Origin of the sequence: Enterobacter cloacae complex sp. P24RS (genome assembly GCF_014982165.1) — a bacterium.
Lineage (GTDB): Bacteria > Pseudomonadota > Gammaproteobacteria > Enterobacterales > Enterobacteriaceae > Enterobacter > Enterobacter quasihormaechei.
The window spans coordinates 1-57,671 of record NZ_JADCKU010000009.1 but is presented as its reverse complement, the minus strand read 5'-3'; the positions used below and the strand labels follow the sequence as shown (position 1 = coordinate 57,671).

Sequence of the window (57,671 nt, the reverse complement as noted above, 5' to 3'; positions counted from 1 at the left end):
GCCAGGTATTGATTGACGAGCTGGCATTCTGACTGCTTGCAGTCGGTACAGTAGAGCTAACCACAGGTGCCGTAGTCGGTGCTGTGACAACAGTCGCAGTACCTTTATTATTCGGCAACATTTTGTTAGCACTCTGATCACCTGAATCCTCAGAATACGTAATTACAGGTTGGGAAGCAACCGCCGTGGTGGTTTTTTGTGCAGGGGTAACGCTGTTATTTTGCGCGGTGACGTCGGCAGCCGAAACGGTGTTGCCTGGCGTAAGCGGTGTCCCCGTCGCGTTGCCAACCTGAAGCGTTTGCCCAACTTCCAGAGCATACGGGGCCTGGACGTTGTTTCGCTGTGCCAGATCGCGGAAATCGTTCCCGGTGATCCAGGCAATATAGAACAGCGTGTCGCCGCGCTTCACGGTATAGGTGCTGCCGCCGGTATAGCTACCTTTCGGAATGTTCCCATACTTGCGGTTATACACTATGCGGCCATTTTCGGTCTGAACAGGCTGATCGACTGGCTGAATCTGCGTAGGCTGCGTAACTGGACGCTGAACCGGCTGGATCTGCGGAGTTTGCTGCGCCGTTGAGGTGCCCATTTTAGGCGGAGGCGTGATCAACATTCCGCTGGACGTGTTACCCGAGCCGCTGGTTCCATTCACGGAACTGACGGGCGCAGGCGCGTTATTCGAATTTGAACAGCCTGCAAGCCAGAGCGAAACCAGTGATAATGCCGCAACACGGCTGATGGTGAATTTTGGGCTTCCCGCGCTCATTTATCCCCCAGGAATGTGTTAACTACCAGTGACTTAAAAATAACCGTGATGGCACGAACCTATCGCGCCACACCATACGCTGAATTTGCCTTAATAACCCTGGAAAAATCCGAGTCTCAGGCCAGCTCACCCTTAACCAGGGGCACAAAGCGCACGGCTTCCACGGTATCGATAATATACTCGCCGCCGCGTCGACGAACGCGCTTCAGAAGCTGCTGCTCATCTCCGACGGGCAAAACCAGAATGCCGCCCTCGTCCAGCTGCGAGAGAAGTGCAGCGGGGATTTCAGGTGGCGCTGCCGTGACAATGATGGCGTCAAACGGGGCGCGAGCCTGCCAACCCTGCCATCCATCACCGTGGCGTGTCGATACATTATGTAAATCAAGCTGTTTCAGGCGACGGCGCGCCTGCCACTGTAACCCTTTAATCCGTTCCACCGAACAGACATGGTGCACAAGGTGGGCCAGGATCGCGGTTTGATACCCTGAACCGGTGCCAATTTCCAGCACCCGGGATTCTGGCGTTAACTCCAGAAGCTCCGTCATCCGCGCCACCATGTAGGGCTGCGAAATCGTCTGCCCTTGCCCAATGGGCAGCGCCACGTTTTCCCACGCTTTGTGTTCAAACGCCTCATCTACAAACTTCTCGCGGGGAACCTGAGCGAGCGCATCCAGCACCTGCTCGCTGGCGATCCCCTGAGCGCGTAATTGTTCCAGAAGAGTTTGTACACGTTTACTTACCATTGCGCGTTCACTCCGACCCGATCTAACCAGTCCGACACCACATCATGCGCGCTATAAGCGGTTAAATCCACGTGCAACGGCGTAACGGAAACGTATCCCTCATCCACCGCAGCGAAGTCGGTGTCTGGCCCGGCATCGCATTTATCTCCCGGCGGGCCGATCCAGTACAGGGTATTGCCGCGCGGATCCTGCTGGGGAATAACCTGATCGGCAGGATGGCGACTGCCGCAGCGCGTCACGCGGATCCCTTTAATCTCGTCCAGCGGGAGATCCGGCACGTTAATATTGAGAATACGTCCGGTACGCAGCGGCTCGCGGCCAAGCGCACGCAGAAGAGAGCAGGTCACCGCGGCGGCAGTATCGTAGTGGGTGTGACCGTTTAACGAGACCGCCAGCGCCGGGAACCCCAGGTGACGGCCTTCCATCGCCGCGGCCACGGTACCGGAGTAAATCACATCATCGCCAAGATTTGGCCCGGCATTGATGCCGGAGACCACAACGTCCGGTCGCGGGCGCATCAGCGCGTTCACGCCCAGAAACACGCAGTCGGTCGGCGTCCCCATCTGAACGGCAATATCGCCATTCTCAAAGGTAAAGGTGCGTAGTGAAGACTCCAGCGTCAATGAGTTAGACGCGCCGCTGCGGTTACGATCGGGAGCCACGACCTGCACATCCGCAAATTCACGGAGGTGTTTGGCCAGCGTCTGAATACCTGGCGCATGGATCCCGTCATCGTTACTCAGCAATATTCGCATAATCACCCGACGTGTTGATAAGTTCCCTGACAACACTGGTGGCAAAGCTACCTGCCGGCAGCCAGAAGCGTAACTCGACGGTTACGTCATCCCACCAGTTCCAGCTCAGCTGTTGCGGGTAGAGGAGCATCGCACGGCGTGCCGCCTCGACCTTTTCCCGCACCAGCAATGATTGTAATTCCGGCGCATCCGCCACCGCTGACTCCTCAAAAACCCGCGCCTCGCCCTGGGTTCCCCAGTCGCCCGAGCCCGGCAAGGCGGCGGTGATCATCAGCGCTTTAGCGTCCACGCGCGACTGGACATCGGCCATCTCTTCGGCCGTTGCCACAAACCAGCTTCCGCGTCCCGCTAATTGTAGCGCATCGCCGACAACAACTTGATTCGCGTCCGGTTTTTTCAGCCGTTCGCTCACAATCTGATTAAACAACGCGCTGCGGGCTGCCGACAACCAAAAACTGCGTTTATTACGATCCCGCACCGGTGCATCGCTTTGCGCCCAGCGCAGCGCGCCCAGCAGGTTGCTGCCGCCGATCCCAAAGCGCTGCGCGCCGAAATAGTTCGGCACGCCGCGTTCGTTAATGGCCTTCAGGCGTTTTTCAACGTCTTCGCGGTCGGTCACTTCGCGCAGTACCAGGGTAAAAGCATTGCCTTTCAGTGCGCCCAGACGCAGCTTGCGCTTGTGGCGGGCGTACTCCAGCACCTTACAGCCTTCAAGCTCAAATTTGCTTAAATCAGGCATCGCATTGCCGGGCACGCGGGCGCAAAGCCACTGCTCGGTCACGGCGTGCTTATCTTTCTGCCCGGCGAAGCTCACCTCGCGGGCGTGAATGTTGAGGAATTTTGCCAGCGCGTCCGCCACGAAGCGGGTGTTGCAGCCGTTTTTCAGGATACGCACCAGAATGTGCTCGCCTTCGCCGTCCGGCTCAAACCCGAGATCTTCCACCACCACGAAATCTTCAGGGTTGGCCTTCAGCAGCCCATTGCCCTGCGGTTTACCGTGCAGATACGTCAGATTATCGAAATCGGTCATTTGGCCGCCTTCACCAGCAGCGCCACGGCCTCACAGGCAATGCCTTCGCCACGGCCGGTAAAGCCCAGCTTCTCCGTGGTGGTGGCTTTGACGTTGACGTCGTCCATATGGCAGCCCAGATCTTCGGCAATAAACACGCGCATCTGCGGGATATGCGGCAGCATCTTCGGCGCCTGAGCAATGATCGTCACGTCAACGTTGCCGAGGGTGTAGCCCCTGGCCTGAATGCGGCGCCACGCTTCGCGCAGCAGCTCGCGGCTGTCCGCGCCCTTAAAAGCAGGATCGGTGTCCGGGAACAGTTTGCCGATGTCGCCCAGCGCGGCGGCACCCAGCAGCGCGTCGGTCAGCGCATGCAGCGCCACGTCGCCGTCAGAGTGCGCCAGCAGGCCTTTTTCGTAAGGAATACGCACGCCGCCAATGATAATTGGGCCAACGCCGCCAAAGGCGTGTACATCAAAACCGTGTCCAATACGCATTATGCCTTCTCCTGAGAAGTCGTACGGGTAAGATAAAATTCCGCGAGCTGTAAGTCTTCCGGGCGCGTCACTTTTATATTATCAGCGCGCCCTTCAACAAGCGTGGGGTGAAAACCGCAATACTCCAGCGCCGAGGCTTCGTCCGTAATGGTCGCACCTTCTTTAAGCGCACGCGTTAAGCAGTCGTGGAGTAATTCGCGGGGGAAAAATTGTGGCGTCAGCGCGTGCCATAAATCAACGCGCTCAACGGTGTGCGCAATCGCCGGTTTACCCGGTTCGGCGCGCTTCATGGTGTCACGCACCGGCGCGGCCAGAATACCGCCCACTTTACTGGTTTCACTCAGGGCCAGCAGACGCGACAGATCGTCGTGATGCAGGCAGGGACGCGCGGCATCGTGCACCAGCACCCACTGCGCGTGTCCGGCAGCCTGAATGCCCGCCAGAACGGAGTCGGCCCGCTCGGCGCCGCCGTCAACAACGGTAATCTGAGGATGATTTGCCAGCGGAAGCTGCGCAAAACGCGCATCGCCGGGGCTGATGGCAATCACAACGCGCGTCACCCGAGGATGCGCCAGCAGCGCCGCCACGGCGTGCTCGAGGATCGTTTTATCACCAATTGAGAGGTACTGCTTGGGACACTCTGTCTGCATGCGCCGGCCAAAACCTGCGGCCGGCACCACGGCACAGACGTCCGAAAAAGTTGCTGCCATGTCGTAATCCTGGGCCTGATTATCGATTGTTTTGTGCGGAGCCCTGATTGCGTTTAGACGCATCCGGAACCAGACGATAAAACGTTTCGCCCGGCTTAGTCATACTGAGTTCATTGCGTGCGCGCTCCTCAATCGCCTCCTGGCCGCCATTGAGGTCATCAATTTCAGCAAAAAGTTGATCGTTACGCGCTTTAAGTTTGGCGTTTGTCGCCTGCTGTGCCGCGACGTCATCGCTCACCCGGCTGTAGTCGTGCAGTCCGTTTTTGCCGAACCACAGCGAATATTGCAGCCAGACCAGCAAAGCCAGCAACAGCAGCGTTAGTTTACCCATCCTGCCCCCTGAAAAAACGGCATCATCATCCCATAACTTTCCGCTGGACTCTACTGCGGGGTTTTAATTATGCCGTAAGTTAGCCCATCAGCCATAAAAACAGCAGACCAAAGATGATCACAACGGTGGCAATAGTGATGAGCGTACTATACAGGAGCTTGCCGTTAAAAAGGGAGTGCAGCGCAACGCCGACAACCACCGCAACGGGCATCAGCGCGAGGAAGAAAGGCCAGGTATAGAGAAAGAAGAAGAGTGTGTTTCCACCGTAGATCAAAAACGGGATACCCAGCGCCAGTAACCACGACACGAAGCCGACAATCGCCCCAGGAAAGGACCAGGTCGTCTCGTCGTCGGTCGTTAACGGTTCCGACCCGGTGGTAATAATGTAGTTTTCACTGTTGCGCATAGCTAATCCTGTGACCGTGACTCATCGCTCGGGAAGACAGCTCCCGAACGATACCGTCTCAGGATCTGATAATATCGTCCCGTCTGAGCAGGTCTAATAATTGGCTTACTAAATTTGTTACCAATTGTTGGCCTTCCAGATGAATCTCAGGGGATTCAGGCGCTTCGTAAACCGCGTCAATCCCGGTGAAGTTTCGCAGCTCTCCCGCACGGGCTTTTTTGTACAGTCCTTTTGGATCGCGCGCTTCGCAGATCTCAAGCGGCGTATCCACAAACACCTCAATGAAGCGATTCTGCCCCACGCGCTCACGCACCATCTGACGTTCAGCGCGGTGCGGCGAGATAAACGCCGTCAGCACCACCAGCCCGGCATCCGCCATCAGGCTGGCGACCTCTCCCACCCGACGAATGTTCTCTTTGCGGTCGTCATCGCTGAACCCCAAATCACTGCACAGGCCGTGACGCACGTTGTCGCCGTCCAGCAGATAGGTGCTTACTCCCTGCTGATGCAGCGCCTCTTCCAGCGCGCCTGCCACCGTGGATTTACCGGAGCCAGACAGCCCGGTAAACCACAGCACAACCCCACGGTGACCGTGGAGCTGTTCGCGCTGGGCGACGGTGACCGGATGAGGATGCCAGACGACGTTCTCATCATGGGCAGCCATTACTTGCCTCCCAGCAGATCGCGAGCGCCCCAGTGCGGGAAGTGCTTACGCACCAGCGCGTTCAGCTCCAGCTCAAACGCGCTGAACTCAGAGGCCACGGCAGCCTGCGCGTTTGGCTCGCGCACCATCCCGGCACCGGCGGTGACGTTCGTCAGGCGGTCGATAAAAATCAGCCCGCCCGTCACCGGGTTCTGCTGATATGGATCCAGCACCAGCGGCTCGTCGAAGGTCAGGTCCACCAGGCCGATGCCGTTCAGCGGCAGCTCGCTTACGTCGCGCTGGGTCAGGTTGTTGATGTCCACCTGGAACTGAATGCCGTCCACGCGGGCACGGGTTTTCTTCCCGGCAATTTTCATATCGTAGCTCTGGCCTGCGGTCAGCGGCTGTTCCGCCATCCACACCACGTCCACGGACGCGCCCTGCACCGCCGCCAGCGTTTCCTGCGCGTCAACCAGCAGATCGCCACGGCTGATATCAATCTCGTCTTTCAGTACCAGCGTCACCGCTTCACTTGCCCCGGCTTCGTCCAGATCGCCATCAAAGGTAACGATACGGGCGATGGCCGATTCCACGCCGGATGGCAGCACCTTCACGCGCTGGCCCACGTTGACGGAGCCGGATGCAATGGTGCCCGAGAAGCCGCGGAAATCGAGATTCGGGCGGTTAACGTACTGCACCGGGAAGCGCATCGGCTGGGTCTCAACCACGCGCTGAATTTCAACGGTTTCCAGCACTTCCAGCAGCGTTGGGCCGCTGTACCACGGCATCTTCGCGCTCTGAGAGGCGACGTTATCCCCTTCCAGCGCCGAGAGCGGCACGAAGCGAATATCCAGGTTGCCCGGCAGCTGTTCTGCAAAGGTCAGGTAGCTCTGGCGGATCTCGTCGAATCGCGCTTCGCTATAGTCCACCAGGTCCATTTTATTGACCGCCACCACCAGGTGTTTGATCCCCAGCAGCGTAGAGATAAAGCTGTGACGACGGGTCTGATCCAGCACGCCTTTGCGGGCGTCGATCAGCAGGATCGCCAGGTCGCAGGTGGAGGCGCCGGTTGCCATGTTGCGGGTGTACTGCTCATGCCCCGGGGTGTCGGCGATAATAAACTTGCGCTTCTCGGTGGAGAAGTAGCGATAGGCCACATCAATGGTAATCCCCTGCTCACGCTCCGCCTGCAAGCCGTCCACCAGCAGCGCCAGATCGAGTTTTTCGCCCTGGGTACCGTGACGTTTACTGTCGTTGTGCAGGGAAGAGAGCTGATCTTCGTAAATCTGGCGCGTGTCGTGCAGCAGACGGCCAATCAGGGTACTTTTCCCGTCATCAACGCTGCCGCAGGTCAGGAAACGCAGCAGGCTTTTGTACTGTTGGGCGTGCAGATAAGCTTCCACGCCGCCTTCATCGGCAATTTGTTGGGCAATAGTCGTGTTCATGGCGGCTCCTTAGAAATAACCCTGACGTTTCTTCAGCTCCATGGAGCCTGCCTGGTCGCGGTCAATCACGCGGCCCTGTCGCTCACTGGTGGTCGACACCAGCATCTCCTCGATGATCTCCGGCAGCGTCTGCGCGTTCGATTCCACCGCGCCGGTCAACGGCCAGCAGCCGAGAGTACGGAAACGGACCATCTGTTTCTTGATCACTTCGCCCGGCTGTAAATCAATACGATCGTCGTCGATCATCATCAGCATGCCGTCGCGCTCCAGCACCGGGCGCTCGGCGGCCAGATACAGCGGAACGATTTCAATATTTTCCAGATAGATGTACTGCCAGATATCCAGCTCGGTCCAGTTGGAGAGCGGGAAGACGCGAATGCTTTCGCCCTTGTTGATCTGGCCGTTGTAGTTGTGCCACAGCTCCGGGCGCTGGTTTTTCGGGTCCCAGCGGTGGAAGCGGTCGCGGAAGGAGTAGATTCGCTCCTTGGCGCGGGATTTCTCCTCGTCGCGGCGCGCGCCGCCGAAGGCCGCGTCGAAACCGTATTTATTCAGCGCCTGCTTCAGCCCTTCGGTTTTCATGATGTCGGTATGCTTGGCGCTGCCGTGCACGAACGGGTTGATGCCCATCGCCACCCCTTCCGGGTTTTTGTGCACCAGCAGCTCGCAGCCGTAGGCTTTGGCGGTACGGTCGCGGAACTCGTACATCTCGCGGAATTTCCAGCCGGTATCCACGTGCAGCAGCGGGAACGGCAGCGTGCCCGGATAAAACGCTTTACGCGCCAGGTGCAGCATGACGCTGGAATCTTTACCGATGGAATACATCATCACCGGGTTAGAAAACTCGGCGGCCACTTCGCGGATAATATGGATACTTTCCGCTTCAAGCTGCCGCAGGTGAGTCAGTCGTTTTTGGTCCATAACCGTTCCTTAAGCCAAATTGATAACAGAAGACCCGAAGCCTTCTGTGTCGGTTGTGTGCTGGAACCAGGCGAGCGTGCTGTGCAGCTGCACCACTTCTCCCACCACGATCAGGGCGGGCATCGGGGCATCTTTCGCCAGGGTTGCAAGGTCTTGTAATGTGCCGATAGCGACGTGCTGATCGACGCGTGTTCCGCGGGAAATCACGGCTACCGGCGTCGTCGCATCGCGACCGTGCTGAATAAGCTGTTCGCTGATGTCTGCCGCCTTCATCGTGCCCATATAAATCGCCAGCGTTTGTCGACTCTGGGCCAGATGCGACCAGTCAAACGGCGTGCTGTCGGCTTTATAGTGCCCGGTCACGAAGGTTACGCTCTGGGCGTAATCGCGATGGGTCAGCGGAATACCGGCATAGGCGGTGACGGCAGATGCCGCCGTAATGCCGGGGACCACCTGAAACGGAACGCCCGCTTCGGCTGCCGCCTGCAATTCTTCGCCACCACGTCCGAAGATAAACGGGTCACCCCCTTTCAGGCGCACCACGGTCTTGCCCGCTTTCGCGGCGGCAATCAGCATCTGATTAGTGTCGTGCTGCGGCACGGAGTGCTCGCCGGCGCGTTTGCCGACGCAAATTTGCTCCGCGTCCCGGCGGATCAGCTCGCGGATGCCGTCGGTGACCAGGTGGTCGTAGAACACTACGTCCGCATCCTGAAGCACCTGGAGGCCACGCAGCGTCAGCAGCCCGGCATCGCCCGGCCCGGCGCCCACCAGAATGATCTCCCCGCCCGTACTGCCGGGGTTATCCAGCTCATCCTCGAGGACTTGCTGCGCCGCCGTCTCGTTGCCGGCATGCATCAGGCTGGCAAAGCGTCCGCGAAAAACGCGCTCCCAGAAGCGGCGGCGTTCCGCCACGCTGGTGAGACGGGTTTTCAGGTGGCTGCGCCAGTAGCTGGCTTTCTCCGCCATGCGTCCGAGGCTGGTTGGCAGCAGCGCTTCGATTTTTTCCCGCAGCACGCGCGCCAGCACCGGTGCGGTGCCGCCGGAGGAGATCGCCACCAGCAGCGGCGAGCGGTCAACAATCGACGGGAAGATAAATGAACACAGCGGCTGGTCGTCTACCACGTTAACCAGACGGTGGCGGGCCTGGGCGGCGTCGGAGATGCGCCGATTGAGCGCCCGATCTTCGGTTGCCGCAATGACCAGCACTACGCTGTCTATCTGTGACGCTTCAAAATCCGCCTCTTCTACGACCTGCACCTGCGCCCCTGCGCGCTGCAAAAACGCGATTTTGCGATCGGCAATTTCACCCGTCCCGACAACCAGTACCGGTCGGTCTTTCAGGGCGGCAAAAAGGGGGAGATAGTCCACAGGCAACAACTCGCTAACAACAAGGAATAAGGGGACTATAGGGGGCGGCTTAGATCGAATGAAATTACGAATTGGAATGAGTAGTTACTCAATGGAATAACGCCGTGGAAAAGCAAATATCAAAAAGTGCTTAACACGCGAAATTTCGGGCATTTAAGAGCAATTCAAATTGTGTCTACCCGATCACAGTTTCATACTATGCGGGTTAAAATTTTGCTCTGTTTTTAAGGACTCACTATGTTTTCCGCAATGCGCCACCGATTCGTTGCCCTGGCGCTCGGCGTTTGCTTTATCCTTCCGGCTCAGGCAAAAAATCAATCTTACGGTGAAATAGCCAGTATGCAGGCGCGGCATATTGCGACTGTCTTTCCGGGCCGCATGACAGGCACCCCAGCCGAGATGCTCTCGGCAGACTATATTCGTCAGCAGTTTGCGGATATGGGCTACGAAAGCAACATTCGCGCTTTTCACAGCCGCTACATCTTTACCTCACGGAATAAAACGCAAAACTGGCATAACGTGACCGGTAGCACGGTGATTGCGGCGCATGAGGGGAAAGCGGCCGAGCAGATTATCATCATGGCGCATCTTGATACCTACGCCCCGATGAGCGACGCCGATATTGACAATAACCTCGGCGGGTTGACGCTTCAGGGGCTGGATGACAATGCGGCAGGGCTGGGCGTCATGCTTGAGCTGGCCGAACGGCTGAAGAATATTCCAACGGAATACAGCATTCGCTTTGTGGCGACCAGCGGCGAAGAAGAAGGAAAACTCGGCGCTGAGAATCTCCTCAACCGTATGAGCCCTGCGGAGAAGAAAAATACGCTGCTGGTGATTAACCTCGATAATCTGATCGTGGGAGATAAGCTCTACTTTAATAGCGGACAGAGCACGCCAAGCAGCGTACGTAAACTCACCCGCGACCGCGCGCTGGCGCTTGCCCGTTCGCATGGCGTCTATGCCGCGACAAACCCGGGCGGTAACCCGGATTATCCAAAAGGCACGGGCTGCTGTAATGACGGTGAAGTGTTTGATAAGGCCGGCATCCCGGTGCTGTACGTCGAGGCGACAAACTGGACGCTGGGCAAAAAGGACGGCTATCAGCAGCGCGCCAAATCAAAGGCGTTCCCGAACGGGACCAGCTGGCATGACGTGCGGCTGGATAATCAGCAGCACATTGATAAAACGCTGCCGCAGCGGATTGAGCACCGCAGCCGGGATGTCGTGAAAGTGATGCTGCCGCTGGTGAAGGAGCTGGCGAAAGCGGGCAAAGCCTGATGTCGTTAAGCCCGGTGGCGGCTATGCCTTACCGGGCCTACGTTTCGTGCCGTTATAGGCCCGGTAAGCGCAGCGCCACCGGGCGAAAAAACATTACCCTTCGTGCAGCCCGCACTCGCGCTTCAGCCCAAAGAATCGCGTCTCTTCTTCGGCCATTCCCGGTTCCCATTTGCGCGTGGTGTGCGTATCCCCCACTGACAGGTAGCCCTGATCCCACAGCGGATGGTACTTCAGCCCGTGTTTTTGCAGGTACTGATACACCGTGCGGTTATCCCAGTCGATGATCGGCAGCACTTTGAACACGCCGCGCTGCACAGCCAGTACCGGTAAGGTTGCGCGGCTCCCGGACTGCTCCCGGCGCAGGCCGGCGAACCAGGTCTGGGCGTTCAGCTCTTTCAGTGCCCGGTTCATCGGCTCGACTTTGTTGATTTCATTGTATTTCTCAATGCCTTCAACGCCCTGTTCCCACAGCTTGCCGTAACGCGCCTCCTGCCATGCCGCGCTTTCCGTTGCGCGATAAACCTTCAGGTTCAGCCTGAGCTTGTCCGTCAGCTCGTCGATAAACTGGTAGGTCTCCGGAAACAAGTAGCCGGTATCGGTGAGGATCACCGGAATGTCCGGACGGATCTGATTCACCAGATGCAGGCTGACCGCCGCCTGAATGCCAAAGCTCGACGAGAGCACGTAGTCTCCCGGCAGATTTTCCAGCGCCCAGGCCACGCGCCCTTCAGCATCGAGCTTTTCCAGCTGGGCGTTGGTTTCTGCCAGGGCCAGAATGCGTTCGACTTTTGGCAGCGCATTCAGGGCGTTTAGATCGAGTACGGACATAAGAACCTCGTTTGCCTGTTTCGCCGGGCGGCACTGCGTTTGCCCGGCCTACAAAACCCGTAGGCCCGGTAAGCGAAGCGCCACCGGGCAAAGGATGGATTACTCCCAGAAATCCCGTGCGGGATCGAGCACCGGGCGAATGATACCCACGCGCACCGTAAAGTCTCCGAAGCCTTCACCCGCTTCGCGCTCTTTTGCCCAGCGTCCGACAAGCACGTCGAGGGAATCGAGAATTTCCGGCTCGGTGATGTTCTCGCGGAACATACGCGGGATGCGCGTTCCGATACGGTTACCGCCCAGGTGCAGGTTATAGCGACCCGGCGCTTTACCCACCAGCCCCAGCTCGGCCAGCATCGCGCGACCACAACCGTTCGGGCAGCCCGTCACGCGCATAACAATATGCTCGTCCGGAATGCCGTGTTTTTCCAGAATCGCTTCCACTTTGTCGGTGAATGACGGCAGGAAACGCTCGGCTTCGGCCATCGCCAGAGGACAGGTCGGGAACGATACGCAGGCCATGGAGTTTTCACGCTGCGGCTTCACCGCGTTCATCAACCCGTGCTCGCGCGCCAGCTCTTCAATTCTCGCCTTTTCGCTTTCCGGCACACTGGCGACGATCAGGTTCTGGTTAGCGGTGATACGGAACTCGCCTTTGTGGATCTTCGCGATTTCCAGCAGGCCGGTTTTCAGCGGGCGGCCCGGATAATCCAGAATACGGCCATTTTCAATGAACAGCGTCAGGTGCCAGTTATTGTCGATGCCTTTCACCCAGCCGATGCGATCACCGCGACCGGTGAATTCGTAAGGGCGGATCGGCTCAAACGTGATGCCCGCGCGACGCTCCACTTCTTCTTTGAACGTCTCCACGCCGACGCGTTCGAGCGTGTATTTGGTTTTCGCGTTTTTACGGTCGGTACGGTTACCCCAGTCGCGCTGGGTAGTGACCACCGCTTCCGCCACGGCCAGGGTGTGCTCCAGCGGCAGGAAACCGAACTCGGTCGCGGTACGGGCGTAGGTTTTCTTGTTACCGTGCTCGATGGACAAACCGCCGCCCACCAGCAGGTTAAAGCCGATCAGCTTGCCGTTTTCCGCAATCGCCACGAAGTTCATGTCGTTGGCGTGCAGATCGATGTCGTTCTGCGGCGGGATCACCACCGTGGTTTTGAACTTACGCGGCAGATAGGTCTGGCCGAGGATCGGCTCTTCATCGGTGGTGGCGACTTTTTCCTGATCGAGCCAGATCTCCGCGTAGGCGCGGGTGCGCGGCAGCAGGTGCTCGGAAATTTTCTTCGCCCACTCATACGCTTCGGCGTGCAGCTCGGACTCGTATGGGTTCGAGGTGCAGAGCACGTTACGGTTCATGTCGTTGGCAGTCGCCAGCGCGTCCAGGCCCACGGAGTGCAGCATCTGGTGAACCGGCTTCACGTTCTTCTTCAGAATGCCGTGGAACTGGAAGGTCTGACGGTTGGTCAGACGAATGCTGCCGTAAATCGTGTTGTCATGGGCAAACTTGTCGATCGCCTGCCACTGTTTCGTGGTGATGATCCCACCCGGCAGACGGCAGCGCAGCAGCATTGCGTGACGCGGCTCCAGCTTCTGTTCGGCACGCTCGGCGCGGATATCGCGGTCGTCCTGCTGGTACATCCCGTGGAAACGGATCAGCAGGAAGTTGTCACCTTTAAAACCGCCGGTCAGGCCGTCATTCAAATCTTCGGCAATGGTACCGCGCAGGTAGTTGCTTTCCAGCTTCATGCGCTCGGCGTCTGTCAGTTTACCTTCGACCACCAGTGGCCCTGGATGTTTTTCGCTCATTAGTAGACATCTCGCTGATAACGGCGCTCAACGCGCAGCTCACTTAAAAATTCATCCGCCGTTTCGGCATCCATACCGCCGAATTCGGCAATCACTTCCAGCAGTGCCTGCTCAACGTCCTTCGCCATGCGATTGGCGTCGCCGCAGACATAAATGTGGGCACCGTCATTGATCCAGCGCCACAGCTCTGCGCCCTGTTCGCGCAGTTTGTCTTGTACGTAGACTTTTTCTTTCTGATCGCGGGACCAGGCCAGATCGATGCGGGTCAGCACGCCCTCTTTAACGTAGCGCTGCCACTCCACCTGGTAGAGGAAATCTTCGGTAAAGTGCGGGTTGCCGAAGAACAGCCAGTTTTTACCCGGCGCGCCGTCTGCCGCACGCTGCTGCATGAAGGCGCGGAACGGCGCAATGCCGGTGCCCGGACCAATCATGATCACCGGCGTTTCCGGGTTCGCCGGCAGGCGGAAGTTGTCGTTGTGCTCGATAAAGACGCGCACCTCGCCCTCTTCTTCCACGCGGTCGGCAAGGAAGCTCGACGCCCCGCCCGCCCGCGCACGGCCTTCGATATCGTAACGCACCACGCCGACGGTGATGTGGACTTCGCTTTCCACTTCAGCCTGAGAGGAGGCGATGGAGTAAAGGCGCGGCGTCAGCGGACGCAGCAGGCCAATCAGCGCGTCGGCATCCAGCTGTGCCGGGGAGAAACGCACCATATCGACAATCGGGGTTGTCGCGGCGTAATGCTGTAACTTCGCCTTATCCCCCACCAGCGGCAGGAGGGACTCGCTGCGCGTTAAGGTGGCGTAGTTTTCCACGATGTTAGCGGTATTAACCGTCAGTTCGAAATGCCACTGGAGCGCCTCGGAAAGCGGCAGCATTTTGCCTTCAACGGAGACCGGCTCGGTGCCTTTCAGCCACAGCAGCTCGACGAGCTCTTGCACCAGCGCCGGATCGTTCTGATACCAGACGCCCAGCGCGTCGCCAGGCTGATAACGCACGCCGGCATCGCCAAGATCGATCTCAATATGGCGCACGTCTTTTTCCGAATCGCGGCCGGTGATTTTCTGGTTCACCGACAGGCTCGCCGTCAGCGGACTCTCTTTGGTGTAAGGGCTGGTGTGGATCTCGTTGACGGTGCCCGCTGCGGTAACAGCAGCCTGCGCCGGCGTCTCTTTCGGGACGCGGGCTTTCAGCACCTCAACGATGCGCGCGCGCCATTCGGCGGCGGCGGCCTGGTATTCCACATCAGCGTCTACGCGATCCAGCAGACGCTCGGCGCCCAGCTCCGCCAGCTTGCTGTCGAAGTCTTTACCGGACTGGCAGAAGAATTCATAGGACGTATCGCCGAGGCCGAACACGGCAAAGGCTGTGCCCTCCAGCTTTGGCGCTTTTTTCGAGAACAGGAACTTGTGCAGCGCGACGGCTTCTTCCGCAGGCTCACCTTCCCCCTGCGTTGAGGCGACAACCACCAGCAGCTTTTCTGACGCGATTTGTTTGAATTTATAATCCCCGGCGTTCACCAGGTTTACGTTCAGCTTCGCGGCGAGCAGGTCATCACGCAGCGCTTCGGCCACGCGACGGGCATTGCCCGTTTGCGAGGCAGAGATCAGCGTGATGGCAGGAATTTCAACGGCCGTTGGCGGTACGCCAGCCACGGCACCCGGCTGCTGGTTCAGCATTCCCCAGAAATAGCCGGAAACCCAGGCGAGCTGGGTGGGTGAAAAATCGGAAGTCGCGGCCTGTAGGCGCGCCAGCTGCTCCGGGTTGAGGGGAAGCAAATTTGAAGGTGGGGCCTGTGTTGTCATGCGTCGTTATGTTCCAGTAGCAAAGCGGACTTTAAGCGAATAAATCCAAACTGAAGATAAGGTTAACGGCGGGGATAATAACAATTAAAGAAGGGATGGAAATAATAAATAACCAAATGGACTAACCTGTTTTAGTTATCGTTCTTAACGATAAAAGCGATTAAATAAATAATTGAAATAAAAGAACTAAAGCCGATAAACGACGGGAATACAAGGCGGTGACCGTTCAGAGCCGTTTTAGTTAATGATAAAAATTGTGCTTTCCGGTACTATGCGGCGGTTTTTTCCGCATTCCTGAGAGCTATGATGTCCACCACACTGTTTAAAGATTTCACCTTCGAAGCCGCACACCACCTTCCACACGTTCCTGCCGGGCACAAATGTGGCCGCCTGCACGGACATTCGTTTATGGTGCGTCTTGAAATCACCGGTGAAGTCGATCCCCATACGGGCTGGATCATGGACTTCGCCGAACTGAAAGCCGCGTTTAAGCCGACCTACGATCGTCTTGATCACTACTATCTGAATGATATTCCGGGCCTTGAAAACCCAACCAGCGAAGTGCTGGCGAAATGGATTTGGGATCAGATGAAGCCGCTGGTGCCGCTGCTGAGCGCGGTCATGATCAAAGAGACCTGTACCGCAGGCTGCGTCTATCGCGGGGAGTGAATCTCCTCCGTGTCGCCCTCAAGAGGCACGAGCGGCGTAAACTCGTAGAGCACCAGCGCATTACTCTCCAGTGATTCCGTCATTTGCCAGCCGTCAAAAAGGCGTTCATCGCGTACAGAAAGCGTTGGACGCGCTTTATGGGCTATCCAGCGCCACATCTCTTCGTCAGGGCCGCTTTCGCTGCCGATACCTTCAAGCAATGGATAGAGCGCGCCGTTGTGCCGATCAAAAAGATGGCACTTGATTCGCCATTTCCCGCGCATTCCCTTCAGGTGTAAATGATACTGCTGGCGAAAGCGCTGGATGAAGGCTTCTTCACTGGAAAGGAGCGGATTAAAAACCACCACATTGCGCAGCAGCAGCTGGTAACCATTGTGATGGCGCGTGAGCAGAACACGCCCGTCGTTTACCAGCACCTCGCCCCGCAGGCGTTGCCAGAGCCAGAGTACCCAATAAACAGGACGCGGCAGACCATGGTTATACTGTAGCGCAAGGCTTGATGTATCAATAGTGTCGTTCGCGCGGGCTTCGCCCTGAAGACCCGAATCTAGCCAGAATCCCGCCAGCCAGACCTGCTCCGAAAGTCCGATCAGGTTCTGCATCAGCAACGCCCCCCGAAAAAACCAGCCGTTTGTTGCCCGCGTACTGCCGGTGAGAGTATTCCAGGAGAGAAGCCAGACCGGAAGCGAACATTTGCGCAGGCGAAGGGCGGCGAGGATCTGGCGGATCTTCAGTATCGGGTAATTTTCCGTAGAGGAGAGATCGGTTGGCTCAACCTGCGCCGGATCGAGAAGTTCATTGGCATCGGCCGAACAGGCAAGAAAATCGGCCTGCATCAGAATGGCTGAGCTGAACAGGGTATCGTCGCCCACGCCCGCGTTGACGGGTGAAAAACGGTGCCATAAACCAAACTTTGCCTGTGGCAGCCAGGTTCGTATTACCTTTTGCTGCGCCAGCCAGACCTGTTCCCGGGCCTCCTCACTCGCCTGGGCTGACCAGTGCATCACAAAGTGCCAGCCCGCGGTGACCTCTGGCGAAAAATGATTAACTGACCGGTGTAAAAAGCGGGTAAGAAGATCGCGACGGGTCGTTACGCCGGTGTGGAGCAGTACCGTCCACTGTTTTTTTGCCAGCCAGGTGAAGATCTGATGCAGATTGTACCAGCAGGCGTAGCCCGCCCGCTGCGCGTCATCCCACCCGGCGGCAAACAGACGGCTGCTCAGAAAAGGCTCGGCGATATCAATGCCCTCAATGGTCAGGGTCTCACCGATGGCCTCCAGATTATGACGAACGTCCTCACGCAGCAAATCGTCGAGCTCGCGCAGGGTAATAACCACCCGCATACGGCGCAGCGAGGCGGAGAGAGGGTTAAGCAGCTCCAGATCCAGACTCTGCTCCTGCTGCGGGTGAACGATGAGCGGCGAGGCTCCCCAGCCGCGCGCCTCCGGTTCATTGAGCAGGCTGAACAGCTTGTCCACGGGAACCGGATGGTGCTGCTCACGCCTGTCCGTACGAACGCGTGCGGCCTCCGGGTGCTGGCGTCGGGCCTTACGAAACTCACCCGGGGACATATTGTAAGCATGCCGAAACCGATCGCTCATCATGCGCGTGCTGGCGAACCCCTGCTCAAGCGCAATCTGGTGCAGCGGCCGATTGGTCAGGCGCAGAGCATCAGCCGCCTTTTCCAGCCGCAGGGCGGTGATGTACTGCATGAAACTGCTCCCCACCTCCTTTCGAAAGAGACGAGAAAGCCAGGCTTCAGAGACATATTCACTCGCGGCGATTTCCGCAAGCGTAATGCGGCGGGTATAACTGGCATTGATTCGCTCTATCACCCGGGCGATGCGTTTACTGTGCGCAGAGGAAAGTTCACGGGGCAGCATACGGGCGGGCTGCTGAAAGCGGCTGGTCAGCAACAGCAATATCTCGCTCAGCCAGCGGTACGCCTCCAGCCGGTAGCGGTGCGGATCGTTGATGAGCGTGACGACCAAGAGCTGGCGCAACAGATCGCGAAGCGCATCGCACTGCGGCCAGACGCCTCCGGCTTCTGCCGGTACGGCATAATCATGGGCAAAAAAATCCTTGCAGAGCTGGACGACCCAGCGCCCGGCAAGGGTCACGCGCAGGGTGACGTTGGCCGTTTCACTCGTGAACTGCCATCGCCGATGACGGTTGATGATGGCAAGTGTATTGGCCTCCAGGATCTCACGCCCCACATCGGTGCTCAGCTCTGCCCGCCCTTCCAGCACCCAAAGCAACGTCAGCGTATCGCCTTCATCCTCCACGCACTGGCGAATGTCCTGAATCTCTACCCGGAATTCATCTCCCCGCTGCTCCATCCTCTTCCTCACCAAAGACAAATAATGACCTGCTCTTTTTTGTCATAACTGAATTGTATGAAAAACAATCAAAACAAAACCGTCGATTTACAACAAAAAAGGGCATTTTCAGGCGGTACGATCGTCATAGACTCGAAATTATCACCGTTTGGCATAAAAGGGATAACATAAATGACACATCCAATCATCGAAGCCCTGCGCGGCAATGAAGCTCAGTTCACTGAACTACGCCGCTATTTTCATCAGCATCCTGAAATTGGTTTTGAAGAGCACAACACCAGCGATCGCGTGGCGGCGCTGCTCCAGGAATGGGGTTATAAGGTCCATCGAGGTCTGGCCAAAACCGGCGTGGTCGGCACGCTGAAGGTGGGTAACGGGCATAAACGCCTGGGCCTGCGCGCCGATATGGACGCACTGCCAATGCAGGAAAACAGCGGCAAGGCGTGGGGCAGCACCGTTGAAGGTAAATTCCACGGCTGCGGTCATGACGGCCACACCACTACGCTCCTGTATGCAGCGGAGTACCTGGCGCGCACCCGCAATTTTAACGGCACGCTGCACCTTATTTTTCAGCCGGCGGAAGAGCTTCTGTATGGCGGACGCGTCATGCTGGAGGATGGCTTGTTTGACCTGTTCCCCTGCGACCATATTTTTGGCCTGCACAATATGCCGTCACAGCCCGTCGGAAAAATTGGTCTGCGCGATGGCGCCATGATGGCCTCTTCCGACACCCTACATATTGAGGTTAACGGCGTGGGTGGTCACGGCGCGGTGCCAGAACATACCGTTGATGCCACTTTGGTTGCCTGCCATATCACTATCGCTTTGCAGTCGATTGTTTCGCGCAACATCACCCCCTTCCAGCCTGCCGTCGTTACCGTAGGCAGCATTCAGGCCGGGCACGCGCCCAACATTATCAACGACAAGGTATTGATGAAACTGACCGTGCGCACACTGGATGAACGCGTGCGGCAAACCGTGCTACAGCGCATCCACGATATTGCCGTTGCGCAGGCAGAAAGCTTCAATGCTACGGCCACCATCCGTCACATTAACGGCAGCCCGTTGCTGAAAAACAATCCGCAAGCCAACGAGATGGTGCGCAGCGTCGCCACCGATCTGTTCGGTCAGGATTCCGTCGCGGAGGTGAATGCGTTTATGGGCAGCGAGGACTTTGCATTCATGCTCGAGAAAAATCCCAATGGGTGCTATTTCACGCTTGGCGCCGGGGATGAGCCTGATCGCTGCATGGTGCATAACCCGGGCTACGACTTTAACGATAACATTCTCCTCACCGGCGCGGCGCTGTGGGCCGCACTGACCGAACACTATCTGCGCTGATTCGCACCTTCCCGGGAGGGCACATTATGAGTACCGTTTCCCTGACAGGCACCTCCGCCTACGCCGGTAACGATCGGCTGCTGGCCGGTATCGTCATGAGCGTTCTGACATTCTGGCTCTTTGCCCAGTCAGTTATCAACGTTGTTCCGGCCATGCAGAATAGCCTCGATATTGCCCTCGAAACCCTCACGCTCGCCGTCAGCCTGAGCGCGTTGTTCAGCGGCTGCTTCGTCGTTGCCTGCGGTGGGTTTGCCGATAAGTTTGGGCGCGTGCGCCTGACCATGACGGGCCTGTTCCTGAGCATTATCGGGAGCGGTCTGCTGTTCATTTCATGGGAGCCCGTCCTGTTTCTGTTGGGAAGAGCGATACAGGGGCTGTCAGCGGCCTGCATCATGCCCGCCACGCTGGCGCTGATTAAGACCTGGTATGACGGTAAAGCACGCCAGCGCGCCATCAGCTTTTGGGTTATCGGCTCCTGGGGCGGCAGTGGCCTGAGCTCGTTTGTGGGGGGTGCCATCGCCACCACGCTGGGCTGGCGCTGGATTTTTATTTTCTCCATGGTGGTGGCTCTGGCCGCGCTATTGCTTATCCGCGCCACCCCGGAAAGCCGCAGCCCTGATGCGTGTCGACACAAGCTGGATATCAGCGGCCTGGTGAGTTTTGTTCTTATGCTGGTGCTCTTTAATCTGTTTATCAGCAAAGGACACGGCTGGGGCTGGAGCAGCGGTGTATCGCTTATGGTGCTGTCTGGCGCAGTGATTGCACTGATGTGCTTTGTCATTACCGGACGACGGAAAGGCGATGCGGCGTTGATTGACTTTGCCCTGTTTAAAAACCGGGCCTACAGCGCCTCGGTATGCTCAAACTTCCTGCTCAACGGCTGCATTGGCACCATGATGATCGCCAGCATCTGGTTACAGCAAGGGCATCATCTGTCACCGCTACAGACAGGCATGATGACGCTGGGGTATCTGGTCACCGTACTGGCGATGATCCGGGTGGGTGAAAAACTGCTTCAGCGCTACGGCGCGAGGCTGCCGATGATGACCGGCCCGCTGCTGACCGCAACGGGTATCACGTTAATTTCATGCACCTTTTTAAGCAAAGAGGTCTATATCGTCACCGTTTTTCTGAGCAACATTTTATTCGGGCTGGGGCTAGGATGTTACGCCACACCCTCAACGGACACGGCGGTGATGAATGCGCCTGAAAATAAGGTGGGCGTGGCTTCAGGGATCTATAAGATGGGCAGCTCTCTGGGCGGAGCTATGGGTATCGCGGTCACCGCATCGCTGTACGCCCTGTGGCTGCCGATGGGAGCGGCCAGCGCCGCGCAGTATGCCTTACTTTTCAACAGTGCGATTTGCCTTGGGTCGGCCGTCGTGACCTGGGCATTACTGCCAACGTCAAAAGCCCCGCGTTAAGCGGGGCCACGGAAAAATCAGGCAATGTTCAGATATTTGTGCGTCTGCATCGACAGCCGCCAGTTGCGGGCGATACAGGTTTCAATGCACAGACGGGTCGCATCGTCTTTCTGGCTGATGGGCTGAAGCGCAATCACGCGCTGCTTTTCGTCCGTCAGCGTTGCCAGCAGTTCATCCAGCGCCTCGATGTCGCGCACGCGCCCTACCGGGTGCTTAATTTCATCCGCGCGCTCAAGCGCCTGCGACAGCACGTCGTAACCGCCGCGCATATTCACCTTCGGTGAAACCGTTACCCACGTTGAGTGGGAGCAGCGCACTTCATGGGTGCCGCTGGTTTCGATCTGGCAGCTATAGCCGTTCTTTTCGAGCAGCTCGGTGAGCGGCATCAGATCGTGAATGCAGGGTTCTCCGCCGGTGATGACGACGTGGCGCGCCGTCCAGCCCTGACGACCAATAATGGCCAGCAGATCTTCCGCACTGCCCGCCCCCCATTTATCGCTCTCTTTGGTTTTCGCCAGAATGCTGAACAGCGACACTTCCCGATCTGCGAGCTTATCCCACGTATGTTTGGTATCACACCAGGCGCAGCCAACCGGGCATCCCTGTAAACGAATAAAAATAGCGGGAACGCCGGTAAAGTAACCCTCGCCTTGCAGGGTCTGGAACATCTCGTTAATCGGGTACTGCATAATCTTCTCAGTTAAGGGGATAAACGATAAGTATCGCAGATCCCCGCCGGATGATCATGCTCCATCGGTGCTTTGCGCGCCTATCGCTGCCATAAAACGCCCGGTGATTTGCTGTGGCCGGGTGATTGCGCCCCCGACAACCACCATATGCGCCCCCAGCGCCAGACATTTTGCCGCACGCTCGGGGGTGTCCACGTTGCCCTCCGCAATCACCGGAACCGTAACGGCAGCCAGCACCGCTTTCAGAAACGCGCAGTCATTTTCCGGAAGCGAATGGCCCGCCGTTTCCGCCGTGTAGCCGTAGAGCGTGGTTCCGATGCAGTCAAAACCAAGCGCCTGCGCGGTCACGGCCTCCTGCACGGTGGAAATATCAGCCATCAGCAGCAGCGAGGGATAACGGGCGCGGATCTGCCCGATCAGCGTCTCCAGAGTCTCCCCGCCGGGACGCTTACGGGCGGTCGCGTCCAGCGCGATGATGTCCGGCGCGACCGCCATTAGCTCATCCACCTCTTTCATCGTCGCGGTGATAAACACCTCGCTATCGGGATAGTCCCGCTTGATGATGCCGATAACCGGCAGCGAAACCAGCCCTTTGATCGCCTCAATGTCCACCACGCTGTTGGCGCGGATCGCAGCGGCCCCGCCCTGCGCCGCCGCCAGCGCCATTCGCGACATAATAAACGGGCTGTGTAAGGGTTCGTTTTCCAGCGCCTGACAGGAGACAACCAGCTTCCCCTTCAGGGTATCCAGTACAGTTTTCATTACGATAACATCTCTTCCACTTCGTTCCTGATGATGGTGACGTGCGGGCCATAGATGACCTGAACGCCGTTACCTCGTACGATGACGCCGCGCGCGCCGGTCGCTTTCAGGGCCGCTTCATTCACCCTGCTGCCCTCTTTTACCGTGACGCGAAGGCGCGTGGCGCAACAGTCAACGTCCTCGAGATTGTCTTTGCCGCCCAGCCCGGCGATCACCGCTGCGGCGCGCTCGCTTTGCGGTAAGGCTTCGGCATCGGCCACCGCTTCCCTTTCACGGCCCGGCGTGGCGAAATCAAAGCGGTTAATCAGATAGCGGAAGGTAACGTAGTAGAGGAAGAACCACGGCACACCCACCAGCGGGACGAACATCCAGTTGGTTTTCGCCTCCCCCTGCAAGATGCCAAACAGCACAAAGTCAATAAAGCCGCCAGAGAAGGTTTGCCCGATGGTGATATGCAGCATGTGCGCGAGCATAAACGCCAGCCCGTCAAACAGCGCATGAATGACGTACAGCACCGGCGCAATAAACAGGAATGAGAACTCGATGGGCTCGGTAATGCCCGTCAGGAAAGAGGTTAACGCCGCTGACAGCAGCAGCCCGGCTACGCGCTTTTTGTTCTCGGGTTTAGCCGTGTGGTACATCGCCAGACAGGCGCCGAGCAGGCCAAACATCATCGTGATAAAGCGCCCGGACATGAAGCGCGACGTGCCCTCATAGAAATGCTGGGTGTTCGGGTCGGCGAGCTGAGCGAAGAAAATCCGCTGCGTCCCCTCAACCAGGTGTCCGTTAACGATTTCACTGCCGCCGAGCGCGGTGGTCCAGAACGGCAGATAAAAGATGTGGTGCAGACCAAACGGGCCAAGCATGCGCAGGATAAAACCGTACAGCAGGGTGCCCAGATAGCCAGTGGCGTCCACCAAACCGCCGAGGCCAAAGATCAGCTTCTGGAAGTGCGGCCAGACAACGGTCATGAGCGCCCCGACGAGTATCGCCGCCAGCGAGCTGATAATCGGAACAAAGCGCGAGCCGCCAAAGAAGCCCAGGAACTGCGGAAGCGCGATTTTGTTAAACCGATGGTGCAGCGCGCAGGTCACCAGACCAATAACCACGCCGCCAAACACGCCGGTTTCCAGCGTCTGAATGCCCAGCGTCATACCCTGCCCTGCGGCACCCGGATTTTCAAGGGCCAGCTTTCCGGTCAGGATCAGCAGGGCGTTGATGGTGGCGTTCATCACCAGATACGCGAGCAGGGCCGCCAGCCCCGCCGTGCCTTTATCGTTTTTCGCTAACCCAACGGCAACCCCAACGGCGAACAGCACGGACAGGTTCGCAAACACAATCGAACCCGCACTGCTCATGATGGTGAAGATGGCCTGTAGCCAGCCCACGTTTAAAAATGGGTAGGCCGTGAGGGTATTGGGGTTCGACAGCGCACCGCCGATCCCCAGTAATAGCCCCGCCGCCGGCAAAACGGCGATGGGCAGCATAAACGATTTGCCGAAGCGCTGCGCTTTTTCAAACCATCCGCCGGAAGAAGCGCCACTGAACATGTGCATCATTTTTTTCATCCCCTGGTGTAATGATGAAAATTTTTATCACAATAAAAATTAAAAGTGAAAATTATCATCACGAATCCAGGAGGCGGATCATACTTTTTCGAAATCGCTGGCATCTCTCCCCCGCTTTCCGCCACACTAGTCGACAGAGAAACGCATTAAGGATCTAGCATGTCAGACCATGAAAACCTGCTGCTGAAGTTACGCCAGGAGGCTTCCGGGTACAGCCCGACGCAACAAAAGCTGGGGGAGTTTGTTCTCAACGATCCTGCGCGGGTGCTGTATTTGACGATCACCGAGCTGGCGCGCGAAAGTCACACCAGCGAGGCCAGCGTGACGCGCCTGTGCCGGACGCTGGGCTGTAAGGGATATAACGAATTTAAAATGGCGCTGGCGCTGGATATTCAGCAGGGCCAGCCCGCACGTCAGGCCGGGGATGAAATCGATAACGTCGTGGATGAATCCGTGCAGGCCCTACAGGATACCGCCAGGCTCCTCGACAGAGCGCTGCTGGAAAAGGCCGCGCAGGCGCTGCATCAGGCGCGGTCGGTGCAGATTTACGGGGTGGCCGCCAGCGCGATCCTCGGGGAATATCTGCATTACAAGCTCCTGCGGCTGGGCAAACCCGCGCAGCTGTTTAGCGATATGCATCGCGCGGCCATGAATGCGGCAACGCTGTCTGACGAGACGCTGGTGGTCGCTATCTCAAGTTCGGGATCGACCCGCGATTTACTCCACGTCGTGAAGCTAGCCCGCAAGCGCGGCGTGCAGGTGCTGGCGCTCAGCAATACGCCACGCAGCCCGCTGGCGTCCCTCAGCGATATGCAGCTGGTTGCGGCAAAGCCCGAGGGGCCGCTGAGCGCGGGTGCGCTGAATGCCAAAGTTGGCGTCATGCTGCTTATCGAGCTGCTTACCACTTCCCTTATCGCCATTGATGGCCGTTACGGCGAGGTGAGTCAGCAAACGGCCAGCGCAACGCTGCCGCTTCTGTTATAGAAAACAAAAAACCCGCCGAAGCGGGTTTTTTATTGAAATGAAAGCTCAGGCTTATGCCTGACCTTTGATCTCTTTACGGCCGTTGTATGGTGCTTTTTCGCCCAGCGCTTCTTCGATACGAATCAGCTGGTTGTATTTAGCAACACGGTCAGAACGGCTCATAGAACCGGTTTTGATCTGGCCAGCAGCGGTACCCACAGCCAGGTCGGCAATGGTCGCGTCTTCAGTTTCGCCAGAACGGTGAGAGATAACAGCGGTGTAGCCAGCATCTTTCGCCATTTTGATCGCAGCCAGCGTTTCGGTCAGAGAACCGATCTGGTTGAATTTGATCAGGATGGAGTTAACGATGCCTTTCTCGATGCCTTCTTTCAGGATCTTGGTATTGGTTACGAACAGATCGTCACCAACCAGCTGGATTTTGTCGCCCAGTACTTTGGTCTGGTATGCGAAACCATCCCAGTCAGACTCGTCCAGACCGTCTTCGATAGACACGATTGGGTACTGTTTGGTCAGGTCTTCCAGGAAGTGAGTGAACTCTTCGGAGGTGAACGCTTTGTTGCCTTCGCCAGCCAGAACGTATTTACCGTCTTTGTAGAATTCAGATGCTGCACAGTCCATCGCCAGGGTGATGTCTTTGCCCAGCTCGTAGCCTGCTGCTTTAACCGCTTCAGCGATAACAGCCAGCGCTTCTGCGTTAGAACCCAGGTTTGGCGCGTAGCCACCTTCGTCACCAACAGCAGTGTTCATACCTTTAGCTTTCAGAACTTTAGCCAGGTTGTGGAACACTTCAGAACCCATACGAACCGCTTCTTTCAGGGTTTTCGCGCCAACTGGCTGAATCATGAATTCCTGAATATCAACGTTGTTGTCTGCGTGCTCACCACCGTTGATGATGTTCATCATTGGTACAGGCATGGAGTATTTGCCTGGGGTGCCGTTCAGTTCAGCGATGTGCTCGAACAGTGGCATACCTTTAGCAGCCGCGGCTGCTTTGGCGTTCGCCAGGGAAACCGCCAGGATTGCGTTCGCACCGAAGTTAGATTTGTTTTCAGTACCGTCCAGATCGATCATGATCTTATCGATGCCAGCCTGATCTTTGGCATCTTTGCCAATGATAGCCTGAGCAATAGGACCGTTAACAGCGCCAACCGCTTTCAGTACGCCTTTGCCCATGAAACGGGATTTGTCGCCATCACGCAGTTCCAGCGCTTCGCGGGAACCTGTAGAAGCACCTGATGGAGCTGCTGCCATACCGACGAAACCACCTTCCAGATGAACTTCGGCTTCAACGGTCGGGTTACCACGGGAGTCGATGATTTCACGACCGATGACTTTAACGATTTTGGACATTAGATTTTCCTCAGTACAAGTTAAACTAAAACTCCAGACAAACAACGCGTACCAGGGGTACGCGTTGCCGTTCTAACTTTTTTTACTTCGCCTGACGCTTCTGGTACTCGCTGGCGGCTTTCACGAAGCCGGCAAACAGCGGATGTCCGTCACGCGGCGTTGAAGTAAATTCCGGGTGGAACTGGCAAGCAACGAACCACGGATGGTTAGGCACTTCGATGATCTCGACTAACTGATCGTCCCCGGAGCGGCCCGCAACACGCAGGCCCGCAGCTTCAATTTGTTTCAACAACATGTTGTTGACTTCATAGCGGTGACGATGGCGCTCGGTGATGACCGGCTCGCCGTAAAGCTGGCGAACTACGCTATCGTCGGACAGCTGGCAGGCCTGTGCGCCAAGACGCATGGTGCCACCCAGATCGCTCTTCTCGGTACGGACTTCGACGTTACCGTCTTCGTCGCGCCATTCCGTAATCAGCGCCACGACAGGGTACTTACAGTCTGGCACAAATTCCGTAGAGTTCGCGTTTTCCATTCCCGCTACGTTGCGCGCAAATTCGATCAGCGCAACCTGCATACCCAGGCAGATGCCGAGGTATGGAATATTGTTTTCACGCGCATAGCGTGCAGTGGCGATCTTGCCTTCAACACCACGGTAGCCGAAGCCGCCAGGGATGAGGATAGCGTCCAGATCTTTCAGAATTTCGACGCCGCGCGTTTCAACATCCTGCGAATCAATCAGCTTGATGTTCACGGAGACGCGATTCTTCAGACCACCGTGCTTCAGCGCTTCGATAACTGACTTATAGGCGTCCGGCAGTTCAATGTACTTACCGACCATACCGATAGTCACTTCGCCGCCCGGATTGGCTTCTTCGTAAATCACCTGCTCCCATTCAGACAGGTTAGCTTCCGGACAGTTCAAGCTGAATCGTTTACAAATATAATCGTCCAGACCCTGAGATTTCAACAGGCCCGGGATTTTATAAATGGAATCGACGTCTTTCATTGAAATAACGGCTTTTTCAGGCACGTTACAGAACAATGCAATTTTCGCACGTTCGTTCGCCGGAATCGCGCGATCGGAGCGGCAAACCAGGATGTCTGGCTGAATACCGATAGAGAGCAGCTCTTTAACGGAGTGCTGAGTCGGTTTGGTTTTCACTTCACCCGCGGCTGCCATGTATGGCACCAGCGTCAGGTGCATGAACAGCGCGTGTTCGCGCCCAATATCTACCGCCAGCTGACGAATCGCTTCGAGGAACGGCAGGGATTCGATATCCCCTACGGTACCGCCGATTTCAACCAGCACAACGTCGTGCCCTTCGCCACCGGCAAGGACGCGTTCTTTGATAGCGTTAGTGATGTGTGGGATAACCTGCACGGTTGCGCCCAGGTAGTCGCCACGGCGCTCTTTACGCAGCACGTCAGAGTAGATACGGCCAGTCGTAAAGTTGTTACGACGGGTCATTTTGGTACGGATGAAACGCTCGTAGTGGCCAAGATCCAGATCGGTTTCAGCGCCGTCTTCAGTAACGAACACTTCCCCGTGTTGGGTTGGGCTCATGGTGCCAGGATCGACGTTGATGTACGGATCCAGTTTCATCATGGTCACATTAAGGCCACGGGCTTCAAGAATGGCTGCGAGGGAGGCTGCGGCAATGCCTTTACCCAGAGAGGATACGACCCCGCCGGTCACAAAAATATAGTTCGTTGTCATGCTGAACCTGAGAAGTTAGGGTGAAACGATGGAATAACCAGGACGGGAAAGTAGTATACCCGAACACGACGAGCGCCACAAACTTTCATTCTCCGTCTCCTTCCCAGGCCATGACAAACATAAGGAGTGAGAAAATAGCCCCTTTTGGGTAAATGTTTTTGACGCAAATCAAGCGCTTGTCATTTAAAAAATCACACAAATTGCGCTTGATCGCAAAATTTCGTTAGAGATCATGTTCCTGGCGTTTTACTTCCTGCCAGACTTCTTCCATCGCCTCGAGGTCAATGCCGCTCATTTCCAGGCCGCGCGAGGCCACAATCCTCTCCACTTCGCGAAAGCGTCGTTCGAATTTAATGTTCGCTTTTTGCAGCGCCGTTTCCGCTTTTACGCCGAGGTGGCGCGAAAGATTGACGGTCGCAAACAGCAGATCGCCCATCTCCTCTTCCAGCTTTGCTTCATCCACAACGGCCTGCTGCGCTTCGTGCATCACTTCGTCGATCTCTTCGTGCACTTTTTCCAGCACCGGGCCAAGAGAGTGCCAGTCAAATCCTACCGCCGAGCAGCGCTTTTGAATTTTGTGGGCGCGCATCAGCGCGGGCAGGCTCAGGGGAATGTCGTCCAGCGCCGAGTGCTGAGATTTTTCAGCGCGTTCGGCGCTTTTAATCTGCTCCCAGCGCGCCAGCACTTCCGCACTGTTGCCTGCGGTGGCGTCGCCAAAGATATGCGGATGACGACGCTCCAGCTTGTCGCTGATAGCGGCGCAGATATCGTCAAAGTTAAAGCGCCCCTCTTCCTGCGCCATCTGGGCGTAGAACACCACCTGGAACAGCAGGTCGCCCAGCTCGCCGCGCAGGTCGTCGAAATCTTCGCGCGAAATCGCGTCCAGTACCTCGTAAGTCTCTTCCAGCGTGTAAGGCGCGATGGTGGCGAAAGTCTGCTCTTTGTCCCACGGGCAGCCGTTTTCCGGGTCGCGAAGACGCTTCATGATGCCGAGCAGGCGGTCGATTTGAGTCATAGTTCTGTCCTGATGTCAAAATGCCGGGTGGCGGCGTTGCCTTACCCGGCCTACAGAAAAGGATGGTTAGCCACCGTGCAGACGACGCGCGTCAATCACATCCGGCACCTGGTTCAGTTTGCCGAGCACGCGGCCCAGCACCTGGAGGTTATAGATTTCGATGGTCATATCGATAGTGGCAAGCTGCTCGCGGGTATCGCTGCGGCTGGCAACACCCAGCACGTTGACCTTCTCGTTAGCGAGAATAGTGGTGATGTCGCGCAGCAGGCCGCTGCGGTCGTTGGCGGTAACGCGCACCACCAGCGAGTAGCCAGCCGAGTAGCTTTCTCCCCAGACGGCTTCCACGATACGTTCCGGCGCATGCGATTGCAGCTCTGCAAGCTGGTCACAGTCGGAGCGGTGAATCGAGATCCCGCGCCCCTGCGTGATGAAGCCGACAATATCGTCCCCCGGGATCGGCTGGCAGCAGCGGGCAATATGGTGCATCAGGTTACCCACCCCTTCGACCACCACGCGGCCATTATCCTTGCTGCGCTGCTGCGGAGCGTAGGTTTTCTGCTGGAGCTGCTTCAGCGCTGCGGCATCCTGCTCTGCCGCGCTTGGCTTGTTGAACTGCGCTTGCAGGAAGTTCACCATCTGGTTCAGGCGAATATCACCGCCGCCAATGGCCGCCAGCAGCTCGTCCAGCTCGTTGAAGTTGTAGCGCGGCAGCAGGAATTTCTCCGCCTCTTTCAGGCTTATCCCGATATGCTCCAGCTCGTCGTCAAGGATCTGGCGACCGGCAAGGATATTCTTGTCCCGATCCTGCTTGCGGAACCAGGCGTGAATTTTAGAGCGCCCGCGGCTGGTGGTAACGTAACCGAGGTTCGGATTAAGCCAGTCGCGGCTTGGGTTTGGCTGCTTCTGGGTGATGATTTCAATCTGGTCACCCATCTGTAGCTGGTAGGTAAACGGTACGATGCGCCCGCCGATCTTCGCCCCGATGCAACGGTGCCCCACGTCGCTGTGAATGTGGTAGGCGAAATCGAGCGGCGTGGAGCCTGCCGGTAAATCCACCACATCTCCTTTCGGGGTAAAGACGTAGACGCGATCGTCAAAGACCTGGCTGCGCACTTCATCGAGCATTTCGCCAGAGTCGGCCATCTCTTCCTGCCACGCAATCAGCTTACGCAGCCAGGCGATACGATCCTCGTGACCGGAGCGACCGCCGCCGGAGGTGCCCTCTTTGTATTTCCAGTGCGCCGCCACGCCCAGCTCGGCGTCTTCGTGCATCTGTTTGGTACGGATCTGAATTTCCACCGTTTTGCCGCCAGGGCCGAGCACCACGGTGTGGATGGACTGATAGCCATTCGGTTTCGGGTTCGCGACATAGTCGTCGAACTCGTCCGGCAGATGACGGAAATGGGTGTGCACGATCCCCAGCGCGGCGTAGCAGTCCTGCAAACGTTCCGCCACGATACGTACGGCGCGCACGTCGAACAGCTCGTCAAAGGCGAGGTGTTTCTTCTGCATTTTGCGCCAGATGCTGTAGATGTGCTTCGGACGCCCGTAGACCTCGGCGCGCACATTCTCCTCTTTCATCGACTGGCGCAGCCCGCTGACAAATTCATCGATATAGTGCTCGCGGTCGATGCGGCGTTCGTGCAGCAGTTTTGCTATGCGTTTGTATTCCGCCGGATGCAGGTAGCGGAAGCAGTAATCTTCCAGCTCCCACTTCAGTTGCCCGATTCCCAGACGGTTCGCGAGCGGCGCATAGATATTCGTACACTCTTTGGCGGCCAGAACGCGCTCGTCTTCCGGCGCATCCTTCACTTCGCGCAGATGGGCTACCCGTTCTGCCAGCTTGATCACCACGCAGCGGAAATCATCCACCATCGCCAGCAGCATCCGGCGGACGTTATCCACCTGCTCGGAAGAGACAGAATCCGTTTGCGCGGCCTTCAGTTGACGGATGGCGGCCATATCGCGCACGCCGTGGATGAGCGCCACGACGGACTGGCCGACGCTTTCACGCAGCACGTCTTCCGTCACCACGTTCGCATCCGCCAGGGGGAACAGCAGTGCGGCCTGTAGCGTTTCGATATCCATGTTCAGCATGGACAGAATTTCGACCATCTCCACGCCGCGCCACAACAGGAGTTCAGCGTCCGGATGCCCCTGCGTTGTGCGTAAACAATAGGCCCAGGTTTCGGTTAAGCGTTCACACGACTGCTGGCTGGAAATCCCCAGACTTGCGATCCATTTTTGAGGGTCAAACTCACCAGCTTTATTTAAATGTGCACTTCTTACCGCAACCATCGTCCTCTCCTTTAGGGACAAGGGCCTGTCGAAGTCGACAAGCCAAACTCATTAGATGTGCTCGAACAACACCATCGATTCCAGATGTCCAGTGTGCGGGAACATGTCCAGCATTGCCAGACGCCGAATCTGGTAACCCCCGCTCAATAATGCTTCACTGTCACGGGCGAGCGTCGCCGGATTACAGGAAACATAGACCACGCGTTCAGGCGCGAGTTTAATTATATGTTGCATCACGCCCGGCGCACCCGCGCGCGCCGGATCGAGCAGGATCTTATCAAAGCCCTGCTTAGCCCACGGTTGCCGCGTGACATCATCCTCAAGATTTTGATGAAAGAATGTCACATTTTGCAAGCCGTTCTGCCGGGCGTTCTCCTGGCCTTTCGCCACCAGCGCCTCAACGCCCTCCACGCCGACCACGCTTGCTGCTTTGCGGGCCAGCGGCAGGGTAAAGTTCCCCATACCGCAGAACAGATCGAGCACCCGATCGGTGGGCTGGACGTCAAGCCATGCCAGCGCATTCGCCACCATCTGCTGGTTTACGCCGTCGTTGACCTGGATAAAATCCCGTGGGCTGAACGTTAAGCGTAGTCCGTCTGACGCATACCAGGGCGCTTCTCCGCTGACCTGCTCAAGTATCTCGCTTTGCGGCGCAAGGAAAAGCGCAAGCTCATGAGAATGCGAAAAGCGTTCCAGTTTTTCGCGATCTTCCGGTGAGAGCGGTGCGGTGTGGCGCAACACCATCAGCGGGCCGCTGTTGGCCAGCACCAGTTCGACATGCCCCAGCGAACGCACCCCGTCCAGCGATGCAAGACAGTGGTGCACAGCCGGGAGCAGCGCCTCAATTTGGGGCACCAAAACAGGGCACTGCGTGATGGAGACGATATCGCTGGAGCCAGCCTTGCGAAAACCCATCTCCAGCCGTTCGGTTTTTGGCTGATAGCTGAGGCTCAGGCGAGCGCGGCGACGGTAGCCCCACGGCTGGTCAGCCACAATGTCACTGACGTCATGTTTTAGCAGGCGGGCCAGCGCGCTGCTTTTACTTTTTTGCTGTAATTCTGTGCTGGCATGCTGTTGCTGACAGCCACCGCAGACGCCAAAATGGAGGCAGCGAGGCGTGACGCGTTCCGGGCTATCGTTAAGACGGCGCTTAACCTGGCCGCGTGCATACTGGCGTTTGTCTTCCGTCAGCGTAATGTCTGCGCGCTCTCCGGGCAGCAAACCGGTGATAAACAGCGTCTTGCCGTTATGACGCGCCACCCCCTGACCGAAAGGATCGAGGTCCGTGGCTTCAACAGTTATGATCTGACGCGTCGTCACGCGTCGTTTTGCAGAGTAGAATTGCGCCATCGCCGAGATTGTTCTCAAATAAACATAATTAGCCTGATTGTCCCATAACGGAACTCCATGACCAACTACAGCCTGCGCGCACGCATGATGATTTTGATCCTCGCTCCTACCGTTCTCATCGGTTTGCTGCTGAGCATTTTCTTTGTGGTGCATCGCTATAACGATTTGCAGAGGCAGCTTGAAGATGCCGGGGCCAGCATTATCGAACCCCTGGCCGTCTCCAGCGAGTACGGCATGAACCTGCAAAACCGCGAATCCATTGGTCAGTTAATTAGCGTGCTGCACCGCCGACATTCAGAGATCGTGCGCGCCATTTCCGTTTACGACGAACATAACCGCCTGTTCGTTACCTCGAATTTTCATCTGGATCCCACGTCGCTGAAAATCCCGGAAGGTACGCCCTTCCCGCGTCATCTCACGGTTCTGCGGCGCGGCGATATTATGATCCTGCGCACGCCGATTATCTCGGAAAGCTATTCACCCGATGAATCAGCCCAGTCGGATGCGAAGTCCAGCAATAATATGCTGGGATACGTGGCGCTGGAGCTGGATCTCAAGTCGGTGCGGCTCCAGCAGTACAAAGAAATATTCATTTCCGGCGTGATGATGCTGTTCTGTATCGGCATTGCGCTAATCTTCGGCTGGCGACTGATGCGCGACGTCACGGGGCCTATTCGCAACATGGTGAATACCGTTGACCGGATCCGTCGGGGTCAGCTCGACAGCCGCGTGGAAGGCTTTATGCTCGGCGAGCTGGATATGCTAAAAAACGGCATCAACTCGATGGCGATGTCGCTGGCGGCCTATCACGAAGAGATGCAGCACAACGTTGATCAGGCAACCTCCGACCTGCGCGAAACGCTGGAGCAGATGGAGATCCAGAACGTGGAGCTGGATCTGGCGAAAAAACGCGCGCAGGAGGCGGCTCGTATTAAGTCTGAATTCCTGGCGAACATGTCGCACGAGCTGCGAACGCCGCTGAACGGGGTGATCGGCTTCACCCGCCTGACGCTCAAAAGCGAGCTGAATCCAACCCAGCGTGACCACCTGCATACCATTGAACGATCGGCCAACAACCTGCTGACCATCATTAACGACGTGCTGGACTTCTCGAAGCTGGAAGCGGGCAAGCTGATTCTGGAGAGTATTCCGTTCCCGCTGCGCAGCACCCTGGATGACGTGGTCACGCTGCTTGCCCACTCCTCGCATGATAAGGGGCTGGAGCTGACGCTCAATATTAAAAACGACGTGCCGGATAACGTCATTGGCGACCCGCTCCGCCTGCAACAGGTCATCACCAATCTGGTGGGCAACGCGATCAAATTCACCGAGAGCGGCAACATTGACATTCTGGTCGAAAAACGGGCGCTCAGTAATAACAAGGTCCAGATTGAGGTGCAGATCCGGGATACCGGCATCGGCATTCCGGAGCGCGATCAGTCGCGTCTGTTCCAGGCGTTCCGCCAGGCCGATGCGAGCATTTCCCGTCGTCACGGCGGAACGGGCCTGGGGCTGGTGATCACCCAAAAGCTGGTGAAAGAGATGGGAGGCGATATCTCCTTCCACAGCCAGCCTAACCGGGGCTCGACCTTCTGGTTCCATATCAATCTCGATCTTAATCCGAACGTGCAGACCGACGGTCCGGTCACCGACTGCCTGAAAGGGATGCGTCTGGCCTACGTGGAACCGAATGCCGCCGCGGCGCAGTGTACGCTGGATGTGTTAAGCACTACGCCGCTGGAGGTGGTTTACAGCCCGACCTTCTCCGCGCTCGCGAACGATCATTACGATATCCTTTTGATGGGTATTCCGGTGACGTTTACCGGAGAGCTCACCATGCAGCAGGAACGCCTGGCGAAGGCGGCCTCAATGACGGACTACCTGCTGCTGGCTCTGCCGTGCCACGCCCAGCTTAATGCTGAAGAACTGAAAAACGACGGGGCGGCGGCGTGTCTGCTGAAACCCCTCACCGCCACACGGCTGTTACCCGCGTTGACCGAATATTGCCGTCTGACGAATCAGCCCCTGCTGCTGGCGAACGACGAACGTAAGCTCCCGATGACGGTGATGGCTGTGGACGATAACCCGGCCAACCTGAAGCTGATTGGCGTGCTGCTTGAGGATCAGGTTCAGCACGTTGAGCTGTGTACCAGCGGCGCCGAAGCCGTAGAGCAGGCCAAACAGATGCAGTTTGACCTGATCCTGATGGACATTCAGATGCCGGGCATGGATGGCATCCGCGCCTGCGAGCTGATTCGCCAGCTTCCGCACCAGCAGCAGACGCCGGTGATTGCCGTGACGGCGCACGCGATGGCGGGACAAAAAGAGAAGCTGCTGGGTGCGGGCATGAACGATTATCTGGCGAAACCGATCGACGAAGAGAAGCTGCACAGCCTGCTGCTGCGCTACAAGCCGGGTCACATTGGCGGGACATACACCATTTCAGCTGAATCGCCGGAAATCAGCGTCAACCAGAATGCCACGTTTGACTGGCAACTGGCGCTGCGGCAGGCGGCGGGCAAAGCCGATCTGGCGCGCGATATGCTGCAAATGCTGGTGGACTTCCTGCCTGAGATTCGAAATAAGGTAGAAGAACAGCTGGTGGGTGAAAACCCTGAAGGGTTGCTGGAGGCTATCCATAAACTGCACGGCAGCTGCGGCTACAGCGGCGTGCCGCGGCTGAAAAATCTCTGCCAGCTGCTTGAACAGCAGCTCCGCGCGGGTACGCCGGAAACAGATCTTGAACCGGAATTTCTGGAGCTGCTGGACGAGATGGACAACGTGACGCGGGAAGCGATGAAGGTGTTGGGGAACTAAGACAATAGCCCGGTGGCGCTTCGCTTACCGGGCCTACAGGAGCACGATCGTTAACGGGAAATCCCCTGCCCCACCTTTATGACCGCCGCAATATTCCTTGCGGCCATCTGCACGTTCTGTTGCGCATTTTCCAGCGCGTCCTCCAGGGAACAGATGGTGTAAATCACGCTGAATACGGCATCCAGCCCATGCTCGTGCACCACGCCAACGTCCGCCGTCAGGCTGCCGGCAATGCCGATAACCGGTTTGTTGTAGCGTTTCGCGACTCTCGCTACGCCAACGGGCACTTTGCCGTGGATCGTCTGGCTGTCGATACGCCCTTCGCCCGTGATCACCAGATCGGCGTTCGCGACCTGTTCATCAAGATGCAGCGCATCGGTGACAATCTCAATGCCCTGACGAAGCTGCGCGCCGCAAAAAGCGTACAGCGCCGCCCCCATCCCACCAGCTGCACCGCCGCCCGCCAGGTTTAAAACGTCAATATCCAGATCCCGGGCGATGATTTTTGCGAAATGCGCAAGCGCGTCGTCCAGCGTCCTGACCATTTCCGGCGTCGCCCCTTTCTGCGGACCGAATACCGCAGACGCGCCAGCCTCGCCGATCAGAGGGTTGGTCACATCGCAGGCCACTTCGATTCGGCAGGATGCCAGCCGCTTGTCCAGCCCGCTGAGATCGATATGGGCAAGGCTAGCCAGTTCACCGCCGCCCGGGCCAACGTGCTGCGCTTTAGCATCCAGCAGTTTTACCCCCAGCGCCTGCACCATGCCCGCGCCACCGTCATTGGTCGCGCTGCCCCCAATGCCGATAATGATATGCTTAACGCCCGCGTCCAGGGCATGACGGATGAGTTCCCCGGTTCCCCACGAGGTGGTGATTAAAGGGTTACGCTTTGCCGGAGCAACAAGCTCCAGGCCGCTCGCGGCCGCCATTTCGATAAACGCGCTTTTCCCGTCTCCAGATAACCCGAAAAACCCTTCCACGCGTTCACCCAAAGGCCCGGTAACGGGAACATGGACAAGGCGCCCCTGCGTGGCGGCCACCATAGCCTCCACCGTCCCTTCGCCACCATCGGCAACCGGTAATTTGACGTATTCCGCTGAGGGGAAGATTTCGCGAAAACCGACCTCTATCGCTGTCGCCACCTCAAGCGCGCTCAAGCTTTCCTTATACGAGTCCGGAGCGATAACAATTTTCATAAGCCATCCTTACGCATGTTAGTTACGTTAAGCATACACCACGTAAGGGACCACTCATGGGAGCGGTCCCAATGCGCTTATCGTACCATGCACGGACGTTTATTGTCGAATGACCACTCAGGGATCAGGTACTGCATCGCCAGCGCATCATCACGTGCGCCCAGGCCGTGTTTCTGGTACAGCTCGTGCGCTTTCATGACCTGATCCATATCCAGCTCAACGCCCAGACCCGGCGTGGCGGGAACCTGCACCATGCCTCCCTTGATCTCAAACGGCCGTTTGGTCAGGCGCTGGTTGCCCTCCTGCCAGATCCAGTGGGTGTCGATGGCGGTAATGCTGCCCGGCGCAGCGGCCGCCACGTGGGTGAACATCGCCAGCGAAATGTCGAAATGGTTGTTGGAGTGCGAGCCCCAGGTCAGGCCAAACTCGTGGCACATCTGCGCCACGCGAACCGAGCCCTGCATCGTCCAGAAGTGCGGATCTGCCAGCGGAATATCCACCGATTGCAGCGAGAGCGTGTGCCCCATCTGGCGCCAGTCGGTTGCGATCATGTTCGTGGCGGTTGGCAGTCCGGTGGCGCGACGGAACTCCGCCATCACTTCACGTCCGGAGAAACCTTGCTCTGCACCGCACGGATCTTCCGCGTAGGCCAGCACGCCTTTGAGCTGCTTGCCAATGCCGATCGCTTCATCAAGCGACCAGGCGCCGTTCGGATCCAGCGTGACGCGCGCCTGCGGGAAACGCTTCGCCAGCGCGGTAATCGCCTCTGCCTCTTGTTCACCGGCCAGCACGCCGCCCTTCAGCTTGAAGTCGTTGAAGCCATATTTTTCATACGCCGCTTCCGCCAGGCGCACCACTGCGTCCGGCGTCATCGCTTCATCGTGGCGCACGCGATACCAGTCGCATTTTTCGTCCGGCTGGCTCTGGTACGGCAGCGGGGTGAGGTTGCGGTTGCCGATAAAGAACAGGTAACCGAGCATTTCCACTTCGCTGCGCTGCTGGCCGTCCCCCAGCAGGGAGGCAACGTTGACGCCCAGATGCTGGCCTAACAGATCCAGCATCGCGGCTTCAATGCCTGTGACCACGTGGATAGTGGTGCGAAGATCAAACGTTTGCAGACCACGGCCACCCGCATCGCGATCGGCAAAAGTGTTACGCACGCTGGTCAACACATTTTTGTACTCGCCCAGCGCTTTACCCACCACCAGCGGAATGGCGTCCTCCAGCGTTTTACGGATCTTCTCCCCGCCCGGGATTTCACCCACACCGGTGTGTCCTGAGTTGTCCTTGATCACCACGATATTGCGGGTGAAGAACGGCGCGTGAGCGCCGCTCAGGTTCATCAACATGCTGTCATGTCCCGCGACGGGGATAATCTGCATGGAGGTGACTACAGGGGTAGAAAATGTGCTCATCGTTCGATCCTTTTTTCAGTGACGTCCAAAAACAGGGCGCTTACGGTCAAATGTCCAGCCGGGGATAAGGTACTGCATCGGGCCCGCGTCGTTGCGCGCGCCGCCCGGCAATTTTTTATACGCTTCATGCGCCTTGTGGATCTGATCCCAGTCAAGCTCCACGCCCAGCCCCGGCGCATCCGGTACGGCAATGGTGCCGTTTTTGATTTCAAGTGGATTTTTGGTCAGGCGCGCTTCGCCCTCCTGCCAGATCCAGTGGGTGTCGATGGCGGTCGGGTTGCCCGGCGCCGCCGCGCCAACGTGGGTAAACATCGCCAGCGAAATGTCGAAATGGTTATTGGAGTGGCAGCCCCAGGTGAGCCCCCAGTCATCGCACAGCTGCGCCACGCGCACCGCGCCGGAAAGGGTCCAGAAGTGCGGGTCTGCCAGCGGAATGTCCACCGCATTCAGCATCACCGCGTGACCCATTTCGCGCCAGTTGGTGGCGATCATGTTGGTTGCGACCGGCAGTCCGGTGGCGCGGCGGAACTCCGCCATCACCTCGCGGCCAGAGAAGCCCTGCTCCGCGCCGCACGGATCTTCCGCGTAGGTCAGCACGTCGCCCAGCCCTTTGCACAGCGCGATAGCTTCATCGAGCAGCCATGCGCCGTTCGGATCGACGGTGATGCGCGCCTCCGGGAAGCGTTTTTTCAACGCCCGTACGCTGTCAATCTCCTGCTCGCCCGGCAGGACGCCGCCTTTTAGCTTGAAGTCTTTAAAGCCGTAGCGATCCTGCGCCGCCTCTGCCAGGCGTACCACCGCCTCAGCGTTGAGCGCTTCCTGATGACGCAGGTGATACCACTCGTGGCTGCCTGGGGAGCGATCCAGATACGGCAGATCGGTTTTAGTCCGGTCGCCAATGTAGAACAGATAGCCCAGCACCGTTACCGCATCACGCTGTTTGCCAGGCCCCAGCAGCTCGCAAACGGGCACGTTCAGCGCCTTGCCCAGTAAATCAAGGAGAGCCGCCTCCAGCGCCGCCACCGCGTTAACCCGCAGTTCAAAGGTCCAGGCGCCTTTACCGAAGGTATCAAAATCCGCCGACTGGTTGCCCTTATGCACGCGCTGGACCACCTTGTTCAGGCGGGCGATCTCCTGCCCAACCACCTGCGGGATGGCGTCGACCAGCGTCTGGTAAATCACCTCTCCGCCAGGCGCTTCCCCGACGCCGGTATTTCCTGCACTGTCGGTCAGCACCACGATGTTGCGGGTAAACCAGGCGTTATGCGCGCCGCCAATGTTGAGCAGCATGCTGTCCTGCCCCGCCACCGGGATGACCTTCATCTCCGTTACGATAGGGCTTGATTGCGTTGTCATCATCCGCGCTCCCCAACAGGTTTCAGTTCGATACGTTTGATATCGCCCACCAGCACCAGGTAACTGAGTACCGCCACCAGCGCATGGACGCCAACATAAATCAGCGCGCCGTTGAACGAGCCGGTGGTGCCGACGATGTACCCGATAGCGATTGGGGTGACAATGCCGGAAATGTTGCCAAACATGTTGAACAGACCGCCGCTCAGGCCGCTGATCTCTTTCGGCGCGGTGTCTGCCATTACAGCCCAGCCCAGCGCGCCAATGCCCTTACCGAAGAAGGCCATCGCCATAAAGCCGATGATCATCCACTCCGCGCTGACGTAGTTACAGAACACCATGGTCATGGAGAGCAGCATCCCGAGCACGATGGGCGTTTTACGCGCAATGTTCAGCGAACCGGTACGACGCATCAGCCAGTCGGAAATAACCCCGCCGAGGACCCCGCCCACAAAGCCACAGATGGCCGGTACGGAGGCGACAAACCCCGCCTTCAGAATCGACATGCCGCGCGCCTGCACCAGGTAAACCGGGAACCAGGTGATGAAGAAGTAGGTTAACGCGTTAATGCAGTACTGGCCGAGATAGATGCCGATCATCATACGTGAGCCGACGAGCTGCTTGATCTGCGCCCATTTCTGGCTGAACGGGACTTTTGCCTTTTGGGTTTTCTGATCCATGTTGATCAGCGCCCCGCCTTCCGCAATATAGTCCAGCTCTTTCTTGTTCACGCCCGGGTGCTGGTTTGGTTCGTGGATCACCTTCAGCCAGATGAAGCTGATGACGATCCCCAGCCCGCCCATGAAGAAGAAGACGTGTGACCAGCCCACTTCATGCGTCAGCCAGCCCATGATGGGCGCGAAAATGACCGTTGCAAAGTATTGCGCCGAGTTAAAAATTGCTACCGCCGTTCCCCTCTCCTGCGCCGGGAACCAGGCGGCCACGATGCGGCTGTTACCGGGGAAAGACGGCGCTTCCGCTAAGCCCACCAGGAAGCGGAGGGTAAAGAGCGCAATGATGATGCCGAAGCCGCTGAAGATATCCACGAAGCCCTGCAACAGGGTGAACATCGACCAGATAAAGATGGACCAGAAGTAGACCCGTTTTGAGCCGAAGCGGTCAAGCAGCCAGCCGCCAGGGATTTGGCCGATAACGTAGGCCCATGAAAATGCGGAGAAAACATAACCCATACCAACCGGATCGAGCCCGATGTCTTTTGCCATCTCAGAGCCGGCAATGGACAACGTGGCGCGGTCGCCGTAGTTGAAAGATGTGACGATAAACAGCATCACCACTATCCAGTAGCGAGCGTTGGTGCGCTTCTCAGCGCTGCTCGCCGCGTGGCTTAATGTACTCATTGTTGCACTCCTGAAACATAGCTTTCGCCTGGTTCATTCTGTACAGCACCTGTAGGGTAATCAGAATGAGAGATTGGTGTTTGGTTTTGGTACGGCATCAAGCCGTTTTATAGTGACGAGAAAAGTATATGAAGGAGTGATGCGTTCTCTCACCGTGCAGGAACACAACATTGAAGCATGCAGGGAACGTGGTTTGGGGCATAAGCCCAAAGTGATGGAAGATACTTCACGGAATTGAGGATTTGGTGCGGCTTTGTTGCCGGGTGGCGGCTACGCCTTACCCGGCCTACGAAACTATTTAAGAAGCGTTGCCCAGTGTTCAACCCACGGGTTCGACACGCTTTCCGGTTCAGGGTGCTCACCTGCGTCGATCAGCAGCATCTCGCCGACGCGCTGAGCGCTCTGTTCCTGCAACAGCGCATCGAACTGCTTGCCGCCGCCGCAGAAGTTTGCATACGAGCTGTCTCCCAGCGCGATGATGCCGTAATGCACGTCCGGCTGGTAGCCAAGCCGATCTTTAATCCCCTGGAAAAGCGGCATGATGCTGTCCGGCAAATCGCCCTGCCCCGTGGTCGAGGTCACGATAAGAATGTATTTATCGGCGTACTTTTCCCAGTCTGCCAGCTCCGGATCTTCATAGACCGTGGCTTTATGGCCCTGATTGACGAGGATTGCTTCCGCTTCCTCCGCCACCAGCAGCGAGTTGCCGTACATCGTGCCGACAAAAATACCTACTTCAGCCATGCTTTGCTCCCGTCATTATTGCGCTTGCTGTTCATCCTGAACGTTGCCTGCGGCAAACTCAACCCTTTCATTTTCGGGGAGTTGTCCCAGCCAGCCAAACTGTGACAGCGCCTGCATCCAGACCTCATCCAGCCCCGCACGAATAGTCAGCGGTTCGCCGGTAAACGGATGCGTCAGGCGCAGCTCGCTGGCGTGCAGCATCAGCCGGTTACAGCCAAAATGCTCTGCCGCACTGCGGTTCTGGCGCAGATCGCCGTGCTTGCTGTCGCCGATAATCGGATGGCGCAGGTGCGCAAGGTGGCGGCGAAGCTGGTGCTTGCGCCCGGTTTTGGGCAAAAGCTCAACCAGACCGTAGCGCGTGGTAGAAAATTTGCTGGTCGCCACCGGCAGTTCTGTGGTCGCCATACCGCGATACTCCGTCACCGCAGGCTGCGGACCTTTATCCTCGCGGGCAAATTTATCGGCGATTTTATCCAGTTCCTCCACCAGCGGATAATCCAGCGTGGCGGAATCCGTCAGCCAGCCGCGCACAATGGCGTGGTAGCGCTTCTGGATCTGGTGCTGTTCAAACTGCTGCGACAGCAGGCGCCCGGCCTCGCTGGAAAGTCCCATCAGCAGAACGCCAGAGGTTGGCCGATCCAGACGATGGGCAGTAAAGACGTGCTGACCAATTTGATCGCGCACGGTTTGCATCACCACCACTTTCTCATCGCGATCGAGCCAGCTTCTGTGTACCAGCCAGCCGGACGGTTTATTCACCGCCACCAGCCACTCATCCTGATACAGGATCTCAAGCGTCATGCATCGTCACCGGCGAAAAGCGTATCCAGCTTTTCCAGCTCAACCAGCATAACGTCGCGCGCCGGGTGGGTCGCCTCCAGCGCCATTTCGTAATAGGGAGAGACGGCAAACGCCTGGGGCAACGCGTGTCCCCCTTCCAGCAGCGCGTGCATGCGCGGAATTAATACCCACTGGAGCCATTCGAACGGGGACAGCGTATCCAGACAAAACGGTTGGGTGCTGGCGAACGCTTCTGGCTGCGGCGCATTGTCCTGCCACAGCTGATGCTGGCGCATAAGGGCTTCGATGGCGTGCAATTGCGCACGAACGCTATCGTGATGCGTCATAGTAACCTCAACTGAAAAACGGAATGGCGCGAAGCATAGCATTGCGGAAGGCAGAAATAAAAAAAGGGAGCACTGTAAAAACAGTGCTCCCGGTTCGTTTCGCAGCATTCCAGCTACAATACGTGCTCCCTGCTCATCCGTGACAACTTTTCCTGATGCCCGAAGGCCTGGTCATCCCTTTACCTTTTGCTTCCTGCTCACATCGTCCTGATGTGTAGGTTTCATCCTGAAACGTCCTGGCCATCCTGACCCACCGACCATCCTGACCGGCTCTCGTTCTCCTTCCTGGAGGTGTCCCTTACGCATCCTGCGTGATCCACTTTGCTTCATCCTGAAGCCTTCCTGCGGCGTCGTCCTGACGTGTCCCTGATAAGAAACGCCATCATCCTGATGTTCGTTTCTTGCGTCGGCATCCTGTCGACAGAGATAGAATCCGCTATTCTGCGTCGTCTTACAACCCACCTTGTGCGCAGTGTAAGCCAGGCGAAACGGGCGTTATCGATTAAGAAAATCGCTAACCTGTTGAAAGAAAAGTTAATATTAATCTTAAATCCATAAGACAATGCTAATTGTTTCGGCGATGTCTCACAGAGCGTGTAAGAGATCTCTCACACGCCCAGTAGCATCATGGATTACAGAAGCGGCTCAAGGCGGGTGAGGAAATCCGCAAGTGAAGGCGCGAGAACGTCGCGATTGCGGGTGCCGAGCGTCTCTTTAATCACCTCGCCAGAGAGGTTGCAGACAGAAATGACGTCCAGTTCACTGTCGAGCGTCGCAATAAAGAGAGTCGGAGAGAGCTTAAGGCGTTTTTGCGTGACCAGGTGACCAATGAGGTTTTCCTGAACGCGCTGAAGATCGTCTTCGCTCCAGGTTTGCAGCAGCGTCAGCGGCTGTCGTGCAAAGCATGCCATCATATCCCCGGCAAACTGCGTGGTATAAAACGCATGAAGCGCAGGTTGTACCACAATGTCCATGGCGCGTTCAACCGCATTTACGTTCTGCTCGCCCGCGAACGGTTTCGGTTGCCAGAGTACGTAATCATCCTGCGAAGCGATAATGCAAGGTGACGGCACGCCATATAATTCAGTGCTTTGCGGCCACGTCCCCCGCTTTTCATGCCAGGCATCGCAATAGCGGGTCGTGAAGCTCGTCAGGGCATTTGCAGTTTCGATATCCACCGATTTCTCTCTTCTTGTAAGACAGGATAAACTCAGCCCCTAAGTGTACCTGTAAAGTGGCTATGAAACATGTCTTACGAAAATCATCAGGCGTTAACGGGCTTAACGCTGGGTAAATCGACCGATTACCGCGACACCTACGACGCAAGCCTGCTTCAGGGCGTGCCGCGCAGCCTGAACCGCGATCCGCTTGGCCTTCAGGCCGATGCGCTGCCGTTTGTTGGCGGCGATATCTGGACGCTGTATGAACTCTCCTGGCTGAACGCGCGCGGGCTGCCGCAGGTGGCCGTGGGCCACGTTGAGCTGGACTACGCCAGCGTGAACCTGGTCGAGTCCAAAAGCTTTAAGCTCTATCTCAACAGCTTCAACCAGACCCGATTCAACAGCTGGGACGAGGTTCAGCAAACGCTGGAGCGGGATTTAGCCGCCTGCGCGCAGGGGAACGTATCCGTCTCGTTATACCGTCTGCACGAGCTGGAAGGACAGCCCATCGCCCATTTCCACGGCACCTGCATCGACGACCAGGATATTGAGATAGAGAGCTACGAATTTAGCGCCGACTACCTCGAAAACGCGGCGAGCGGAAAGCGTGTGGACGAGACGCTGGTCAGCCACCTTCTCAAATCCAACTGCCTCATTACCCACCAGCCGGACTGGGGCTCCGTTCAGATTCAGTATCGCGGCCCGAAAATTGACCGGGAAAAACTGCTGCGTTACCTGGTGTCGTTCCGCCACCACAACGAATTCCACGAGCAGTGCGTGGAACGTATCTTCAATGACATCCAGCGTTTCTGCCAGCCTGAAAAGCTGAGCGTTTATGCCCGCTATACCCGCCGTGGGGGTCTGGATATCAACCCGTGGCGCACCAATACCGATTTTGTGTCTGCCACCGGACGGCTGGTACGCCAGTAAGATAAATATTTTCACAATATGCGGGCGGTATTCCGCCCGAAGTGTTGTGAAACGTCATAAGCCAGGGCTATTGTAATCAACAGGGAAAGACGATAATCGTCCCATAAGGAGCTCACTTGATTACACATATTAGCCCGCTTGGCTCTATGGATATGTTGTCGCAGCTGGAAGTGGACATGCTTAAACGCACCGCCAGTAGCGACCTTTATCAACTGTTTCGTAACTGTTCACTTGCCGTACTGAACTCCGGAAGCCTGACCGACAACAGTAAAGAGCTGCTGTCCCGCTTCGAAAGTTTTGATATCAACGTGCTGCGCCGCGAGCGCGGCGTGAAGCTGGAAGTGATCAACCCGCCGGAGGACGCTTTTGTCGACGGGCGTATTATTCGCTCACTTCAGGCCAACCTGTTTGCCGTGCTGCGCGATATTCTGTTTGTTAACGGACAGATCAGCAACGCCGGTCGTTTCCAGCATCTTGATCTGGAAAGCTCCGTTCATATCACCAACCTGGTCTTTTCCATTCTGCGTAACGCCCGTGCCCTGCACGTGGGCGAGGCGCCGAACATGGTCGTCTGCTGGGGCGGTCACTCCATTAACGAAACCGAATACCTGTACGCCCGCCGCGTGGGGACTCAGCTTGGCCTGCGCGAGCTGAATATCTGTACCGGCTGCGGCCCTGGCGCGATGGAAGCGCCGATGAAAGGTGCGGCAGTAGGACACGCGCAGCAACGCTATAAAGATGGTCGCTTTATCGGCATGACCGAGCCGTCGATCATCGCCGCTGAGCCGCCTAACCCGCTGGTTAACGAACTGATTATTATGCCGGATATCGAAAAGCGTCTTGAGGCGTTTGTCCGTATCGCGCACGGCATCATCATCTTCCCGGGCGGCGTAGGCACGGCGGAAGAGCTGCTTTATCTGCTGGGGATCCTGATGAACCCGGCCAACAAAGACCAGGTTCTGCCGCTGATCCTGACCGGCCCGAAAGAGAGCGCCGACTACTTCCGCGTGCTGGACGAGTTTATCGTGCATACGCTGGGTGAAGACGCGCGCCGTCACTACCGCATTATCATTGACGATGCCGCAGAAGTGGCCCGTCAGATGAAAAAAGCGATGCCGCTGGTGAAAGAGAACCGTCGTGATACCGGGGATGCCTACAGCTTTAACTGGTCCATTCGTATCGCACCGGATCTCCAGATCCCCTTCGAGCCGTCGCATGAGAACATGGCGAACCTGAAACTCTATCCGGATCAGCCGGTGGAAGTGCTGGCTGCCGACCTGCGTCGCGCCTTCTCCGGCATTGTGGCGGGGAACGTGAAAGAGGTGGGGATCCGCGCGATTGAAGAGTTCGGGCCGTATAAGATCCACGGTGACCCGGAGATGATGCGCCGTATGGATGACATGTTGCAGGGCTTTGTCGCCCAGCACCGCATGAAGCTTCCAGGCTCCGCCTATATTCCGTGTTACGAAATCATCAAGTAAAGCCTCATTTCCTTCCACTCAAGCCGGATCGTCATCCGGCTTTTTTATTAGTGATGCAATTCATAGCGCTCTTAAATGTTATTAGCAAATCTGACGCCAACGCAAACGATTACCTGGTTTCTGAAACCGTAAATAATCAGCCTTAATCAAAATTACCCGCCAGAAAATACTAAAATCCCATTTCTTTACAGCGAAAGACACCTATCTCGCGGGCCAGCCTTTTCTAAAACATGTTGTTAATGGTAGCCTTCGCGCCCGTAAATTCTCTTTGATGTTTTTTTAACAGATAATTGGTCTAAAGATGCCCACATCATAAGTGGATTATTGCATTTGGGATCGCGATCACTGATAGATTCATAACTAGAATGTATCTTTCCGCCCGCCAATAGTTACGGGCAAAAATTATTAAAAAACCGTCACTGAACGAATTTCATATTACCGTCAGGCACTTTTTCATCGGATTTGACTAAAAACCTGACAATTTGCTTCCTCCAGGAGATACAGATGGAAACCACTCAAACCAGCACCGTTGCTTCGATTGATTCCCGAAGCGGTTGGCGCAAAACGGATACCATGTGGATGCTTGGCCTTTACGGCACGGCAATCGGCGCTGGTGTACTGTTCCTTCCTATCAACGCGGGCGTCGGCGGTCTGATCCCGCTGATCATCATGGCAATCATCGCTTTCCCGATGACCTTCTTTGCACACCGCGGCCTGACCCGCTTCGTGCTGTCCGGTAAAAACCCGGGCGAAGACATCACTGAAGTTGTTGAAGAACACTTCGGCGTCGGCGCAGGTAAGCTGATTACCCTGCTCTACTTCTTTGCGATTTACCCGATTCTGCTGGTTTATAGCGTCGCTATCACCAACACCGTTGAAAGCTTCATGATGCATCAGCTTCAGATGACCCCGCCGCCGCGCGCGATCCTCTCCCTGATCCTGATCGTTGGTATGATGACCATCGTGCGCTTCGGCGAGCAGATGATTGTGAAAGCGATGAGCGTGCTGGTATTCCCGTTTGTTGCGGCCCTGATGGTGCTGGCGCTGTACCTGATCCCACAGTGGAACGGTGCTGCCCTGGAAACCCTGTCTCTGAGCAGCGCATCCGCGACCGGTAACGGCCTGCTGCTGACCCTGTGGCTGGCAATCCCGGTAATGGTGTTCTCCTTCAACCACTCACCAATTATCTCCTCCTTCGCGGTAGCGAAGCGTGAAGAGTACGGCGACGGCGCAGAGAAGAAGTGCTCCAGCATCCTGGCTCGCGCGCACATCATGATGGTACTGACCGTAATGTTCTTCGTGTTCAGCTGCGTGCTGAGCCTCTCCCCGGCGGATCTGGCGGCGGCGAAAGAGCAGAACATCTCTATTCTGTCTTACCTGGCAAACCACTTTAACGCACCGCTGATTGCGTGGATGGCACCGATTATCGCGATTATCGCCATCACCAAATCCTTCCTGGGCCACTACCTGGGCGCACGTGAAGGCTTCAACGGTATGGTGATTAAATCTCTGCGCGGTAAGGGCAAGAGCATTGAAATCAACCGTCTGAACAAAATCACCGCGCTGTTCATGCTGGTGACCACCTGGGCGGTAGCCACCCTGAACCCAAGCATTCTGGGCATGATTGAAACCCTGGGCGGCCCGATTATCGCGATGATCCTGTTCCTGATGCCGATGTACGCGATTCAGAAAGTGCCTGCGATGCGCAAATACAGCGGCCATATCAGCAACGTCTTCGTTGTTGTGATGGGTCTGATTGCCATCTCCGCTATTTTCTACTCGCTGTTCAGCTAATACCTCCTGCGCCGTCTGCGGACGGCGCACTCCTCCCCTCTGACTGAAGCAATGGACGCATCATGATTAGCGTATTCGATATCTTCAAAATCGGTATTGGTCCTTCCAGCTCTCACACCGTCGGACCAATGAAAGCCGGTAAACAATTCACGGATGACTTGATTGCACGCGGCATTTTGCACGACATCACCCGCGTGGTTGTCGATGTATACGGTTCCCTTTCCCTGACCGGTAAAGGCCACCATACCGATATTGCCATTATCATGGGCCTGGCGGGTAACCTGCCGGATACCGTTGATATTGACTCCATTCCTGGCTTTATCCAGGACGTAAACACCCACGGTCGTTTGCTGCTGGCCAACGGCGAGCATGAGGTTGAATTCCCGGTTGACCACTGCATGAATTTCCATGCGGATAACCTGTCGCTGCACGAGAACGGCATGCGCATTACCGCGCTGGTCGGCGATAAAGCGGTTTACAGCCAGACGTATTACTCCATCGGCGGCGGGTTTATCGTCGACGAAGACCATTTTGGTCAAACCAACGGTTCCGCCGTTGAGGTGCCGTACCCGTACAAAAACGCGGCCGATTTACAGCGTCACTGCCAGGAGACGGGGCTTTCTCTCTCCGGCCTGATGATGAAAAACGAGCTGGCCCTGCACAGCAAAGAGGCGCTGGAACAGCACTTCGCTAACGTCTGGGAGGTGATGCGCAGCGGTATTGAGCGCGGGATCACCACCGAAGGCGTGCTGCCGGGTAAACTGCGCGTTCCGCGTCGTGCGGCTGCGCTGCGCCGCATGCTGGTCAGCACCGACAAAACCACCACCGACCCGATGGCCGTCGTCGACTGGATCAACATGTTCGCGCTGGCGGTAAACGAAGAGAACGCTGCGGGTGGCCGCGTGGTGACCGCGCCAACCAACGGCGCGTGCGGTATCGTTCCGGCGGTACTGGCGTATTACGACAAGTTTATCCGCGAAGTGAACGCAAACTCACTGGCGCGCTATATGCTGGTTGCCAGTGCGATTGGCTCTCTGTACAAGATGAACGCCTCCATTTCCGGTGCGGAAGTGGGCTGTCAGGGTGAAGTGGGCGTAGCCTGTTCTATGGCGGCGGCGGGTCTGGCTGAACTGCTGGGCGCAAGCCCTGCACAGGTCTGTATTGCTGCGGAAATCGGCATGGAGCACAACCTGGGACTGACCTGCGACCCGGTTGGCGGACAGGTACAGGTACCGTGCATCGAGCGTAACGCCATTGCCTCCGTGAAGGCGGTGAACGCGGCACGTATGGCGCTTCGCCGCACCAGCGAACCGCGCGTCTGTCTCGATAAGGTTATCGAAACCATGTACGAAACCGGTAAAGACATGAACGCCAAATACCGCGAAACCTCCCGCGGTGGCCTGGCGATGAAGATCGTCACCTGCGATTAAGCCGGTCAGGAAGCCTCGTTTTGCGAGGCTTCTTCCTGTTTTCCCTCAAGCTATTCGTTTCCCCCTGCCGACAGTGATACCCTTTATCCATTAGCTTTAAGGGAGAATATCTGTGGCTGTTCATTTACTTATCGTCGACGCGCTCAACCTGATTCGCCGGATCCATGCGGTCCAGGGCACACCCTGCAAGGACACCTGCCTGCACGCGCTGGAGCAGCTTATTCGCCACAGCGAGCCGACGCACGTCGTGGCCGTGTTTGACGACGAAGCGCGCAACAGCGGCTGGCGACATCAGCGTCTCCCTGACTACAAGGCCGGACGCGCGCCGATGCCGGACGATCTGCACGCCGAAATGCCCGTTATTCGCGCCGCCTTTGAACAGCGCGGCGTTCCCTGCTGGGGCGCGCACGGCAACGAGGCTGACGATCTGGCCGCAACGCTGGCGGTGAAAGTCGCGAGCGCCGGGCATCAGGCAACCATCGTTTCAACCGACAAAGGCTACTGCCAGCTGCTCTCTCCCACGATCCGCATCCGCGACTATTTCCAGAAACGCTGGCTGGACGCGCCCTTTATTGCCGGGGAGTTTGGCGTCTCGCCGCAACAGCTGCCTGACTACTGGGGGCTGGCGGGGATTAGCAGCTCCAAAGTACCGGGCGTCGCCGGCATTGGACCAAAAAGTGCCGCACAGCTGCTGACGGAGTTTCAAAACCTGGAAGGCATTTACGCCCGGCTGGATGAGGTACCGGAAAAGTGGCGCAAGAAGCTGGAGGCACACAAAGAGATGGCGTTTATCTGCCGCGAGGTGGCGACGCTACAGACGGATTTACAGCTGGACGGAAATTTGCAGCAGTTGAGGTTAGAGCGTTAAAACGATTCACGGTTTTGTAGGCCCGGTAAGCGTAGCGCCACCGGGCATTACAGACGTTATCGCTCGTCGCGACGTCCGCCTACGGCCGCCCACCAGCGACGAATGTGCACCGTCACTTCTTCACGATCGTGATACAGCTGTCGTGCCTGGATTTCCGCGTTAATGCCATGTTCGTCCAGCTGCTGCTGAATATAGGCCAGGTTCTGCGACACCTCTTCGTAGCGCTTTTTCATCGGCAGCTTGAGGTTGAAAATCGTCTCACGACACCAGCCGTTTACCAGCCAGGAGGCCATCAGCGCCGCGACTTTCGCCGGCTTTTCTACCATGTCGCACACCATCCAGGAGATGTTGTTGCGGTTCGGGCGATAGCGGAAACCGTCCTCGCGCAGCCAGGTGACCTGCCCGGTATCCATCAGGCTTTGCGCCATTGGGCCGTTATCCACAGAAGAAACCCACATGTTGCGTTTCACCAGCTGATAGGTCCAGCCGCCAGGGCACGCCCCGAGATCGACCGCATACATGCCGTTTGCCAGACGTTCGTCCCACTCGTCGGCCGGGATAAAGACGTGGAACGCCTCTTCCAGCTTCAGGGTTGAACGGCTCGGCGCGTCCGCCGGGAAGCGCAGACGCGGGATCCCCATAAAGAACGGCGAGTTGTTGGTGGTATACGAGTAGCCTGCGTAGCAACACCCTGGCGCAATAAAGAAGATATGCACGACCGGACGCTTTGGCGTTTCGTAGTTTGTCAGCACGCCCGCATCGCGCAGCGCCGCGCGCAGCGGCACAGTGAACTTACGGCAGAACTTCATCAGCTCTTTGCTTTCGTTGGTGTCGGCCACTTCCACGCGTAAATCGCCACCCTTCTCCACCACGCCTTGTAACATGCCCACAATCGGCGTGATGCGATCGTCCGGTGGGAGATCTTTCAGCAGTTCGCCCGCGACAAACATCTGGCGGGCGAAAATCAGCGAGCTGAACGGCAGCTCGCGCGCCAGCTTGTCGGCGTCATCAGGCTGATAGCATTCAAATACCACATAGCCCGCGTTCTCTTTGACGCGAGCAAATCCGAAGACTTCACGCTTCCCCGCTTTATCGGTGATTTCCGCGGCGCACTCTTTCTCAAACCCCGGGCGACAATATAAAACAACCTTATTCATGAACAACGCCCTTGCGTTTCAGACGGATAGCTCCGATAAACATTAATACCCAACCCGCCAGGAAGCTGACGCCGCCGACAGGTGTAACAAACGCCCACAGGCGTAAATGCGACAGCGCCAGGCAGTAGAGGCTGCCGCTGAACAGTACGGTACCCAGCGCCAGAAAGACGCTGCTCCAGTAGAACCAGATGCTGATGCGGCGTTGCATCGCCACCGCCAGCCCAAATATTGCCAGCGTGTGGAACGCCTGATATTCAAGGCCGGTCTGGATCCAGCCCATCTCCACAACGCCCAGAGATTTGCTTAACACATGCGCGCCAAACGCGCCCAGAGCTACAAAAATAAAGCCACTTACTGCGGCGAAAATCAGCATGAATCGGCTGGTCATGTTTAAGTCCTGAATTAATGCGTGCCCGGCACACAAACGTTATTGTTCATACCTGAAGCGGAATTTTTCTTGCTCGCTTGCCGCTTTCGCCAGTATCCACTGCCGGAAAGCGGCTATTTTACCCAGTTCTGCCTGACTGTCATGACAAACCAGATAAAATGCATTCTTGCTGACCAGAACATCGTTAAACGGGCAAACCAGACGGCCTGCCTCAATTTCGGACTGCGCCATCACGTTGTTTGCCAACGCCACGCCCTGTCCGTGAATGGCAGCCTGTAGCACCATCGCGCTGTGGCTAAAAATAGGCCCCTGCTGCACGTTTATATGATTAAGACCTAACTGACGGGTATAAGTTTGCCAGTCGCGACGCGACGCATCGTGCAAAAGCGTATGTTTCGCCAGATCGGCGGGCGTTTTGAGCGCCTTGTCCCCCGTCAGCAGCAGCGGCGAACAGACCGGCAGCAGATATTCTGCGTATAATTTCTCTACACGCAAGCCCGGCCAGTTGCCGCGACCGTAAAAAATCGCCACGTCCACATCATCTGCCAGCTTGTCTTCCTGACGGTCAACGGCCTGGATTCGGACATCGATTCCCGGATAAGTTGAGTTAAAGCTTGAGAGTCGCGGCACCAGCCATTGAATGGCAAAACTGGGCAATAAACTGACCGTCAGGGCACCTTTTGCACTGCGGGCCTGAAGCTTGCGGGTGGCTTCCGTCAGCTGGGAAAAAATCTCTTTAATATCCTGAAAATAGCTCTGCCCCTCTTCGGTCAACAGCAAGGATCGGTTGCGGCGACGGAACAGCTTAAGCCCCAGAAAATCCTCCAGAGACTTGATTTGATGACTTACTGCGGCCTGTGTCACAAAAAGTTCATCGGCTGCGCGGGTGAAGCTGAGGTGGCGTGCTGCTGCATCAAAAACACGTAATGCATTAAGGGGTGGCAATCGCTTGGACATGGTTATCTGGCTTAGATGTTAACGAGATTTAACATATAGGAAACAACGTTTAACCTATTAGTTTTTTTTATCTGAGCCATTATAATTTGTCCGTTGAGGAACTACCAGCAAATACCTATAGTGGCGGCACTTCCTGAGCCGGAACGAAAAGTTTTTTTGGAATGCGTGTTCTGAAGGGCTTTTGGCTTACGGTTGTGATGTTGTGTTGTTGTGTTTGCAATTGGTCTGCGATTCAGACCACGGTAGCAACGCTACCAATTTTTCACTTCCTGTACATTTACCCTGTCTGTCCATAGTGATTAATGTAGCACCGCCAACTTGCGGTGCTTTTTTTTCGCTTATCTCGCTATTAATGCTCGATTTCTTTCATCTCTTTCACATCACTGCGGTTGATCTGCTGTTTGTTCCCGTTAGCATCTTTGTATGAAATCATCCCGGTATCATTATCGGTTGTCGGTTTCCCTTCAGAGACGATAGATCGACCATCGTTGGTATGCATTACATAGTTATTACCAGAACAGGCGCTCAGGGCAAAGGTCAACGCACAGGCAGAAATGATTGCAGCTGTCTTTTTCATGATTATCTCCTTTAGCAATTAATGCTATTCAAACCTCGATTTATAACAGGCTAAAACATCCGCCTAACACTATTTAGCATAACCTGCTTTTTCAGACTCGCCAGGATAAGCAGACAAATCTGATAGATATCAACTTCCTTGCCCTGTCGATAAATTTGCGCGACGATCGAAGAATCGATATGAGGAATTCCATGAACGCTTTCAGTCCTGCGCAGTTTCGCGCACAGTTTCCCGCGCTGGCCGATGCCGGTATTTATCTTGATAGCGCCGCCACGGCCCTTAAGCCGCAGGCGGTGATTGAGGCAACCCGCCAGTTTTACAGCCTGAGCGCCGGGAACGTACACCGCAGCCAGTATGCCGAAGCGCAGCGCCTGACGGCGCAATACGAAGCCGCACGGGATCAGGTCGCGCGCCTGATCAATGCCGACAGCGGTAAGAGCATCGTCTGGACGCGCGGTACCACCGAGGCCATTAACATGGTGGCGCAATGCTACGCGCGTCCGTTGTTGCAGGCCGGAGATGAAATCATCGTCAGCGAGGCAGAGCACCACGCCAACCTGGTGCCGTGGCTGATGGTGGCTGAACAAACCGGGGCGCGCGTTGTAAAGCTCCCGCTGGGTGCAGACCTTCTGCCGGACGTGGCGCGTCTGCCGGAGCTGATAACGCCGCGAAGCCGTATTCTGGCGCTGGGGCAGATGTCCAACGTCACCGGCGGCTGCCCGGATCTGGCGCGCGCCATTAAAATTGCCCATGCCAGCGGCGTGGTGGTGATGGTCGACGGCGCGCAGGGAGTGGTGCATTTCCCGGCTGACGTTCAGGCGCTGGATATCGATTTCTATGCGTTCTCCGGGCACAAGCTGTACGGGCCAACCGGTATCGGCGCGCTGTACGGCAAACCTGAACTGCTGGCCCGGATGACGCCGTGGCTCGGCGGCGGCAAGATGATTACCGAAGTGACCTTCGACGGCTTTAAAACTCAGGATGTACCTTACCGCCTGGAAGCCGGTACGCCGAACGTGGCCGGGGTTATCGGCCTGAGCGCGGCGCTCGAATGGCTCACAGAAACGGACGTGGTTCAGGCTGAAAGCTGGAGCCGGGGCCTGGCGACGCTGGCGGAAGAAGAGCTTAAAAAACGCCCGGGGTTTCGCTCGTTCCGCGTACAGGACTCCAGCCTGCTCGCCTTTGACTTCGCGGGCGTACACCATAGCGACATGGTGACGCTGCTTGCCGGGTACGGCATTGCCCTGCGTGCCGGACAGCACTGCGCCCAGCCGCTGCTGGCAGCCATGGGCGTGAGCGGCACCCTGCGCGCCTCGTTTGCACCGTACAACACAAAAAGCGACGTCGACGCGCTGGTTTCCGCCGTCGACCGCGCCCTGGAATTACTGGTGGATTAATGACACATTCAGCCTTAGCCGGGCACCCGTTCGGCACCGTTATCACTGAAGAGACGTTGAAACAGACCTTCGCCCCGCTCACGCAGTGGGAGGATAAATACCGTCAGCTGATCCTGCTGGGTAAACAGCTTCCCACCCTGTCAGACGATCTGAAGTCACAGGCGAAGGAGATCGCTGGCTGCGAGAACCGCGTCTGGCTTGGGTTTAGCGTATCCGGTGAGAAGCTGCATTTCTTCGGCGACAGCGAGGGACGCATCGTTCGCGGCCTGCTGGCGGTGCTGCTGACCGCCGTCGAAGGGAAACGCGCCGCAGATCTGCTGGCGCATTCTCCGCTGGCGCTGTTTGATGAGCTGGGACTTCGCGCGCAGCTTAGCGCCTCGCGCGGTCAGGGGTTGATCGCGCTCAACGACGCGGTGCTGGATGCCGCACGTCAGGCTCAGGCCTGACGTTCTGCCTTCGCCATCATCTTCTTCAGGGCGTGAGAGACCGCTACAAAGCCGAAGGAGGCGGTCACCATGGTGGCCGCACCGAACCCAGAGGCGCAGTCCATCCGCTTTGGCCCTTCCGCCGTGCTTTTCATCGCACAGACCGAACCATCCGCCTGCGGATAAACCAGCGCTTCGGTAGAGAACACGCAGTCCACGCCCAGCTTGCCTTTGCTGTTCTTCACCACGTTGAAGTCGCTTTTTAGGCGCTCGCGCAGCTTAGCGGCCAGCGGATCCTGAATGGTTTTCGCCAGGTCAACCACCTGGATCTGAGTCGGATCGATTTGTCCGCCTGCCCCGCCGGTGGTCACCAGCGGCACCTTATAGCGACGGCAGTAAGCGATCAGCGCCGCTTTCGGGCGCACGCTGTCGATGGCGTCAATGACGTAGCTGTAGCCTTTGCTCATGTGCTCCGCGACGTTATCTGCCGTCACAAAGTCGTCAATCACCGTTACGCGGCACTCCGGGTTGATCAGACGAATACGCTCCGCCATCACCTCAGACTTCGCCAGACCGACATTATCACGCAGGGCGTGGATCTGACGGTTAGTGTTAGTGACGCAGACGTCATCCATATCAATCAACGTAATTGCGCCAATGCCGGTTCTCGCCAGCGCTTCTGCCGCCCACGAACCCACACCCCCAATGCCCACCACGCAGACATGCGCATCCGCGAACAGTTGCAGGGCTTTTTCACCATATAACCGTGCCGTGCCGCCGAAACGCTGGCGCCAGGCATCGCTGATTACCACAGACATAAAACCTCAGATGTAAAAAGGGTGAGGTATTCCTCACCCTGAACCGTAATCCGTCTTGCGCTCAGAATACCACAATCAGCCGCTGAATACGTTTCCGGTACCCGGCGCAGTCTTCAGCACCCACACGCGTCCGTAGTGGTTATACCAGCCTGCACGGTGCCCGGCATCCGGGCCGATGCCCTGGTAAATATCGAAGTGCTGGCCTTTGATCGCCCCGCCCACGTCCAGCGCCACCATCAGGCGCAGCTCATACTTGCCGTTGAACTTGCCGTTGTTGTCGAGGAGAGGCACTTCCGCCAGCAGCGTGGTGCCCGCCGGGATAATTGAACGATCCGAGGCCACCGAGGCGCGGCCAATCAGCGGTACGGCGCTAGCCCCTTTCACCGGCGCAAAGTTTTGCGGCTTGAAGAAAACAAACGATGGGTTCTGCTCAAGCAGTTCACGCACTTCCGCTTCGCTGTGCTTTTCGCCCCACTCGCGGATCGCCTGCATCGACATGTCTTCTCGTTTCACTTCACCACGGTCGATGAGCACCTTACCGATGCTGCGGTAGGCATGACCGTTTTTCCCGGCGTAGCTAAAGAAGTTCAGCGGCGAACCGTCGCCAAAATCAATATAACCGCTGCCCTGCACGTCCATGATGAAGTTATCCATCAGCGAGTTGCTGTAGGCCAGCACGTAATTTTCACTAAGCGCGCCGGCGTAGATCTCGGCGCGAGACGGCAGACGACCGCGTTTTGGCGGCATACGGTAAATCGGATACTGAAATTCACCCTGACGCGTGTGTCGCGCCTGGACAACCGGCGTGTAGTAGCCGGTAAACTGGACGTTACCGTAGTTATCGGCCCCTTCCATCTGCCAGGCATCAATACCAAACTGGCGCATATTGCGCGTATCACCGCCCGCCTTCAGCCAGTCCTGTACGGCACTATAAACGTTGTTCTGTGCGCCATACAGGCGCGGCGACGCTTTGCGGATCTGGTACACCTGCTCGGAGAAATCCCCGGCATTGATTGGAGCACCCACGGCATCGGGCTGGTTAACTAAAGAGAAAGGCTGGGATAACTTCCCGTCTTTATACTGTTGACCGCGATCGGTCGGTTTGGAAGAACAGGCCGCAAGAATCGCTACCATTGCGCCTGTCATCAGATACTTCGCCCAACGTCCTTTCATTATATCTCGTCTTTTAGTTGCCCATTTCCGCGTGATGAAGATAACAAACCCACCGTATGAATGAAATGCAATCGCCTTCCCTTTGGCAAATTCTGGACAAAAAATAGTCCGAAGTGGCTATTCCCGTTCATTTTGCATACAAAATAATGAATTATGCGAAAAAGGGGTTGCATCACAAACCTATCCGAGTATAGTGCGCTTCCACGGACGCGGGGTGGAGCAGCCTGGTAGCTCGTCGGGCTCATAACCCGAAGGTCGTCGGTTCAAATCCGGCCCCCGC

General features: G+C 57.0%; 51 protein-coding genes (1 of these 51 running past the window's edge). 13 read left to right on the top strand and 38 right to left on the bottom strand.

The features are described 5' to 3' along the window. The 12 genes from nlpD to cysG form a co-directional block, all read right to left on the bottom strand. Positions 1–766, bottom strand: partial view of a murein hydrolase activator NlpD gene (gene nlpD / locus INF58_RS11520; protein ID WP_193527710.1) — the 5' portion only. The gene continues 359 nt to the left of window position 1, outside the view; the window shows 766 of its 1,125 coding nt (coding positions 1–766); its start codon is at positions 764–766; its stop codon lies off the left edge, out of view. Positions 767–882: 116 nt separating this feature from the next. Further along, positions 883–1,509, bottom strand: a complete 627-nt coding sequence (locus INF58_RS11515; protein WP_063451884.1) for a protein-L-isoaspartate(D-aspartate) O-methyltransferase — start codon at positions 1,507–1,509, stop codon at positions 883–885. Next, positions 1,503–2,264, bottom strand: a complete 762-nt coding sequence (surE, locus tag INF58_RS11510; protein WP_006811764.1) for a 5'/3'-nucleotidase SurE — start codon at positions 2,262–2,264, stop codon at positions 1,503–1,505. The genes INF58_RS11515 and surE overlap by 7 nt, the downstream gene beginning before the upstream one ends. Then, positions 2,245–3,294, bottom strand: a complete 1,050-nt coding sequence (gene truD / locus INF58_RS11505) for a tRNA pseudouridine(13) synthase TruD (protein ID WP_063869366.1) — start codon at positions 3,292–3,294, stop codon at positions 2,245–2,247. The genes surE and truD overlap by 20 nt, the downstream gene beginning before the upstream one ends. Further along, positions 3,291–3,770, bottom strand: coding sequence for a 2-C-methyl-D-erythritol 2,4-cyclodiphosphate synthase (gene ispF / locus INF58_RS11500; protein ID WP_063451887.1), 480 nt, complete (start codon positions 3,768–3,770; stop codon positions 3,291–3,293). Before ispF ends, truD begins: the two co-directional genes overlap by 4 nt. Continuing rightward, entirely contained in the window at positions 3,770–4,480 is a 711-nt protein-coding gene (gene ispD, locus INF58_RS11495) for a 2-C-methyl-D-erythritol 4-phosphate cytidylyltransferase (protein ID WP_064909830.1), read from the bottom strand. Before ispD ends, ispF begins: the two co-directional genes overlap by 1 nt. A gap of 19 nt (positions 4,481–4,499) precedes the next feature. After that, complete coding sequence (gene ftsB / locus INF58_RS11490; RefSeq protein ID WP_003862095.1) at positions 4,500–4,811, bottom strand: cell division protein FtsB; 312 nt, start codon at positions 4,809–4,811, stop codon at positions 4,500–4,502. 79 nt (positions 4,812–4,890) lie between these two features. Beyond that, positions 4,891–5,217: a DUF3561 family protein gene (locus INF58_RS11485; protein ID WP_193034936.1), complete on the bottom strand. Its 327-nt coding sequence runs from the start codon at positions 5,215–5,217 to the stop codon at positions 4,891–4,893. A 58-nt stretch (positions 5,218–5,275) separates the two neighbouring features. Beyond that, the gene (gene cysC / locus INF58_RS11480; RefSeq protein ID WP_063451890.1) at positions 5,276–5,881 is read right to left on the bottom strand and encodes an adenylyl-sulfate kinase; all 606 of its coding nucleotides are present in this window, start codon (positions 5,879–5,881) and stop codon (positions 5,276–5,278) included. After that, positions 5,881–7,305 carry a sulfate adenylyltransferase subunit CysN gene (gene cysN, locus INF58_RS11475; protein ID WP_193527709.1) on the bottom strand — a complete coding sequence of 475 codons (1,425 nt, stop codon included), beginning with the start codon at positions 7,303–7,305 and terminating at the stop codon, positions 5,881–5,883. Before cysN ends, cysC begins: the two co-directional genes overlap by 1 nt. Positions 7,306–7,314: 9 nt before the next feature. Further along, a complete protein-coding gene (cysD, locus tag INF58_RS11470; protein WP_008499613.1) occupies positions 7,315–8,223 on the bottom strand; it encodes a sulfate adenylyltransferase subunit CysD in 909 nt (302 codons plus the stop codon). 9 nt (positions 8,224–8,232) lie between these two features. Continuing rightward, complete coding sequence (cysG, locus tag INF58_RS11465) at positions 8,233–9,591, bottom strand: siroheme synthase CysG (RefSeq protein WP_063451892.1); 1,359 nt, start codon at positions 9,589–9,591, stop codon at positions 8,233–8,235. Between the two features lie 237 nt (positions 9,592–9,828). Here cysG and INF58_RS11460 point away from each other — a divergent pair, with 237 nt between their 5' ends. After that, positions 9,829–10,872, top strand: coding sequence for an aminopeptidase (locus INF58_RS11460; RefSeq protein WP_193527708.1), 1,044 nt, complete (start codon positions 9,829–9,831; stop codon positions 10,870–10,872). Between the two features lie 93 nt (positions 10,873–10,965). Here the strand turns inward: INF58_RS11460 and cysH are convergent, their stop codons facing one another. From cysH to cysJ, 3 genes are all read right to left on the bottom strand, one after another. Continuing rightward, positions 10,966–11,700: a phosphoadenosine phosphosulfate reductase gene (cysH, locus tag INF58_RS11455; RefSeq protein WP_003862694.1), complete on the bottom strand. Its 735-nt coding sequence runs from the start codon at positions 11,698–11,700 to the stop codon at positions 10,966–10,968. Positions 11,701–11,799: 99 nt separating this feature from the next. Then, positions 11,800–13,512, bottom strand: coding sequence for an assimilatory sulfite reductase (NADPH) hemoprotein subunit (gene cysI / locus INF58_RS11450; protein ID WP_193527707.1), 1,713 nt, complete (start codon positions 13,510–13,512; stop codon positions 11,800–11,802). Next, positions 13,512–15,317 carry an NADPH-dependent assimilatory sulfite reductase flavoprotein subunit gene (cysJ, locus tag INF58_RS11445; protein WP_193527706.1) on the bottom strand — a complete coding sequence of 602 codons (1,806 nt, stop codon included), beginning with the start codon at positions 15,315–15,317 and terminating at the stop codon, positions 13,512–13,514. The genes cysI and cysJ overlap by 1 nt, the downstream gene beginning before the upstream one ends. A 303-nt stretch (positions 15,318–15,620) precedes the next feature. Between cysJ and queD the strand changes: the two genes are divergently transcribed. Then, positions 15,621–15,986, top strand: a complete 366-nt coding sequence (gene queD, locus INF58_RS11440; RefSeq protein ID WP_006811776.1) for a 6-carboxytetrahydropterin synthase QueD — start codon at positions 15,621–15,623, stop codon at positions 15,984–15,986. Here the strand turns inward: queD and INF58_RS11435 are convergent. Then, the gene (locus tag INF58_RS11435) at positions 15,971–18,325 is read right to left on the bottom strand and encodes a helix-turn-helix domain-containing protein (RefSeq protein ID WP_193527705.1); all 2,355 of its coding nucleotides are present in this window, start codon (positions 18,323–18,325) and stop codon (positions 15,971–15,973) included. The genes queD and INF58_RS11435 overlap by 16 nt on opposite strands. A gap of 171 nt (positions 18,326–18,496) precedes the next feature. Here INF58_RS11435 and INF58_RS11430 point away from each other — a divergent pair, with 171 nt between their 5' ends. After that, on the top strand, positions 18,497–19,666 hold the full coding sequence (locus INF58_RS11430) for a M20 aminoacylase family protein (RefSeq protein ID WP_193527704.1): 1,170 nt from the start codon (positions 18,497–18,499) through the stop codon (positions 19,664–19,666). Positions 19,667–19,692: 26 nt separating this feature from the next. Continuing rightward, positions 19,693–21,090, top strand: coding sequence for an MFS transporter (locus INF58_RS11425; protein WP_193527703.1), 1,398 nt, complete (start codon positions 19,693–19,695; stop codon positions 21,088–21,090). Positions 21,091–21,107: 17 nt separating this feature from the next. On the opposite strand, the gene queE is transcribed toward INF58_RS11425, so the two are convergent. The 3 genes from queE to INF58_RS11410 are packed head-to-tail and all read right to left on the bottom strand — an operon-like array spanning position 21,108 to position 24,100. Continuing rightward, positions 21,108–21,779, bottom strand: a complete 672-nt coding sequence (gene queE, locus INF58_RS11420; RefSeq protein ID WP_006811780.1) for a 7-carboxy-7-deazaguanine synthase QueE — start codon at positions 21,777–21,779, stop codon at positions 21,108–21,110. A gap of 54 nt (positions 21,780–21,833) precedes the next feature. After that, entirely contained in the window at positions 21,834–22,541 is a 708-nt protein-coding gene (locus tag INF58_RS11415) for an N-acetylmannosamine-6-phosphate 2-epimerase (protein WP_193527702.1), read from the bottom strand. After that, positions 22,541–24,100 (bottom strand): maltose/glucose-specific PTS transporter subunit IIC, encoded by a 1,560-nt coding sequence (locus INF58_RS11410; protein WP_131636314.1) that lies wholly within the window; start codon positions 24,098–24,100, stop codon positions 22,541–22,543. Before INF58_RS11410 ends, INF58_RS11415 begins: the two co-directional genes overlap by 1 nt. 168 nt (positions 24,101–24,268) lie before the next feature. Here INF58_RS11410 and INF58_RS11405 point away from each other — a divergent pair, with 168 nt between their 5' ends. Continuing rightward, positions 24,269–25,093: a MurR/RpiR family transcriptional regulator gene (locus INF58_RS11405; RefSeq protein WP_112792733.1), complete on the top strand. Its 825-nt coding sequence runs from the start codon at positions 24,269–24,271 to the stop codon at positions 25,091–25,093. Positions 25,094–25,144: 51 nt separating this feature from the next. On the opposite strand, the gene eno is transcribed toward INF58_RS11405, so the two are convergent. From eno to rlmD, 5 genes are all read right to left on the bottom strand, one after another. Continuing rightward, positions 25,145–26,443 (bottom strand): phosphopyruvate hydratase, encoded by a 1,299-nt coding sequence (gene eno / locus INF58_RS11400; protein WP_013098515.1) that lies wholly within the window; start codon positions 26,441–26,443, stop codon positions 25,145–25,147. Between the two features lie 82 nt (positions 26,444–26,525). Next, the gene (gene pyrG, locus INF58_RS11395) at positions 26,526–28,163 is read right to left on the bottom strand and encodes a glutamine hydrolyzing CTP synthase (protein WP_063451903.1); all 1,638 of its coding nucleotides are present in this window, start codon (positions 28,161–28,163) and stop codon (positions 26,526–26,528) included. 223 nt (positions 28,164–28,386) lie between these two features. Continuing rightward, positions 28,387–29,178 carry a nucleoside triphosphate pyrophosphohydrolase gene (gene mazG, locus INF58_RS11390; protein WP_063869337.1) on the bottom strand — a complete coding sequence of 264 codons (792 nt, stop codon included), beginning with the start codon at positions 29,176–29,178 and terminating at the stop codon, positions 28,387–28,389. Positions 29,179–29,244: 66 nt separating this feature from the next. Next, complete coding sequence (relA, locus tag INF58_RS11385) at positions 29,245–31,476, bottom strand: GTP diphosphokinase (protein ID WP_063451905.1); 2,232 nt, start codon at positions 31,474–31,476, stop codon at positions 29,245–29,247. Positions 31,477–31,527: 51 nt separating this feature from the next. Next, the gene (gene rlmD, locus INF58_RS11380) at positions 31,528–32,826 is read right to left on the bottom strand and encodes a 23S rRNA (uracil(1939)-C(5))-methyltransferase RlmD (RefSeq protein ID WP_193527701.1); all 1,299 of its coding nucleotides are present in this window, start codon (positions 32,824–32,826) and stop codon (positions 31,528–31,530) included. A gap of 57 nt (positions 32,827–32,883) precedes the next feature. On the opposite strand from rlmD, the gene barA reads away from it, so the two are divergent. Beyond that, entirely contained in the window at positions 32,884–35,643 is a 2,760-nt protein-coding gene (barA, locus tag INF58_RS11375) for a two-component sensor histidine kinase BarA (RefSeq protein ID WP_063869333.1), read from the top strand. 50 nt (positions 35,644–35,693) lie between these two features. On the opposite strand, the gene INF58_RS11370 is transcribed toward barA, so the two are convergent. The 8 genes from INF58_RS11370 to syd all read right to left on the bottom strand — a co-directional run bounded on the left by INF58_RS11370 (position 35,694) and on the right by syd (position 44,014). Beyond that, positions 35,694–36,839, bottom strand: coding sequence for a glycerate kinase (locus INF58_RS11370; RefSeq protein ID WP_193527700.1), 1,146 nt, complete (start codon positions 36,837–36,839; stop codon positions 35,694–35,696). 77 nt (positions 36,840–36,916) lie between these two features. Then, entirely contained in the window at positions 36,917–38,254 is a 1,338-nt protein-coding gene (gene gudD / locus INF58_RS11365) for a glucarate dehydratase (protein ID WP_063451909.1), read from the bottom strand. A 15-nt stretch (positions 38,255–38,269) separates the two neighbouring features. Continuing rightward, the gene (locus INF58_RS11360) at positions 38,270–39,610 is read right to left on the bottom strand and encodes an enolase C-terminal domain-like protein (protein ID WP_193527756.1); all 1,341 of its coding nucleotides are present in this window, start codon (positions 39,608–39,610) and stop codon (positions 38,270–38,272) included. Then, positions 39,610–40,965 (bottom strand): galactarate/glucarate/glycerate transporter GudP, encoded by a 1,356-nt coding sequence (gene gudP / locus INF58_RS11355; RefSeq protein WP_063451910.1) that lies wholly within the window; start codon positions 40,963–40,965, stop codon positions 39,610–39,612. The genes INF58_RS11360 and gudP overlap by 1 nt, the downstream gene beginning before the upstream one ends. A 294-nt stretch (positions 40,966–41,259) precedes the next feature. Then, positions 41,260–41,709, bottom strand: a complete 450-nt coding sequence (locus INF58_RS11350) for a flavodoxin (RefSeq protein WP_063869327.1) — start codon at positions 41,707–41,709, stop codon at positions 41,260–41,262. Between the two features lie 15 nt (positions 41,710–41,724). Next, positions 41,725–42,510 carry a tRNA pseudouridine(65) synthase TruC gene (truC, locus tag INF58_RS11345; protein ID WP_193034956.1) on the bottom strand — a complete coding sequence of 262 codons (786 nt, stop codon included), beginning with the start codon at positions 42,508–42,510 and terminating at the stop codon, positions 41,725–41,727. Next, complete coding sequence (locus INF58_RS11340) at positions 42,507–42,836, bottom strand: YqcC family protein (RefSeq protein ID WP_063869323.1); 330 nt, start codon at positions 42,834–42,836, stop codon at positions 42,507–42,509. The genes truC and INF58_RS11340 overlap by 4 nt, the downstream gene beginning before the upstream one ends. 632 nt (positions 42,837–43,468) lie before the next feature. Next, on the bottom strand, positions 43,469–44,014 hold the full coding sequence (gene syd / locus INF58_RS11335) for a SecY-interacting protein (protein ID WP_193527699.1): 546 nt from the start codon (positions 44,012–44,014) through the stop codon (positions 43,469–43,471). A gap of 69 nt (positions 44,015–44,083) precedes the next feature. Between syd and queF the strand changes: the two genes are divergently transcribed. The 5 genes from queF to xni all read left to right on the top strand — a co-directional run bounded on the left by queF (position 44,084) and on the right by xni (position 50,499). After that, positions 44,084–44,926: an NADPH-dependent 7-cyano-7-deazaguanine reductase QueF gene (queF, locus tag INF58_RS11330; RefSeq protein WP_193527698.1), complete on the top strand. Its 843-nt coding sequence runs from the start codon at positions 44,084–44,086 to the stop codon at positions 44,924–44,926. A 116-nt stretch (positions 44,927–45,042) separates the two neighbouring features. Further along, on the top strand, positions 45,043–46,407 hold the full coding sequence (ppnN, locus tag INF58_RS11325) for a nucleotide 5'-monophosphate nucleosidase PpnN (protein WP_063451916.1): 1,365 nt from the start codon (positions 45,043–45,045) through the stop codon (positions 46,405–46,407). A gap of 504 nt (positions 46,408–46,911) precedes the next feature. Further along, entirely contained in the window at positions 46,912–48,201 is a 1,290-nt protein-coding gene (gene sdaC / locus INF58_RS11320; protein ID WP_063869315.1) for an HAAAP family serine/threonine permease SdaC, read from the top strand. Between the two features lie 62 nt (positions 48,202–48,263). Then, a complete protein-coding gene (locus tag INF58_RS11315) occupies positions 48,264–49,631 on the top strand; it encodes an L-serine ammonia-lyase (protein WP_112792728.1) in 1,368 nt (455 codons plus the stop codon). A 112-nt stretch (positions 49,632–49,743) separates the two neighbouring features. Further along, positions 49,744–50,499, top strand: a complete 756-nt coding sequence (gene xni, locus INF58_RS11310; RefSeq protein WP_193527697.1) for a flap endonuclease Xni — start codon at positions 49,744–49,746, stop codon at positions 50,497–50,499. Between the two features lie 56 nt (positions 50,500–50,555). Here xni and rlmM read toward each other — a convergent pair whose 3' ends face one another. The 4 genes from rlmM to INF58_RS11290 all read right to left on the bottom strand — a co-directional run bounded on the left by rlmM (position 50,556) and on the right by INF58_RS11290 (position 53,578). Then, a complete protein-coding gene (rlmM, locus tag INF58_RS11305) occupies positions 50,556–51,656 on the bottom strand; it encodes a 23S rRNA (cytidine(2498)-2'-O)-methyltransferase RlmM (protein WP_063451919.1) in 1,101 nt (366 codons plus the stop codon). Beyond that, a complete protein-coding gene (locus INF58_RS11300) occupies positions 51,649–52,044 on the bottom strand; it encodes a DUF423 domain-containing protein (RefSeq protein ID WP_003862756.1) in 396 nt (131 codons plus the stop codon). The genes rlmM and INF58_RS11300 overlap by 8 nt, the downstream gene beginning before the upstream one ends. Positions 52,045–52,083: 39 nt before the next feature. Continuing rightward, positions 52,084–53,001 (bottom strand): glycine cleavage system transcriptional regulator GcvA, encoded by a 918-nt coding sequence (gcvA, locus tag INF58_RS11295; RefSeq protein WP_063869307.1) that lies wholly within the window; start codon positions 52,999–53,001, stop codon positions 52,084–52,086. Positions 53,002–53,350: 349 nt separating this feature from the next. Next, the gene (locus INF58_RS11290; protein WP_015571738.1) at positions 53,351–53,578 is read right to left on the bottom strand and encodes a YgdI/YgdR family lipoprotein; all 228 of its coding nucleotides are present in this window, start codon (positions 53,576–53,578) and stop codon (positions 53,351–53,353) included. 191 nt (positions 53,579–53,769) lie between these two features. On the opposite strand from INF58_RS11290, the gene csdA reads away from it, so the two are divergent. Further along, positions 53,770–54,975: a cysteine desulfurase CsdA gene (gene csdA, locus INF58_RS11285; protein ID WP_193527696.1), complete on the top strand. Its 1,206-nt coding sequence runs from the start codon at positions 53,770–53,772 to the stop codon at positions 54,973–54,975. Beyond that, positions 54,975–55,421 carry a cysteine desulfurase sulfur acceptor subunit CsdE gene (csdE, locus tag INF58_RS11280; RefSeq protein ID WP_063451922.1) on the top strand — a complete coding sequence of 149 codons (447 nt, stop codon included), beginning with the start codon at positions 54,975–54,977 and terminating at the stop codon, positions 55,419–55,421. Before csdA ends, csdE begins: the two co-directional genes overlap by 1 nt. On the opposite strand, the gene tcdA is transcribed toward csdE, so the two are convergent. After that, positions 55,412–56,218, bottom strand: coding sequence for a tRNA cyclic N6-threonylcarbamoyladenosine(37) synthase TcdA (tcdA, locus tag INF58_RS11275; protein WP_193527695.1), 807 nt, complete (start codon positions 56,216–56,218; stop codon positions 55,412–55,414). The genes csdE and tcdA overlap by 10 nt on opposite strands. Positions 56,219–56,293: 75 nt before the next feature. Then, positions 56,294–57,391 carry a murein transglycosylase A gene (mltA, locus tag INF58_RS11270; protein WP_063451923.1) on the bottom strand — a complete coding sequence of 366 codons (1,098 nt, stop codon included), beginning with the start codon at positions 57,389–57,391 and terminating at the stop codon, positions 56,294–56,296. Positions 57,392–57,671 lie beyond the last annotated feature (280 nt).

Coding starts and splice junctions, on each gene's coding strand:
- truD (WP_063869366.1), bottom strand. CDS start 3,294: ATGACCGATTTCGATAATCTGACGTATCTGCACGGTAAACCGCAGGGC.
- INF58_RS11415 (WP_193527702.1), bottom strand. CDS start 22,541: ATGAAAACTGTACTGGATACCCTGAAGGGGAAGCTGGTTGTCTCCTGT.
- INF58_RS11340 (WP_063869323.1), bottom strand. CDS start 42,836: ATGACGCATCACGATAGCGTTCGTGCGCAATTGCACGCCATCGAAGCC.
- queD (WP_006811776.1), top strand. CDS start 15,621: ATGATGTCCACCACACTGTTTAAAGATTTCACCTTCGAAGCCGCACAC.
- ispF (WP_063451887.1), bottom strand. CDS start 3,770: ATGCGTATTGGACACGGTTTTGATGTACACGCCTTTGGCGGCGTTGGC.
- INF58_RS11425 (WP_193527703.1), top strand. CDS start 19,693: ATGAGTACCGTTTCCCTGACAGGCACCTCCGCCTACGCCGGTAACGAT.
- rlmD (WP_193527701.1), bottom strand. CDS start 32,826: ATGGCGCAATTCTACTCTGCAAAACGACGCGTGACGACGCGTCAGATC.
- INF58_RS11430 (WP_193527704.1), top strand. CDS start 18,497: ATGACACATCCAATCATCGAAGCCCTGCGCGGCAATGAAGCTCAGTTC.
- truC (WP_193034956.1), bottom strand. CDS start 42,510: ATGACGCTTGAGATCCTGTATCAGGATGAGTGGCTGGTGGCGGTGAAT.
- pyrG (WP_063451903.1), bottom strand. CDS start 28,163: ATGACAACGAACTATATTTTTGTGACCGGCGGGGTCGTATCCTCTCTG.
- INF58_RS11300 (WP_003862756.1), bottom strand. CDS start 52,044: ATGACCAGCCGATTCATGCTGATTTTCGCCGCAGTAAGTGGCTTTATT.
- INF58_RS11485 (WP_193034936.1), bottom strand. CDS start 5,217: ATGCGCAACAGTGAAAACTACATTATTACCACCGGGTCGGAACCGTTA.
- csdE (WP_063451922.1), top strand. CDS start 54,975: ATGACACATTCAGCCTTAGCCGGGCACCCGTTCGGCACCGTTATCACT.
- gudP (WP_063451910.1), bottom strand. CDS start 40,965: ATGAGTACATTAAGCCACGCGGCGAGCAGCGCTGAGAAGCGCACCAAC.
- barA (WP_063869333.1), top strand. CDS start 32,884: ATGACCAACTACAGCCTGCGCGCACGCATGATGATTTTGATCCTCGCT.
- INF58_RS11515 (WP_063451884.1), bottom strand. CDS start 1,509: ATGGTAAGTAAACGTGTACAAACTCTTCTGGAACAATTACGCGCTCAG.
- tcdA (WP_193527695.1), bottom strand. CDS start 56,218: ATGTCTGTGGTAATCAGCGATGCCTGGCGCCAGCGTTTCGGCGGCACG.
- INF58_RS11410 (WP_131636314.1), bottom strand. CDS start 24,100: ATGATGCACATGTTCAGTGGCGCTTCTTCCGGCGGATGGTTTGAAAAA.
- rlmM (WP_063451919.1), bottom strand. CDS start 51,656: ATGAATAAGGTTGTTTTATATTGTCGCCCGGGGTTTGAGAAAGAGTGC.
- ispD (WP_064909830.1), bottom strand. CDS start 4,480: ATGGCAGCAACTTTTTCGGACGTCTGTGCCGTGGTGCCGGCCGCAGGT.
- INF58_RS11435 (WP_193527705.1), bottom strand. CDS start 18,325: ATGGAGCAGCGGGGAGATGAATTCCGGGTAGAGATTCAGGACATTCGC.
- INF58_RS11315 (WP_112792728.1), top strand. CDS start 48,264: ATGATTAGCGTATTCGATATCTTCAAAATCGGTATTGGTCCTTCCAGC.
- eno (WP_013098515.1), bottom strand. CDS start 26,443: ATGTCCAAAATCGTTAAAGTCATCGGTCGTGAAATCATCGACTCCCGT.
- INF58_RS11350 (WP_063869327.1), bottom strand. CDS start 41,709: ATGGCTGAAGTAGGTATTTTTGTCGGCACGATGTACGGCAACTCGCTG.
- queE (WP_006811780.1), bottom strand. CDS start 21,779: ATGCAGTACCCGATTAACGAGATGTTCCAGACCCTGCAAGGCGAGGGT.
- cysH (WP_003862694.1), bottom strand. CDS start 11,700: ATGTCCGTACTCGATCTAAACGCCCTGAATGCGCTGCCAAAAGTCGAA.
- gudD (WP_063451909.1), bottom strand. CDS start 38,254: ATGAGCACATTTTCTACCCCTGTAGTCACCTCCATGCAGATTATCCCC.
- INF58_RS11405 (WP_112792733.1), top strand. CDS start 24,269: ATGTCAGACCATGAAAACCTGCTGCTGAAGTTACGCCAGGAGGCTTCC.
- INF58_RS11370 (WP_193527700.1), bottom strand. CDS start 36,839: ATGAAAATTGTTATCGCTCCGGACTCGTATAAGGAAAGCTTGAGCGCG.
- INF58_RS11460 (WP_193527708.1), top strand. CDS start 9,829: ATGTTTTCCGCAATGCGCCACCGATTCGTTGCCCTGGCGCTCGGCGTT.
- csdA (WP_193527696.1), top strand. CDS start 53,770: ATGAACGCTTTCAGTCCTGCGCAGTTTCGCGCACAGTTTCCCGCGCTG.
- surE (WP_006811764.1), bottom strand. CDS start 2,264: ATGCGAATATTGCTGAGTAACGATGACGGGATCCATGCGCCAGGTATT.
- mltA (WP_063451923.1), bottom strand. CDS start 57,391: ATGAAAGGACGTTGGGCGAAGTATCTGATGACAGGCGCAATGGTAGCG.
- gcvA (WP_063869307.1), bottom strand. CDS start 53,001: ATGTCCAAGCGATTGCCACCCCTTAATGCATTACGTGTTTTTGATGCA.
- mazG (WP_063869337.1), bottom strand. CDS start 29,178: ATGACTCAAATCGACCGCCTGCTCGGCATCATGAAGCGTCTTCGCGAC.
- ftsB (WP_003862095.1), bottom strand. CDS start 4,811: ATGGGTAAACTAACGCTGCTGTTGCTGGCTTTGCTGGTCTGGCTGCAA.
- cysC (WP_063451890.1), bottom strand. CDS start 5,881: ATGGCTGCCCATGATGAGAACGTCGTCTGGCATCCTCATCCGGTCACC.
- relA (WP_063451905.1), bottom strand. CDS start 31,476: ATGGTTGCGGTAAGAAGTGCACATTTAAATAAAGCTGGTGAGTTTGAC.
- cysJ (WP_193527706.1), bottom strand. CDS start 15,317: ATGACAACACAGGCCCCACCTTCAAATTTGCTTCCCCTCAACCCGGAG.
- INF58_RS11290 (WP_015571738.1), bottom strand. CDS start 53,578: ATGAAAAAGACAGCTGCAATCATTTCTGCCTGTGCGTTGACCTTTGCC.
- sdaC (WP_063869315.1), top strand. CDS start 46,912: ATGGAAACCACTCAAACCAGCACCGTTGCTTCGATTGATTCCCGAAGC.
- INF58_RS11360 (WP_193527756.1), bottom strand. CDS start 39,610: ATGACAACGCAATCAAGCCCTATCGTAACGGAGATGAAGGTCATCCCG.
- queF (WP_193527698.1), top strand. CDS start 44,084: ATGTCTTACGAAAATCATCAGGCGTTAACGGGCTTAACGCTGGGTAAA.
- cysD (WP_008499613.1), bottom strand. CDS start 8,223: ATGGACCAAAAACGACTGACTCACCTGCGGCAGCTTGAAGCGGAAAGT.
- cysN (WP_193527709.1), bottom strand. CDS start 7,305: ATGAACACGACTATTGCCCAACAAATTGCCGATGAAGGCGGCGTGGAA.
- cysI (WP_193527707.1), bottom strand. CDS start 13,512: ATGAGCGAAAAACATCCAGGGCCACTGGTGGTCGAAGGTAAACTGACA.